This window comes from Streptomyces sp. NPDC056503, from assembly GCF_042794995.1.
GTDB lineage: Bacteria > Actinomycetota > Actinomycetes > Streptomycetales > Streptomycetaceae > Streptomyces.
In genome coordinates this window covers 1-44169 of the sequence record NZ_JBHTST010000060.1, presented here as the reverse complement: position 1 = coordinate 44169, position 44169 = coordinate 1, and the positions used below count along the sequence as shown (strand labels likewise).

The window sequence follows — 44169 nt, the reverse complement described above, 5'->3', positions numbered from 1 at the left end:
GGCACCGGGCCCGGCCGGCGCCGCCCACCGAGGAGCGGCTTCGGCGCCGGCTCGCCGCCGTGCTCGTCGGCGCCGGGGCGCTCGCCGCGACCCTGCTGACCGCCGCGGTCGACCCGGCGGCGCCGGCCGCGCCGGACCGGGCGCCGGGCCACACAAGCTCTGAGCTTGCTCAACGATCAGGAGATTGATGGACCGGGCAACGATCCCGTCCCTAGGCTCGCTGCCATGCCTGAGATCACCCTGACCACCCTCGTCCTGCTGTGCCTGGCCGCGCTCGTCGCGGGCTGGATCGACGCCGTGGTCGGAGGGGGCGGGCTGCTGCTCATGCCGGCGCTGCTGATCGGGCTGCCGAACGCCGCGTACCCCTACGTCACCGGCACCAACAAGGCGGTCGCGATCGTCGGCACGACGGGCGCGGCGATCACCTACGTCCGCAAGACGAAGGTGCCGGTGTGGACGGCGGTACGGGTCGGGCTCGCGGCCCTCGCGGGCTCGACGGCCGGCGCGCTGTTCACGACCGCCGTCGACGAGGAGATCCTGCGGCCGCTGATCATCGTGGTGCTCGTCGCGGTGGCGGCCTTCGTGATCCTGAAGCCCTCCTTCGGGGCGCGGCCCGAGAGCGAGGACCGGGCGCCGCTCACCCGGGCCCGGGTGGCCACCGCGATCGTCCTCGTCGGCGGCGGGATCGGCTTCTACGACGGCCTGTTCGGGCCCGGCACCGGCACCTTCCTGGTGCTCGCCCTGACCGCGGTGCTCCACCTCGACCTGGTGACGGCCTCCGCCACCGCCAAGATCGTCAACGTCTGCACCAACGCGGGCGCGCTGGCGATGTTCGCCTACCAGGGCACCGTCTACTGGCAGCTGGCCGCCCTCATGGCCGCCTTCAACCTGACCGGCGGGATGGTCGGCGCCCGGATGGCGCTGAGCAAGGGCTCGGGGTTCGTCCGCGGGGTGCTGCTCGTCGTGGTGCTCTCCATGGTGGCGAAGCTCGGCTGGGACCAGTGGAGCTGAGGGCCGGGCTCAGCGCACCCCGATGAGGTGCCCGAAGGCCACCACGTTCCCCTGGTAGCCGCCGCGCTTCTCGGAGAAGCCGCCGCCGCAGGTGATCACCCGGAGCTCGGCGCGGTCGGTGGCGCCGTACACCTTCTCGTCGGGGAAGGAGTCGTTGCCGTAGACCTCGACGGCGTCGACGGTGAAGACCGCCGTCCTGCCGTCCTCCCGGTCGATCTCGATCCGGTGGCCCTTCCTCAGGGCGCCGAGCGTGTAGAAGACGGCGGGGCCGCCGGCGTTGTCGACGTGGCCGGCGACGATCGCGGTGCCCTTGGCGCCGGGCGTGACGCCGTCCCCGTACCAGCCGGCGAGGTTGCGGTCCTCCGCCGGCGGCACCTCCAGGGAGCCGTTCGCGGCCAGGCCGAGCCGGGTCATCGGAGCGTCCACGTCCGTCTCCGGGATGCGCAGCCGCACCGGCGGTGACGACGGCAGCGGGTCGGCGGCGGCGTCGGTGTGGACGCTCGGGCCGGCGGCGAAGGCCTGGGCGGCGGACGGGACGGGCGGGGTGACGTCCTGCGAGCCGTTCTGGACGAGCCAGAGGCCGACGCAGGCGGCTACCGCCACGCCCCAGCCCTTGCTCCTGTTGCTCACGTCGATTCCTCACTCGGGGAGGGGGATGGGCCCCGCCCCCGGCCGGCCGTGTGCGGGAGCCGGGCGGGGGCGGGACGAGGCGGTGTGATCAGTGGCCGTGGGTGCCGCTCGCCCGGCGCCGCATGAGCCACACACCGCCGACGGCAGCCGCGGCCAGCACCGCCGCGCCCGCCGTGACCTGGGCGGTGTCGGGGCCGATGCTGCCGCCGACACCGGTTTTGACGTGACCGCTGGGCTCGCGGTGCTTCACGGTCAGCTCGCCCCGGGCGGTCCGGCCGTTGTCGCAGGCCACGCCGATCCAGTGGGTCCCGGGCTTGGCGTGCTGGGGCAGGGTGAACTGCCCGACCACGACCTCCTTGTGGGTGCTCGGGCTCAGCTGGAACTCCCCGGCGCCGACCGAGTTCGCGTCCCCGACGCCGTGGCCCTTCTTGCCGCAGGCGAGGGTGTTCACGGTGACGGTGGTGCCGGGGGAGGCGGAGGAGGGGTAGATCTCCAGCGACTCGGGTCCGTCGTTGTTCGCGTACGCGGCCGGCGCGGCGAAGGCGCCGAGCGCGACGACCGTCAGCGCGGTTCCGGTGAGCAGGCGGGCAGTGGGGCGCATGGTGGGGTCCTCCGGGGCGCGCGGTCGTTCGGTCTTCCGTACGACCGAGCAAACGTCCCCGGCCCGGACCCCGCCTGCTGATGGGGCATCAGGATTGCGCCGTCCGATACGGCGCGTCGACTGGAATCCGGGCGTTCGTACAGCTCAGAGCCGGTTTCGGGCCGTCAGCCGACATGCCGTGCCGAACGGGTGAGCGGCCCCTCCGCCACCTCCCGCGTGGGCCCTTCCGCCACCTCCCGCGTGGGCCGCGCCCGCCGTCCCCCGCGGGGCCGGAGCGCGTGGCCGCGGCCGGGGCGGCGGGTGTGTCAGTCCTCGTCGCGTTCCGTGCTCTTCAGGAGGGTCACCTCGTCCAGCCACTTCCGGACGTCCGCCGCGAAGTCGCGCGCGCCGACCTCGTGGTGGGCGGCCACGTAGCGGAGGGCGGGGGGCTTGTCCTCCCAGTACTTCGTCGATCCGGCGAGCTTCCGGAGGAAGATCTCGCTGCCGACCGCGTTGGTGTGGAAGGTCAGCTCCAGTTTCCCCAGACGTCCCGCGGCCGGGTCCGGGTGGACGAGCCGGAAGCCCTGCCACGCGTAGAGGTGCCGCTCGACGTCGGGGATGATCGCGCCGTGGACCCGCGCCCCGTCGACCGCGTACCCCTCCGCCGCGAACGCGTCGAGGACCGCCTCGTGCAGCGGCAGCGCCTCGACCCGCACCGGGTCCATGTCCGTCTGCGCCTTCACGCCCGCCGCATCGACCTCGGTGCTGACGCCGATGACGACCCCGAGGTCCTCTCCCCGCAGCTCGTTCACCGGCGTCTCCCACCGCAGCCGGAACTTCAGCGGGACCCGCTTCTCCTGGCCCTTCCTCAGTTTGAACCAGCCGCTGGCGCTGGGGTGGCCGATCGTGTCGCCGTCCGCCTGGCCGTCTCCGTCGCCCTTGTGGAAGAGCGGCGCGTTCGCGACGAGCTTGAGCGATATGGACTCGATCTCCAGGTCGCGCTCGGGCGCGCGCACCACCACCTCCCCGTGCAGCATGCCGCCGGGCCGCACCGGGCCGGGCTCGATGATCGTGTCCACCTCGAGCGGGACGCCGCCGCCGAAAAGCCTCTTGAAAACCATGCCCGCAGGCTAGTCGGCGGATCCGCCCCCGTCACCGGAAACGATCTCCTCGCCCGGCACCGCCGCGTACGCGCCCCGCACCCGCTCCATCAGCTCCTCGTCCACCTCGTACGTCACTCCGTCGACGGCCGTCACCGCCGCGATCCCCCGGGAGTTCGTCACCAACGCCGCCCGGAAGCGCGGAAGTTCCTCCAGGGTGACCGGGCGGTGGCGCGACGGCAGCCGGCGCGTCAGCAGCTCCATCGTGATGCCCGTGAGGTGCGGGGCCGTCGGCCAGTTCAGCGAAGTGCCGTCCCAGAGGGCGATGTTGGTGACCGCGCCCTCCGCGAGCTCGCCCGCCGGCGTCGTCAGCAGCGCCTCGTCGAAGCCGGCCCGGCGCGCCGCGTCGCCGTGGTACCGCTGGCCGAAGCCGCCCAGGTGCTTGAGGTGCGCCGCCGGGCGCAGATAGCCGACCGCCGTCAGCCGCTGCGGCGCGCCGAGGCCGTCGGGCGCGGCCTCGCGCACGGCGACCGCCACCCGGACCAGGGGGCCGCCCTCGTACACGTACACCCGCGCCGACGCGTCCCGGCGTCCCGACGCCCCGAGCGCCCGCGCGAGGAGGTCCCGCACCCGCTGTCCGGGCAGCGGCTCGCCGAACAGCTCGCGGGTGGCCCGGTCGAGGCGGTCGAGGTGCAGGCCGAGGCCCTTCACCCGGCCGTCCCGCACCTGCATCGCGGTGAAGTGGCCGTAGCCGCTCATGACGGCGGCGAGGACCCCGGGATCGGTCGCCGGGACCCCGTCGACCTCGATGTGCGCGGGGGCGGGAGCGGGTGAAGTCGTCATGGACCCACCGTAGTCACGGTGGCGGTCCGGAGGTTTCCCGGAAGCCCGCTTGACCTCAACCAAACTTGAGGTACCACGATCCTCGGCATGGACATCACGCACTCCACCACCGCCCCCCTGACCCTCGCCCTCGTCGTCGCCAGCGACCGCGAAGGCCGCTTCGCCCCCGTCATCGCCGACTGGTTCCGCACCCGCGTCGCCGAGCGCGCCGACTTCGCCCTCACCGTCCTCGACCTCGCCGAGGTCGAGCTCCCCACCTCCCTCTCCTACGACCCCGACCCCGCGGTCCGCGCCGAACTCGCCCGCGTCACACCCGTCCTGGAGGCCGCCGACGCCTTCGTCGTCCTGACCCCCGAGTACAACCACTCCTTCCCCGCCTCCCTCAAGAACCTCATCGACCGCCACTACACCGAGTGGCGCGCCAAGCCCGTCGGCTTCGTCTCCTACGGCGGGATCTCCGGCGGCATCCGGGCCGTCGAGCAGCTCCGCCAGGTCTACGCCGAGATGCACGCCGTGACCGTCCGCGACGGGGTCGTCCTGCCCAACGCCCAGGGGCAGTTCGACGAGGACGGCCGGTTCAGGGACCCGACCGGGCCCGAGGCCGGCGCCAAGCTCATGCTCGACCAGCTCGCCTGGTGGGGGAACGCCCTCCGGGACGCCAAGGCCGTCCGGCCGTACGCCGCCTGAGGGAACGTCATGACACTGCTGCGACTTCTCGCCGGGCGCCTGCGCCCGCACCGCGCCCGGCTCGTCTTACTCGTCCTCCTCCAGCTCCTCCAGAGCCTCGCCTCCCTCACCCTGCCGGCCCTCAACGCCGGCGTCATCGACGAGGGCGTGCTCCGCGGCGACACCGGCCGTGTCCTGTCCGGCGGGGCCGCCATGGCCGGCGTCACGCTCCTCCAGGCCGCCGCGGCCGCCGCCGTCACCTTCACCGCCGCCCGGATCGCCCTCGCCGTCGCCCGTGACCTGCGCTCCGAGGTCTTCCGGCGGATCCAGGACCTCTCCGTCCTGGAGCGCGGCCGCTTCGGCACCGCCTCCCTCGTCACCCGCGCCACCAACGACGTCCAGCAGGTGCAGACCTTCGCCGTCCTCGCGCTCACCATGCTCGTCGCCGCCCCGCTGCTGTGCGCCGGAGGGCTCGGCATGGCGCTGCGCCAGGACGTGCCGCTCGCCCTCGTCCTGCTGCTCTTCGTCCCCGTCATGACCCTCGCCGTCGGCGCCGTCGTGCTCCGCACGCGGCCCCTCTTCCGGAGCATGCAGGAGCACCTCGACCGGGTCACCCGGGTGCTGCGCGAACAGATCACCGGCGTCCGGGTGGTCCGCGCCTTCGTCCGCGACGGCCATGAACGCGCCCGCTTCGCCGGCGCCAACGACGCCCTCCTCGACACCGGCCTGCGGGCCGGCCGGCTCCAGGCCGTCATGTATCCGGTCGTCCTGCTGGTCTGGGAGGCCGCCACGATCCTCCTGGTCTGGGCCGGCGCCCACCGCATCGACTCCGGCGCCGTCCGGGCCGGCACCCTCGTCGCGTTCCTCGGCTACCTCCTACAGACCGCCATGTCCGTGATGATGACGCTCTTCCTCCTCATGCACCTGCCCCGGGCCGAGGCCGGTGCCGCCCGCGTCCGCGAACTCCTCGGCACCACCCCCTCCCTCGCCCCGCCCGCCGAACCGGTCCGCGCCCTTCCCGGCGGCGGCTCCGGCCGGCTCGCCCTGGAGGACATCACCTTCCGCTACCCCGGCGCCGAGGAACCCGTCCTCAGCGGCGTCACCCTGCACGCCGCCCCCGGCGAGACCACCGCGATCATCGGCGCCACCGGCAGCGGCAAGTCCACCCTCCTCGGCCTGGTGCCCCGGCTCCTCGACGCCACCGGCGGCCGGGTCCTCCTCGACGGCACCGACGTCCGCGCCCTCGACCCCGGACTCGCCGCCGCCACCGTCGGACTCGTCCCCCAGAAGCCGTACCTCTTCTCCGGCACCATCGCCTCCAACCTGCGGTACGGAAAGCCCGGCGCCACCGACGAGGAGCTGTGGCACGCGCTGGAGACCGCCCAGGCCGCCGACTTCGTCCGGGCCCTGGACGAGGGGCTCGACGCGCCCGTCACCCAGGGCGGCTCCAACCTCTCCGGCGGCCAGCGCCAGCGGCTCGCCATCGCCCGCGTCCTCGTCGCCCGCCCCCGCCTCTACCTCTTCGACGACTCCTTCTCCGCCCTCGACAACGCCACCGACGCCCGGCTGCGCGCCGCCCTGCGCCGCGAGACCGCCGGCGCCACCGTCCTCCTCGTCGCCCAGCGGGTCTCCACCATCCGCCACGCCGACCGGATCGTCGTCCTCGACCGGGGCCGCGCCGTCGGCACCGGAACCCACGAGGAGCTCCTGGCGAGCAGCCCCACCTACCGGGAGATCGTCCGCTCCCAGCCGACCGAGGAGGCCGCCGCGTGACCACCGCGACCACCCCGCGCCCCACCGCGCCCACCGCCCCCGCCCCGCGCACCGCGCCCACCGCCCCCGCCCGCCGGGGCCCCGCCCCCCAGCCGGGCGGACCCGGCCCGGGAGCGGGCCCCTCCCTGGAACGCTCCCTCCACTTCCGCGCCTCCGCCGCGCGCCTGCTGCGCACCCTCGCCCCCGACCGGGCCCGGCTCGCCGCGGCCCTCGCCGCCGGCGCCGCCGCCGTCGGGTTCGCCGTCCTCGGCCCGCTCCTCCTCGGCAGGGCCACCGACCTCGTCCTCACCGGCGCCGCCGGCCCGCACGGCGTCGACTTCACCGCCGTCGGCCGGCAGCTCGCCCTCGCGGGCGCCGCCGTCGTCGGCGCCTCCCTGCTGACCTGGGTCCAGCAGCGGCTCGTCACCGGCGTCGTGCAGCGGGCCGGCCACCGGCTGCGCGAGCGGGCCCAGCACAAGCTGGCCCGGCTGCCCCTCGGCTACCTCGACGGACAGCCGCGCGGCGAGGTCCTCTCCCGCGCCACCAACGACGTCGACAACGTCACCCAGACCCTGCAACAGGCCCTGAGCCAGATGATCAGGGCCGTGTTCACCCTCCTCGGGGTGCTCGCGATGATGCTCTGGATCTCCCCGGCGCTCGCCCTCGTCGCCCTCGCCACCGTCCCCGTCTCGCTGGGCCTCGCCGCCCTCGTCGCCCGCCGCGCCCAGCCCCAGTTCGTGAGGCAGTGGGCGGTCACCGGCCGGCTCGGCGGCCACGCCGAGGAGACCATCACCGGTCACACCGAGGTCGTCGCCTTCGGCCGCCGGGACGAGGCCGTCCGCCGCTTCGACGAGCTCGGCGAGGAGCTGTACCGGGCCGGCCTGCGCGCCCAGGTCGTCTCCGGCCTCGTCCAGCCGGCCGTCACCCTCGCCGGAAACCTCGGCTACGTCCTGATCGCGGTCCTCGGCGGCCTGAAGGTGGCGAGCGGGACCCTGACCGTCGGCGACGTCCAGGCCTTCGTCCAGTACTCCTACGAGTTCAACGGGCCGGTCAACCAGGTGGCCGCCATGGCGGGCCTCCTCCAGTCCGGCGTCGCCTCCGCCGAGCGGGTCTTCGACCTCCTCGACGCCGAGGAGGAGCGCCCGGAACCGGCCACCCCCGAGAAGCCCGCCGTGCTGCGCGGCCGGGTCGCCTTCGAGCGCGTCTCCTTCCGCTACGAGCCGGACCGGCCGCTCGTCGAGGACCTCTCCCTCACCGTGGAACCCGGCCGCACGGTCGCCCTCGTCGGCCCCACCGGCGCCGGCAAGACCACCCTGGTCAACCTGCTGCTCCGGTTCCACGAGCCGACCGGCGGCCGGATCCTCCTCGACGGCGTCGACACCGCCCGGATGGACCGGGAGGAGCTGCGCTCCGGCATCGGCATGGTCCTCCAGGACACCTGGCTCTTCGGCGGCACCATCGCCGAGAACATCGCCTACGGCGTCCCCGGGGAGGTCTCCCGCGAGCGGATCGTCGCCGCGGCCGAGGCCGTCCACGCCGACCGCTTCGTCCGTACCCTGCCGGACGGCTACGACACCGTCCTGGACGAGGACGGCGGCGGTCTCAGCGCCGGCGAACGCCAGCTGGTCACGCTGGCCCGCGCCTTCCTCTCCGACCCGGTGATCCTCGTCCTCGACGAGGCCACCAGCTCCGTCGACACGCGCACCGAACTCCACGTCCAGCGCGCCATGTCCGCCCTGCGGGCCGGCCGGACCAGCTTCGTCGTCGCCCACCGGCTCTCCACGATCCGGGACGCCGACACCATCGTGGTCATGGACGGCGGGGGCATCGCCGAGCAGGGCGGCCACGAGGAGCTGCTGGCCCGCGGCGGCGCGTACGCCCGGCTGCACGCGGCACAGTTCGCCCCTACGGTGGAGGCGTGATCGTCACCGTCCGCACCACCACCACCGACGCGCGCGCCAAGGCCGACGCCCTGGCGCGCGGCGCCGTCGAGGCCCGGCTCGCCGCGTGCGCGCAGATCTCCGGGCCCGTCACCTCCGTCTACCACTGGCGGGGCGCGATCGAGACCACCGAGGAGTGGGAGGTGGTCCTCAAGACCACCGAGGCCCGCTACCAGGCCCTTGAAGCACACCTGATCGCGGCCCACGACTACGAGACGCCCGAGATCCTCGCCACCCGGGTGACGCGGGTCGCCGAGGGGTACGCCCGCTGGGTCGAGAAGGAGACCGAGGACGCCGTCGAGCCCGAAGCCGCCGCGTACGAGGAGCGCCCGTTCTTCGTGTACGGGACGCTGCGCCCGGGCGGGTACAACCACGACCGGTTCCTCGCCGGGCGGATCGGCACCGAGGCGGACGCCGTGCTGCCGGGGGCGGTCCTGCACGACGGGCCCGGCTATCCGTACGTCGTCCCGGCGGACGGAGGCGAGGTGGCCGGCACCCTCCTCACGCCCTCGTCCGGCGACTACGGCGATCTGTTCGGCCTGCTCGACCGGCTGGAGCTGCCCGCCGGGTACGAGCGGGCGGCCATGGACGTCGTACGGGTCGCGGACGGGGTCCGGCTGTCCGCCTGGGTGTACCTGGCGGCACCGGACGCGCCGCTCGGCCCGGTCATCGAGAGCGGCGACTGGTTCAGCCGGCGGTAGCTCCGCCGGCGACCGGCTCCAGACGGACCGCGCACACCTTGAACTCGGGCATCCGGGAGACCGGGTCGAGCGCCGGGTTCACCAGGGTGTTCGCCCGCCCCTCCCCGTACCAGTGGAAGGGCATGAAGACGGTGTCCGGGCGGATCGCGCCGGTGATCCGGGCCGGCGCCACCGCCCGCCCGCGCCGCGACACCACCGCCACCGGCTCGCCCTCGGCGACCCCGAGCCTCTCCGCGAGCCGCGGGTGCAGCTCCACGAAGGGGCCGGGCGCGGCGGCGTTCAGCTCCGCGACCCGCCGGGTCTGCGCCCCGGACTGGTACTGGGAGACGACCCGGCCGGTGGTGAGGACCACCGGGTAGTCGGCGTCGGTCTCCTCGGCGGCCGGCCGGTGCGTCACCGGGATGAAGCGGGCCCGCCCGTCGGCGGTCGCGAACCGGTCGAGGAAGAGCCGGGGCGTGCCCGCGTGCTCGCCCTCGCCGGGAGCGGTCTCGGGGCAGGGCCAGAAGACGCCCTGCTCCCGCTCGATCCGCCGGTAGCTGATGCCCGAGTAGTCGGCGGGGCCGCCGGCGGAGGCCCGCCGCAGCTCCTCGAAGACCTCCTCGGGGTCGGTGGGGAAGCCCTTCTCCCAGCCGAGCAGTCCGGCGAGGGAGTGCAGCACCTCCAGGTCGGTGCGGACCCCGGCCGGCGGCGTGAGGGCGCGGCGGCGCAGCAGCACCCGCCCCTCCAGGTTGGTCATCGTCCCGGTCTCCTCGGCCCACTGGGTCACCGGCAGGACGACGTCGGCGAGTGCGGCGGTCTCGGAGAGGACGACGTCGGCGACGGCGAGGAAGTCGAGCGAGCGCAGCCGGTCCTCGACGTGGGAGGCGTGCGGCGCGGAGACGACCGGGTTGGAGCCCATCAGGAGCAGCGACTTCACCTCGCCGCCGAGCGCGTCGAGGAGTTCGTAGGCGCTGCGCCCCGGCCCCGGCAGGGTCTCGGGGGCGACGCCCCACACGCCGGCGACGTGGGCGCGGGCGGCGGGGTCGTCGAGCTTGCGGTAGCCGGGCAGCTGGTCGGCCTTCTGGCCGTGCTCGCGGCCGCCCTGGCCGTTGCCCTGGCCGGTGAGGCAGCCGTAGCCGGAGAGCGGCCGGCCCGCCCGGCCGGTGGCGAGGCAGAGGTTGATCCAGGCGCCGACGGTGTCGGTGCCCTTGGCCTGCTGCTCGGGGCCGCGCGCGGTCAGCACCATGGAGTCCTCGGCGTCGCAGAACATCGCGACCGCCTCGCGCAGCCGCGGCACCGGGATGCCGGTGATCCGCTCGACGTGCTCGGGCCAGTGGGCCATCGCGCCGGCCCGGGCGGCCTCCCAGCCGGAGGTGCGCTCCGCGACGAACTCCTCGTCGACGCGGCCCTCGGCGACGACCAGGTGGAGCAGGCCGAGGGCGAGCGCCAGGTCGGTGCCGGGGCGGGGGGCGAGGTGGAGGTCGGCCTGTTCGGCGGTGCGGGTGCGGCGCGGGTCGACGACGATCAGCTTCCCGCCGTTCTCCTTCAGCTCGGTGAGGTAGCGCAGCGCCGGGGGCATCGTCTCGGCCAGGTTGGAGCCGACGAGGATCACACAGCCCGTCTTCGGGACGTCCTCCAGCGGGAACGGCAGCCCGCGGTCGAGGCCGAAGGCCCGCTGGTGGGCGGCGGCCGCCGAGGACATGCAGAAGCGGCCGTTGTAGTCGATCTGCGAGGTGGCGAGGACGAGCCGGGCGAACTTGCCGAGCGTGTACGCCTTCTCGTTGGTGAGTCCGCCGCCGCCGAAGACCCCCACGGCATCGGGGCCGTGGTCGGCGCGGGTCCGGCGCAGGCCCTCGGCGACGGCGGAGAGGGCCTCCTCCCAGGAGGCCGGTTCGAGCGCCCCGGTGTCAGGGCGGCGGACCAGGGGCTCGGTGAGCCTGACCCGGGAGGAGAGTACGGAGGGGGCGGTGCGGCCCTTGCCGCACAGCGCGCCCCGGTTGACGGGGAAGTCGGTCCGCTCGACCACCTCGGCGGGCAGCTCCGCCGTGCCGGTCGGGCGGAGCTTCATGCCGCACTGCAGGGCGCAGTAGGGGCAGTGGGTGGGGACCGTGGTGGCGTCGGACATGCCGTCAAGGGTGCGTCGGGCGTGTTACGGGCGGCGGCGTCCCGTATTACGGGCGCGGTGCTCTCCGCTCAGGTCACGGGCGCGCGGAGGGTGAGGCCGGGGCGGTACGGGCTCCGTCCGCCAGGGCCTCGGCGACCCCGGGCTCCGCGGGGCCGAGGAAGCGCGGGTCGGGTCGGACGGCCGCGTCGAGGGCGGCCTTCCCGGCGGCGAAGAGCTCCCGGGTGGTGCCGTAGTACCAGGTGGTGTCCCGGGGTTCGGCGACCCCGACGCCGTACGAGGCGACCCCGGCCCGCCGGCACAGGGCGACCGCCCGCTTGACGTGGAAGTCCTGGGTGACGAGGACGGCCCGCTCGACGCCGAAGACCTTCCGGGCCCGGACGCAGCTGTCCCAGGTGTCGAAGCCGGCGTAGTCGCTGACGACCTTCCCGTCCGGGACGCCCCGGGCCGCCAGGTAGGCGCGCATGGCGCTCGGCTCGTCGTATTCGGTCCGGCTGTTGTCGCCGGTGACGAGGAGGACCCTCACCTTGCCGGTGCGGTAGAGCTCGGCGGCCGTGTCGAGCCGGTGGGCGAGGTACGGGGTGGGGCGCCCCTTCCAGAGGCCGGCGCCGAAGACCACGGCGACGTCCGCGGCGGGCACGTCGGCGGTGGTCCGCAGCCTGTCCGCGGCGGCGGTGTGCATCCAGGTCGCGGGGGCGAGGGCCAGGACGGCGGCCGCCATCACGGCCTGGACGGTACGGCGGCGGGCCCGGACGGTGCGGGGGAACCGGACCTGCATCGGCTGTGCCTCCAGGGGGCGGGGTCGGACTGTCACCCCGTTCGACGCGCGGGAGCCTTCCGGGGTTCTGCGGAGGCTCCGTCTGTTCCGTACAGCACACTCGCCAGCCCCATCCCGAGCAGCATCCCGAGGAACTGGGCGGCGGCGTAGGCGGGGACCGAGGCGGGGGCGATGCCGGTGAAGGAGTCGGTGAGGGAGCGGCCGACGGTGGCCGCCGGGTTGGCGAAGGAGCCCGAGGAGGTGAACCAGATCGCCGCGCCGATGTAGCCGGCGACGGCGACGGGGGCCAGTTGGGGGCGGCCGATGTGCCGCAGGCCCTGGACGACGAGGACGAGCCCGGCGGTGGCGACGGCCTCGCCGAGCAGCAGGTGGAGCGCGGCGCGCGGCTCGGTGGACCAGGAGCCGGGCGCGCGGCCGAACATCGCCTCGGCGAGCAGGGCGCCGGCGACGGCGCCGGCGACCTGGGCGGTGAGGTAGGCGAGGACCTCGCGGCCCTCCTGCTCCCGGCGGCGGGCCCACCACTCGGAGAGGGTGACGACCGGGTTGAAGTGGGCGCCGGAGAGCGGTCCGAGGAGCGCGATCAGCAGACCGAGGCCGAGGGCGGAGGCGGTGGCGTTGGCGAGCAGCCGGACCCCGATGTCCTGGCTGAGGGAGTCGGCGCGGATGCCGGAGCCGACGATCACGGCGACCAGGGCGGCGGTGCCGGTGAACTCGGCGGTGACGCGTCGGGGGAGCGACGCGGGGGACATTCTCATAGTGGAAAAGATATTCCGTGATTCGGAACGAAAAAAGAGGGGAGGAGAGGGGTGCCCGTTCCGTACGATCCGTCGGTGATCAACGACCTCGTCATTCGCCGCGCAGCCGCCTCCGACGCCACCACCGTGGCCGACGTCTGGCTGCGCTCGTACACCGCCGCCCTCCCGGACGTCCGCCGGGCACACACCGACGACCAGGTCCGCTCCTGGATCCAGGGGGTCGTCGTGCCCCACCAGGAGACCTGGGTGGCGACCGCCGGAGGCGCGGTCGTCGCGATGATGGTGCTGGACGGCGAGGACCTGGACCAGCTCTACGTCGACCCGCCGTGGCGTGGCCACGGCATCGGCGACCGCCTCGTCGACCTCGCCAAGCGGACCAGCCCGACCGGCCTGGAACTGTGGACCTTCCAGGTCAACGCCCCGGCCCGGCGCTTCTACGAACGCCACGGCTTCACCGCCGCCGAGCACACCGACGGCGAGCGCAACGAGGAGCGGGAGCCGGACGTCCGGTACGTCTGGCGCCCGGGGAACTGAGTCCGGGGCACCGGGCCCGGGACCCGCTGCGCGCCCGCCCCCGCCTGACACCGGTCCCCACGCGCGCGTGAGCCCGGTGAAACACCCGTGTGAGGTCATGGAGAACAGTCGTGACCGGCGCGCAACGGGGAGGCAACGTGCCGGGGTCAGGATCGGGACCAGGACGGAACCGGCGGCACGTGCCGCCGGGCCGTGTCGGCAGCGCCGCCGACCGGACGCGCGGCCGGACCACCCGGGCCGGCCGCGCATCCGGCCGCGACCGGACCGCCGCACGCGCCCGGGCCGCGGCCCCGTCGCCCCGGCGCCCGAGGAGGAGGCACCCGCCCCATGGACACCCGCACCCCCGCCCTCGTCGCCGTCGGGCACGGCAGCCGCGACCCACGCGCGCGTGCCACCCTCGCCCGCCTCCTCGACCGGGTCCGCGAGCTGCGCCCCGGCCTCGACGTCCGCCTCGCCCACATCGAGCTGAACGCGCCGCTCCTCGACGACACCCTCACGGCCCTCGCCGCCGAGGGGCGCGAGGCCGTTCTCGTACCGCTCCTCCTCGCCCCCGGCCACCACGTCACCCACGACCTGCCCGCCGCCCTCGCCGCCGTCCCCGGCCTGCGCGCCCGCACCGCCGCGCCGCTCGGCCCGCACCCCCTCCTCGTGGACGCCCTCGCCGACCGGCTCGCCCAGGCCGGCTGGACCCCGGCCGACTCCGCCTCCCGCGCCACCGGCGTCGTCCTCGCCTCCGCCGGCTCCCGCGACCCCCGCTCCGCCGCCACCCTCCGCCGGATCGCCGCCGCGCTCGGCGAACGCCTCGGCGGGACCCCCGTGCTCGCCGCCTACGCCTCCGCCGCCGCCCCCACCGTCCCCGAGGCCGTCACCGCGCTCACCGCCCGGGGCCGCCACCGGATCGCCGTCGCCTCCTGCTTCACCGCCCCCGGCCTCTTCGCCGCCCGCGCCGCCGCCCACGCCCCCTGGATCGCCGCCGACCCGCTCGGTGCCCACCCGGCCCTCGCCCGGCTCGTCCTGCACCGCTACGACCGGGCCCGCACCGGCCGCCCCGCCACCCCCACGCGGGAACTCGCCGCCATCTGACCCCTCGTGTCGGTCCGTCCGGTTACCGTCGAGACATGGCAGGTTACGACGGCACCAGCGAGACCCCCGGGTACGACCCGACCGCCACCGAGCGCTGGGCCGCCGAGCCCGACAAGCGCCCCGGCCGCACCGCCTTCCAGCGCGACCGCGCCCGCGTGCTGCACTCCGCCGCCCTGCGCCGGCTCGCCGGGAAGACGCAGGTCGTCACCCCCGGCACCCGGGGCCACGCCTGGGACGCCAGCCCCCGCACCCGGCTCACCCACTCCCTGGAGTGCGCCCAGGTCGGCCGCGAGCTCGGCGCCGCCCTCGGCTGCGACCCCGACCTCGTCGAAGCCGCCTGCCTCTCCCACGACATGGGCCACCCGCCCTTCGGGCACAACGGCGAGCAGGCGCTGAACGACGTCGCCAAGGACTGCGGCGGCTTCGAGGGGAACGCCCAGTCGCTCCGCCTCCTCACCCGCATCGAGCCCAAGCGCTTCGTCACCGGCCCCGACGGCGATCCCGTCCCCGTCGGCCTCAACCTCACCCGCGCCGCCCTCGACGCCGCCACCAAGTACCCCTGGTCGCGCGGCGGCCACCCCACCGACCCCGGCTCCGCCAAGTTCGGCGTGTACGAGGACGACCTGCCCGTCTTCGAGTGGGTCCGGCGCGGCGCCCCCGACCAGCGCAAGTGCTTCGAGGCCGAGGTCATGGACTGGTCCGACGACGTCGCCTACTCCGTCCACGACTTCGAGGACGGCCTGCACGCCGGCCACATCGACCCCAACCTCCTCTACGCCGAGCCCGAGCGCGCCGACGTCTTCGCCGTCGCCATCGGCCGCTACGTCCCCGAGGACACCGACCCGGCCGAACTCGCCGAAGCGCTCGACCGGCTCGTCGACCAGGAGTGGTGGCCGCACGGCTACGACGGCTCCGCCGTCGCCCAGGCCCGCCTCAAGGACGCCACCAGCCAGCTCATCGGCCGCTTCTGCCTCGCCGCCGAGGGCGCCACCCGCCAGGCCTACGGCTCCGGCCGCCTCACCCGCTACGGCGCCGAGCTCGTCGTCCCCCGCCCCACCCGCAACGAGTGCGCCGTCCTCAAGGCCGTCGCCGACCGGTACGTCATGCAGCGCGCCGAACAGGAGGCGCTCCGCGCCGACCAGCGGATCGTCGTCGCCGAACTCGCCGAGGCGCTCGTCGCCCGCGCCCCCGACGGCCTCGAACCGCAGTTCCGCGCCCTCTTCGCCGCCGCGCCCGACGACCGTTCCCGCAAGCGGGTGATCGTCGACCAGATCGCATCCCTCACCGACGCCTCCGCCCGCGCCCTCCACGCCCGCCTCCGCACCCCCGGCGCCTAGGGCCCGTCGGCCCTCTTTCGCCTTCCGCCGCCGTGCGGGACCCTCGCATGCACGTCCCGGGGCGGTGCGACCGGGGCCGGGCCCGGGGGCGTAGCGTAGAGAACCGGTCGCAACGAGGAGGAATCAACGTGGTCGACGCAGATCAGACCTTTGTCATCGTCGGCGGGGGCCTGGCCGGCGCCAAGGCGGCGGAGACGCTCCGCGCCGAGGGCTTCAACGGCCGGGTGATCCTCATCGGCGACGAACGCGACCACCCCTACGAACGCCCCCCGCTCTCCAAGGGCTACCTCCTCGGCAAGAAGGACCGGGACTCCGCCCTCGTCCACGAACCCGGCTGGTACGCCGCGCACGACGTGGAGCTCCACCTCGGCCAGACCGTCACCTCCGTCGACCGGGACGCCCACACCGTCCGCCTCGGCGACGGCACCGTCATCCGCTACGACAAGCTGCTCCTCGCCACCGGCTCCGAGCCCCGCCGCCTCGACATCCCCGGCACCGGCCTCGCCGGCGTCCACCACCTGCGCCGGCTCTCCCACGCCGAGCGGCTCCGCGACGAGCTGAAGGCCCTCGGCCGGGACAACGGCCACCTGGTGATCGCCGGCGCCGGCTGGATCGGCCTGGAGGTCGCCGCCGCCGCCCGCACCTACGGCGCCGAGGTCACCGTCGTCGAAGCCGACCCCACCCCCCTCCACCGCGTCCTCGGCCCCGAGCTCGGCCAGCTCTTCGCCGACCTCCACACCGGGCACGGCGTCCGCTTCCACTTCGGCGCCCGCATCACCGAGATCACCGGCCAGGACGGCATGGTCCTCGCCGTCCGCACCGACGACGGCGAGGAGCACCCCGCCCACGCCGTCCTCATCGCCATCGGCGCCGCCCCCCGCGCCACCCTCGCCGAGAACGCCGGCCTCGCCCTCGTCGACCGCGCCGACGGCGGCGGCGTCGCCGTCGACTCCTCGCTGCGCACCTCCGACCCCGACATCCACGCCGCCGGCGACGTCGCCGCCTTCGAGCACCCCTTCCTCCACCACCGCATCCGCGTCGAGCACTGGGCCAACGCCCTCAACGGCGGCCCCGCCGCCGCCCGCGCCATGCTCGGCCAGGACGTCTCCTACGACCGGATCCCGTACTTCTTCACCGACCAGTACGACCTCGGCATGGAGTACTCCGGCTGGGCGCCCCCGGGCTCGTACGACCAGGTGGTGGTCCGCGGTGACACCGGCAAGCGCGAGTTCATCGCCTTCTGGCTCAAGGAGGGCCGGGTGATCGCCGGGATGAACGTGAACGTGTGGGACGTCACGGACCCGATCCAGAAGCTCATCCGCTCCCGCGCCACCGTGGACCCGGACGCCCTCTGCGACCCCTCGGTGGCGCTGGAGAGCCTCACCTGACCACCGCGGCGGCACCCCCGGGAGGCGACCCCCGGACCCCCGTACACTTTCCTGCGTGGCAGGCAGGATCAACGATGACGACGTGAAGGCGGTCCGGGACGCGGTCCCGATCGACTCCGTGGTGTCCGAGTACCTCCAGCTCCGCAACGCCGGCGGCGGGAACCTCAAGGGACTCTGCCCCTTCCACGACGAGAAGTCGCCCTCCTTCCAGGTCAGCCCCAGCAAGGGACTCTTCCACTGCTTCGGCTGCCAGGAGGGCGGCGACACCATCGCCTTCGTGATGAAGATCGACCACCTCTCCTTCTCGGAGACGGTCGAGCGCCTCGCCGCCAAGGCCGGCATCACCCTCCGCTACGAGGAGGGCGGCTACAACCCCGGCCACCAGCGCGGCGAGCGCATCCGCCTGATCGAGGCCCACAAGATCGCCGCCGAGTTCTACGCCGGCCAACTCTCCTCCCCCGAGGCCGAGATCGGCCGGAAGTTCCTCGCCGAGCGCGGCTTCGACCAGGCCGCTGCCGAGCACTTCGGCGTCGGCTACTCCCCGGCCGGCTGGGACCACCTCACCCGCTTCCTGCGCGGCAAGGGCTTCTCCGACAAGGAACTGATCGTCTCCGGCCTCTCCCAGGAAGGCCGCCGGGGCCCCATCGACCGCTTCCGCGGCCGCCTCATGTGGCCCATCCGGGATGTCGGCGGCGAGATCGTCGGCTTCGGCGCCCGCCGCCTGCGCGAGGACGACAACGGCCCCAAGTACCTCAACACCCCCGAGACGCCGGTCTACCGCAAGTCCCAGGTGCTCTACGGCGTCGACCTCGCCAAGAAGGAGATCGCCAAGACCAGCCGGGCCGTCGTCGTCGAGGGCTACACCGACGTCATGGCCTGCCACCTGGCCGGCGTCACCACCGCCATCGCCACCTGCGGCACCGCCTTCGGCGGCGAGCACATCAAGATCCTCCGCCGTCTCCTCATGGACAACGGCTCGGCCCGCGTCATCTTCACCTTCGACGGCGACGCCGCCGGCCAGAAGGCCGCCCTGCGCGCCTTCGAGGACGACCAGAAGTTCGCCGCCGAGACGTACATCGCCATCGCCCCCGACGGCATGGACCCCTGCGAGCTGCGCCTCGCCAAGGGCGACGACGCCGTCGCCGACCTGGTCGAGCCCCGCACCCCCCTCTTCGAGTTCGCCCTCCGCCAGATCGTGAACCGGTACGACCTGGACACCCCGGCGGGCCGGGCCGCCGCCCTCGACGAGGCCGCCCCCATCGTCGCCAAGATCAAGAACGTGGCCTCCCAGCACGAGGTCGCCGTCCAGCTCGCCGGCCTCGTCGGCATCCTCGACACCCAGTTCGTCGTCCGCAGGGTCGCCCAGATCGCCCGCTGGCAGCGCGGCGGCGGCAAGGAGCAGGGCGGCCCCCAGCGCGGCGACGGCCGGCAGCAGCGCTCGTACGGCGAGGTCCAGGCGCCCCGCGGCCCCGCCGGGCCCGCGCTCAACCTGCGCAGCCCCGCCCACCGCACCGAGCGCGAACTCCTCAAGCTCGCCCTCCAGTACCCGGCGCTCGTCTCCCCGGCCTTCGACGCCTACGGCACCGACGAGTTCACCGCCCCGCCCTACGCCGCCGTCCGGCAGTGCGTCCAGGACGCCGGCGGCGCCGACGGAGCCCCCGCCGACTACCTCGACGCCGTCCGCGAGGCCGCGCCCGACGACACGGTCCGCGCCCTCGTCACCGAACTCGCCGTCGAGACGATCTTCGCCAAGACCGTCGACGAGGTGTACGCCGGCGCCCAGCTGGTCCAGGTCCGCCTCCGCGCCGTCGACCGGCGCATCCGTGACGTCCAGGGCAGCCTCGCCCGGCTCGGCGCCCACGGCGACGCCGAACGGCTCGCCGCCGTGCAGAACGAGCTGTGGGTCCTGACCCAGTACGGCCAGTCCCTCCGCAACCACGGCGCCGCCGCCCTCTGACCTACTGTCGGTCACCGGACGGAACCAAAAAGTCACCGCACGCCCCTCGTGGCGGCGATGTGTCGTACCCCACACTGGGTGACGGAGCCGTTCCGCCCCTCCTGGAGGTCGCCCGCCGTGCAGACCGAGATCCAGACCACCGACCCGGACGACCAGGACGAACTCCCCGGACTCCCGGACGCCCCGGAGGTCCCCGAGGTCCCGGCCCAGCGGCGCCGCACCGCCGACCCCGGCGGCAACGGCCCCTCCGCCGACCTCTTCCGGCAGTACCTCCGCGAGATCGGCCGGATCCCCCTCCTCACCGCCGAGGAGGAGGTCGAGCTGGCCCGCCGCGTCGAGGCCGGCCTCTTCGCCGAGGAGAAACTGGCCCTCACCCCCGACCTCGACTCGCAGCTCGCCTACGACCTCGACCGGCTCGTCGTCCTCGGCCGGATCGCCAAACGGAAGCTGATCGAGGCCAACCTGCGGCTCGTCGTCTCCGTCGCCAAGCGGTACGTCGGCCGCGGCCTGACCATGCTCGACCTCGTCCAGGAGGGCAACCTCGGCCTCATCCGGGCCGTCGAGAAGTTCGACTACGCCCGCGGCTACAAGTTCTCCACCTACGCCACCTGGTGGATCCGCCAGGCGATGTCCCGGGCCCTCGCCGACCAGGCCCGCACCATCCGCGTCCCCGTCCACGTCGTCGAACTCATCAACCGGGTCATCCGCGTCCAGCGCCACATGCTCCAGGAACGCGGCTACGAGCCCACCGCGGAGGAGGTCGCCGCCCACCTCGACCTCACCCCCGAGCGGGTCGTCGAGGTCCGCCGGCTCGCCCAGGAACCCGTCTCCCTGCACACCCCCGTCGGCGAGGAGGAGGACGTCGACCTCGGCGACCTCATCGAGGACGGCGACGCCGCCTCGCCCGTCGAGTCCGCCGCCTTCCTGCTGCTCCGCCGCCACCTGGAGGACGTCCTGTCCACCCTCGGCGAGCGCGAGCGCAAGGTCGTCCAGCTCCGCTACGGCCTCGACGACGGCCGCCCCCGCACGCTGGAGGAGATCGGGCAGCTCTTCGGCGTCACCCGCGAACGGATCCGCCAGATCGAGTCCAAGACCCTCGGCAAACTCCGCGACCACACCTACGCCGACCAGCTCCGCGGCTATCTGGACTGACACGGGGGAGGGGCCCGCGCCGCACCCGGCACGGGCCCCTCCGCGACGACCGCCGCGGTCAGTCGACCTCGGCGACCGCCTCCGCGAACTGCGCCGCGTACAGCCGGGCGTAGGCCCCGCCCGCGGCCAGCAGCTCCTCGTGCGTGCCCTGCTCCACGATCGAGCCGTTCTCCATCACCAGGATCACGTCGGCGTCCCGGATGGTGGAGAGCCGGTGCGCGATCACGAAGGAGGTGCGGCCCTGGGCCAGCCGGGCCATCGCCTTCTGGATCAGCACCTCGGTCCGGGTGTCCACCGAGCTCGTCGCCTCGTCGAGGACGAGGATCACCGGGTCCGACAGGAACGCCCGCGCGATGGTGATCAGCTGCTTCTCGCCCGCGCTGACGCCCGCGCCCTCGTCGTCGACGACCGTGTCGTACCCCTCCGGCAGGGTGCGGACGAAGCGGTCGGCGTGGGCCGCCCGCGCGGCCTCCTCGACCTCCGCCCGGGTCACCTCGCGGGTGGCGCCGTACGCGATGTTGTCGGCGATCGTCCCGCCGAAGAGCCAGGTGTCCTGGAGGACCATGCCGATCCCGGCCCGCAGCTCCTCCCGGGACATCGCCGCTATGTCCGTGCCGTCCAGCGTGATCCGGCCGCCCGTCACCTCGTAGAACCGCATGAGGAGGTTGACGAGCGTGGTCTTGCCGGCGCCCGTCGGGCCGACGATCGCGACCGTCTGCCCCGGCTCCACGGTGAGCGACAGGTCCTCGATGAGCGGCTTGTCGGCCTCGTAGCGGAAGGAGACGTGCTCCAGGGCGACCTTGCCCTTGAAGTCGCGCTCCTCCTCGCTCCTCGGCGCGTCCGGCTCCTGCTCCTCGGCGTCGAGCAGCTCGAAGATCCGCTCGGCCGAGGCGACGCCCGACTGCACCAGGTTCGCCATCGACGCCACCTGCGTCAGCGGCATCGAGAACTGGCGCGAGTACTGGATGAACGCCTGCACGTCGCCGATGGAGAGCGTGCCGCTCGCCACCCGCAGCCCGCCGACCACCGCCACCAGCACGTAGTTGATGTTCGAGACGAAGAACATCACCGGCTGCATCATGCCGCTGTTGAACTGCGCCTTGAACCCGGCCTCGTACAGCGCGTCGTTCTGCTCCCGGAAGCCCTGGGCGGCCTCCTCCTGCCGGCCGAAGACCTTCACCAGGGTGTGCCCGGTGTACATCTCCTCCACGTGCGCGTTGAGCGCGCCCGTCGACTTCCACTGCTGCACGAAGTGCGGCTGCGAGCGCTTGCCGATCCGCGCCGCGACCACCACCGACACCGGCACCGTGACCAGCGCGACCAGCGCGAGCAGCGGCGAGATCCAGAACATCATCGCCAGCACGCCGACGATCGTCAGCAGCGAGTTGATGAGCTGGCCCATCGACTGCTGGAGCGTCTGCCCGACGTTGTCGAGGTCGTTGGTCGCCCGCGACAGCACCTCGCCGCGCTTCGCCTTGTCGAAGTACGACAGCGGCAGCCGCGACAGCTTCGTCTGGACGTCCTCCCGCATCCGGTACACGGTCCGGTTGATCACCTTGATCGACATCCGGGTGGAGACCAGCATCAGCAGGCCCGCCACCACGTACACCGCCAGCGCGAGCAGCAGCACCTCGCCGACCGCGCCGAAGTCGATGCCCCGCCCGGGCGTGAAGTCGACCCCGGACAGCATGTCGGCCATGCCGCCGTCGCCGTCCGCCCGCAGCTTCTCCAGCGCCTGCGCCTTGGTCACGCCCTCGGGCATCTGCCGCCCGACCACGCCCGCGAAGATCAGGTCCGTCGCCCGGCCCAGCACCTTGGGGCCGACGACCGCGCCCGCCACCGACAGCACGCCGGCGACCAGCATCACCCAGAGCGCGGTCCGCTCCGGCGCCAGCTGCCCCAGCAGCCGCTTCGACGAACCCTTGAAGTCCATCGACCGCTCACCCGGGGTGCCCCCGGCCATCATGCGTCCACCAGGACCGGCCATCAGGCTGCCTCCGCCTCGGTCAGCTGGGAGAGCACGATCTCCCGGTACGTCTCGTTCGCCGCCATCAGCTCGTGGTGCCGGCCGGTGCCGACGACCCGGCCCTCGTCGAGGACCACGATCCGGTCGGCGTCCCGGATGGTCGACACCCGCTGGGCGACGATCACCACGGTCGCGTCCGAGGTCTCGTCCGAGAGGGCCGCCCGCAGCCGGGCGTCCGTCTCGTAGTCGAGCGCGGAGAACGAGTCGTCGAAGAGGTAGATCTCCGGCCGCTGGACCAGCGTCCGCGCGATCGCCAGCCGCTGCCGCTGACCGCCCGACACGTTGGTGCCGCCCTGCGCGACCGGCGCGTCCAGACCGCGCTCCAGCTTCCGCACGAAGTCGGCGGCCTGCGCCACCTCCAGGGCGTGCCACAGCTCCTCGTCGGTCGCGTCCGGATTGCCGTACCGCAGGTTCGACGCCACCGTGCCGGAGAACAGGTACGGCTTCTGCGGCACGAGCCCGACCGTCCGCGCCATCAGCGCGGGGTCCAGCGTCCGCACGTCGACCCCGTCGACCAGGACCTCGCCGCCGGTCACGTCGAACAGCCGCGGCACCAGGCCGAGCAGCGTCGACTTGCCGGAGCCGGTCGAGCCGATGATCGCGGTGGTCTCGCCCGGGCGGGCCACCAGCTCCACGGCCCGGAGCACCGACTCCTCGGCGCCCGGGTAGCGGAAGTCCGCCGCCCTGACCTCCAGGTGCCCGCGCCGGTCCAGCGTCGTCACCGGCTCGGCCGGCGGCACCACGCTCGACGAGGTCCCGAGGACCTCCTCGACGCGCTCGGCGCAGACCTCGGCCCGCGGCACCATCATGAACATGAAGGTGGCCATCATGACCGCCATCACGATCTGCATCAGGTAGGCGAGGAAGGCGGTCAGCGCGCCGATCTGCATCCCGCCGCTGTCGATGCGGTGGGCGCCGAACCAGACCACGGCCACGCTGGACACGTTCACGACCGTCATCACCGTCGGGAACATCAGGGCCATCAGCCGGCCGGTCGACATCGACACGTCGGTCAGCTCGCCGTTGGCGCCGCGGAAGCGCTCCTCCTCGTACCCGTCCTTCACGAAGGCGCGGATCACCCGGTTGCCGGTGATCTGCTCGCGCAGCACCCGGTTCACCGTGTCGAGCCGCTCCTGCATGGTCCGGAAGAGCGGCCGCATCCGCTTCACGATCAGCGAGACCGAGACGCCGAGGACCGGGACCACCGCGAGCAGCACGCCGGAGAGCGGCACGTCCTGGCCGAGGGCCATCACGATGCCGCCGACGCACATGATGGGCGCGGAGACCATCAGGGTGAACGCCATCAGGACCAGCATCTGGACCTGCTGGACGTCGTTGGTCGTCCGGGTGATCAGCGAGGGCGCGCCGAACTGCCCGAGCTCGCGCGCCGAGAAGGACTGCACCCGGTCGTAGACGGCGCCGCGCACGTCACGGCCGAGCGCGGAGGCGGTCCGCGCGCCGTAGTACACGGCCCCGATGTTGCACAGCACCTGGATCACGGAGACGCCGATCATCAGCGCGCCGAACCGCAGGATGTAGCCGGTGTCGCCGTTGACGACGCCCTCGTCGATGATGTCGGCGTTCAGGGTCGGCAGGTAGAGGCTCGCGCAGGTCGCCAGGAACTGGAGCAGGACGAGCAGGGCGATGGGTTTTCGATAGGGCCGCAAGTGGGTTCGGAGAAGTCTTATGAGCACGGTTCCCACTATCGCCCGAGCGCGCGAACCGTTACGAGCGGTCGAGGGCGCTCGGGCGAGCCCTGGCCAAGACTTTACGAACCGTGCCCGCCTCCGGGCGCCGTCAGCCGCCGAACGCCCCCGGGTGGATCTGCTCCCGCGTCGCCACGTACTGCTGGCGCACCGCCTGCCCCGCCGCCAGCTCCTCGCCCGGCTCCAGCACCTGGGCGGCGGCGCCCTGCCAGGCCGGGGGAGCGGAGGGCGAGAGCCTGCCGCGGGCGACGCCGAGCGCCCAGGCGGCCTGCCGGGCCGCGCCGAGCGCCGCGTAGTCGGCCGGCTGGGGGACGACGACCTGCGCGCCGAACAGCGCGGGCGCCAGGGCCTGCACGGCGGGCAGCGAGGCCGCGGCGCCGAGCAGGAAGATCCGCCGGACCTCGACACCGCGGCCGCGCACCACGTCCAGGGCGTCGGCGAGCCCGCACAGCATGCCCTCGAAGGCGGCCCGCGCCAGGTGCTCGGGCTTCATCGCCTCGCGGCGCAGCCCGGTGAGGGTGCCGGCGGAGTGCGGCAGGTGCGGGACCCGCTCGCCCTCCAGGTAGGGGAGGAGCACCAGGCCGGAGGAGCCGGGTGTGGACTTCAGGGCCAGCGCGGACAGTTCGTCCAGCGACTCGGCGCCCAGCATCTCGGCGGTGCCGCGCAGCGTGCGGACGGCGTTGGTGACGGAGACGACGGGCAGGTGCATGCCGGTGGCGTCGGCGTACGAGGTGACGGCGGTGCCGGGCCGGTCGAGGGCCTCGTGGTGGACGGCCATGACGGAGCCGGAGGCGCCGAGGGAGACGACGGCGTCGCCGGCGCCGAGCCCGAGCCCGAAGGCGGCGGCCATGGTCTCGCCGGTGCCCGCCGAGATCAGCAGCCCCTCGGGGGTGGTGCCGGCGGGCTCGGCGGGCCCGAGGACCTCGGGCAGCGCGACCTGACGGCCGAGCGCCAGCTCGACGAGGTCGGGGCGGTAGGCGCCGGTGCGGGCGGACCAGTAGCCGGTGCCGGAGGCGGCGCCCCGGTCGGTGGTGCGGCGGGCGGGGCGGCCGAGGAGCTGCCAGACCAGCCAGTCGTGCGGCTGGAGGACGGCGGCGATCCGCGCGGCGTGCTCCGGCTCGGTACGGGCGAGCCAGCGGAGCTTCGCGATCGGGAGCCCGGCCTGGGGGACGCTGCCGACGGCCTCGGCCCAGGCCTCGCGCCCGCCGAAGGCCTCGACGAGGTCGGCGGCGGCGACCTGGGCCCGCTTGTCGTTGCCGACGAGCGCGGGGCGGACCAGGCCGCCCTGGGCGTCGAGCGGGACGACGCCGTGGGCCTGCGCGCAGACGCCGATGGCCTCCACGCCTTCGAGGAGCCCGCCGGTCGCGGCCTCCCCGAGCGAGAGCAGCCAGGTCTGCGGATCGACCTCGGTGGCCTTGGCGTCGACCGGGTGCGGGGCGTGCCCCTGCCGCAGTACGGCCCCGGTGTCCGTGTCACAGACCACGATGCGCGTGGCGTCCGAAGAGCTGTCGAGTCCTGCGACTATCCCCATGACACCCGATTCTGCATCACGCGGGCCGGTTCCGGCTCAGGTGTTGCTGGTGCCCCAGTCGTCGTCCTCGCTGACCTGCCCGTTGGCGTGGGCGCGTCCGCGCAGGGCGGACACCCGGTCGGTGACGGAGGCGGGCAGGTGGTCGCCCACCCGGTCGCCGACGACGTGCGCGGCCTTCCCGGCGTACTGGCGCCCGGTCTGGGCGGCGGACTCGGCGGCGTTGCGCACCGCGGGGTTCCGCGCGAGGTCCTTGGTGGCCTGCTTCATCCGTTCGTACCGCTCGCGTCCCGCGCGCGTACCGATCACGTAGCCGAGCGCGAGACCCGCGACGAACGTCAGCTTGTACCGCACGCTGCGATCCTTCCCTGAAGGGTCCTGGGGATGTCCGGGGATACCGATTGGCGGAGCACCCCCCTGCTTGCGCTAATGTATGTCTCGCAGCGAGCGCCCGCCGCCCGGGAGGACCCGGGCAGGACCGTTCGGTGCAACCGCAGCAATCCCCTGTAGCTCAATTGGCAGAGCAGCCGGCTGTTAACCGGCAGGTTACTGGTTCGAGTCCAGTCGGGGGAGCGCGATCCCCTGTAGCTCAATTGGCAGAGCATTCGGCTGTTAACCGGAGGGTTACTGGTTCGAGTCCAGTCGGGGGAGCAGAGCGAAAGAGGACCCTCAGGGGTCCTCTTTCGCGTTTCCGGGAACCATCCGTCGCCGCCCGTGGTCTTCATGGTCGAGCGGCGACGGTCGTGCGGATCTTCCGGAGCAGGAGATCGTATGAGCGGCTATGCTGCGGCAGGACGGCGCGCACACTTGTACGCGCGTCGGCTTCGGGGGCGGTAGCTCAGCCGGTTAGAGCAGCGGACTCATAATCCGTCGGCCGTGGGTTCGAGTCCCACCCGCCCCACCGAAGAAAAACGTTCTGGCCTGTGAGAACGCCCCGCGAGGGGCGTTTTTGCGTGAGGGGTCGGCCGCGCGTCGGTGCGGAGGAGCGGGCGCTCCTGGTCCGTCCCGCCGGGTGTGGGCCGTCTCGCCCCGGGGTTCCGGTGGGACGTGATGCGCGGCCATGGCGATGCTCCCACGAAGATCCTGCGGTTCCGGCGTGTGACACGCCGCACACCGGATCGAATCTTTTCCGCCGGGGACGGAGTCGGCGCGAGGCGCGAACCGCGTCGGACGACCTCGCGACGGGCTGCCGGAGGCGGCACCCTGACGCCCTTGGCAGGGGTCGCCGCCGCCCGAGCCGTGTGGCGGATGGCGGGAGGCGGGAGGCGGCGGCGACGGTGCGGACGGGGAGGCCCGTGGTCGGGGAGGGGCGCTACGCCGGCTTCCGCGGCGCCCGGCGGGCGCGGGGACGGGTGGGGGGATCGTGCCGGCCCATGAGCCCCACCACGAGACGGCCGATGCGCTGCCTCTCCGCGTGCAGCGAGGCGTTCTCCCGCTCCAGCGCCGCCAGCCGGACACGTGCGTCGCGGGGCAGTCCGGTGGCATTGCCGTCGAGTTCCGGATTCTGTTCCAGGATTTTCGACTCCAGGGCGCGAAGACGCTGGGACGGATCTATTCCCATTTCATCGGCTAAGCGCCGCCTCAATTCCCGGTAGACGTTCAGGGCGTCCGCCTGGCGGCCCGTGTGATAAAGCGCCGTCATGAGCTGGTAGTGCAGATTCTCCCGGAAAGGGTGCTCGGCGGCACCGGCCGCCAGCTCCGGTACGACGCGGTGGTGCCGGCCCAGCCGGAGCTCCATGCCGAAGCGGCGCTCCAGGGCGCTCGCCCGCTCCTCGTCGAGGCGGGCGGCGGCGGCCCGGACCAGCGGACTGGTCAGCCCCTCGGCGGCGGGACCGCGCCACAGGGCGAGTGCCGCGCACAGCAGCCGGACGGCCTCCGTGTCGTCCCTCGACGCCTCGGCGTGGCCGGCGCGGTCCAGCAGGATCCTGAAACGCGGCACGTCGACGCGGTCCTCGGGCACCGTCAGGCGGTAGCCGTGGCTCTCCGTGGCGATCGCGTCCGGCAGCCCCGCCTCGGTCAGGCGGCGACGCAGCCTGGACACGCAGATCCGCAGCTGCGCCTCGGCCGTCCGGGGTGCCCGGCCGCCCCAGACGCCGTCGATCAGACGGGCGTGGCCGACAGGTCTCCCGACGTCCAGGAGAAGCAGCGTGAGAAGCGTCCGCTGGCGCGTTCCCGTGATGGGAACATCCTTCCCCTCCGCCGTGATCTCCAGCGGGCCGAGGATTTTGAACGAGAATTCGCTGTCCGTTGTTTCCGGCTGCATTTAACTCCCCTTCGGCGGTGCGTCGAGCGACGTAAAAACTACTGTGCTACCGACCGGTAACCTTGTGTGACAAGGGACACGTGGGGAAGTCGGGGGGCACGGTAAACCTGAGTGCCGGGTCGGGCAACTCGACGTCGGGTGAGGTGTAAGCGGAGCCGGCGGAGGAGCTATTTTCGGCCACGGAATCCGGGGAATGGGGAAAGGGGGCTCAGTCCACGAGGCGCGCCAGCTCGACCCGCGAGGCCACGCCGAGCTTCCGGAAGATCTGCCGCAGGTGGTAGTTGACCGTGTGCGGCGAGCAGGAGACCCGACTGGCCACCTGCTTGTTGGTCAGTCCCTTCGCCACGAGGCGGGCGATGCGGTTTTCGGCCGCCGTCAGCACGGGAGATCCGGCCGGGCGCCGCGGGGCCTCCCGGTGCTGCGGAGCCTCCCGGGGCTCGGGGGTCTCCCCGCCCTCTCCGAGCAGGGCCGCCACGCGGGTGACCGCCGCCCGCGAGCCGATGGCGCGGTAGCGCTCGGTCGCGGCGCGCAGATGCCGCAGCGCCGTGCCGTCGTGGCGTCCGTGCCGCGCGAGCAGCAGGGCCCCCAGGTCCTCGTGCGCCGCCGCCGCGGCCCAGGGCGTCCGGTGTTCGGACGCCGCGAACTCCAGGGCGTCGGGGGCCTCGTACAGCAGCCCCACCGCGTGTTCCGCCGCGGCGGTCAGTCCGGGGTGCTCGCCGTTCCGCTCCGCGAGCCGTTCGACGCGCCGGGTGACCGCCGCGGCCAGGGAGTTCTCGCCCGCGGCCCGGCTCAGCCGCACCAGCCGCGCCGCGGCCCCCGGGTCGCGCAGGAAGAGCGAGGAGCTGGTCAGCAGCTCGGGGTAGCGGAGCACGAGCAGGTCCACGGAACCCCGTGCGTCCAGGCCGGCCGTGGCCACCAGGAAATCGGCCCAGCTGTGCCGGCCGGAGGGGAACGAGTCGGGCTGGTCGAGGAGTTCCATCCGGGCCTGCCACACCTGGTCGGCCGCCTCGCCCCGGTGGCCGCGTTCCAGCGACAGGAACGACAGGAGGGACAGGCCGTGGGCGGCGGGCAGGCCGGCGCGGATGCGCTGGGCCAGCGACACCCCGGAGCGGAGTGCGGCCTCCGCCGCCTCCGTGCGGCCCGCCCCGAGCAGCAGCCGGCCGCGTGCGACGGCCAGTTCGGCCAGGGCCCGCCGGTGCCCCGACCGCTCCGTCGCCTCGCCCGCCCGCGTCAGCTCGTCCTCCGCCTCGGAGTGCCGGCCGATCTGGGTCAGCTTCACGGCGAGGGTGAGCGAGGGGTACGGGCGCCACGAGGCCGGAAGGACCTCGTGCCCCCGGCGCAGCGCCTCGTGGCCCCAGCGCAGGGACTCGTCGAGCCGTCCCGCCGCCCACTCCAGGTTGGAGAGGACCACGGCCGCGACCACCGCCGCGCCGCCGCCCGGCCTCCCCGCCATGACCACGGCCAGGGCGCGGTCCCGCCGCTCCTCCTCGGGGTGGCCGAACATCGAGAGGACCGCGGCCGCCTCGGACCGGGGCATCCCGGTGGACGAGAAGGCCTCGACCGCCGCCCGGCGGGCCGTCTCCCCGGTGCACGGGTCCAGCGGGTGGCCGGGTCCGTCCTGGGGCAGGAACAGGGAGGAGACCAGGGAGTCCCGGGCGCCGTGGGTCTCCGGCGACGGCTGCCGCCCCTGCCGGGGAACCGGGGTGCCACGCAGCAGTGTTCGGCGTACCGGCGCCGGGATGGTGGCGCTGAGGGCCAGCCGGACGTCGGGGGACCGGAAGGTCAGCCGGTCGCCGGCGAACCGGATGAGCCCGGCGGCGACCGTCTCCTCCAGGGCGGGCAGCATCGACAGGGTCGGCACCGACTGCACCAGGGCGATCTCCTGGAGGGTGAACAGGTCCCCGACGAGGGAGGCGGCCTGGGCGAACTGCCGGGCCGGCTCGGAGAGTCGTCCCAGGGCCGGGACCGTCGCCCGGGCGTGTTCCAGAGGCGCTGCGTGGTCCGGTATGCAGTAGTCCATCGGTGTCGCTCGTCCCCGTCGTCCGTCCCCACTTCTGCGGTCGCCCACGAGTCTGCGGGCCCGCCGCGAAGGGTCACAAGATCGAACGGCCGTTCCCCGCGCCACGGATGCCGTGGTGATACACCCGTGATACGCCGGGGATGCGGAGGCCTCCGATCCGGCCGCCGCGGCGCCCGGTCACGCCTCCGTCGTCCCCCGCGCGGTGATGCGGCGGAAGAACCACAGCATGCCCATCACCACCAGGAGCATCGCCAGGCACACGGAGGTGGCCGCCACCATCGCCTCGGGGTAACCCGTGTCCGGCGCGCGGTCGCCCGCGACGGCGAAGAAGACCGCGCCGACGGCGGCGATCCCCGCCGAACTCGCGAACTGCTGCGCCGTCGTCAGGGCGCCCGACGCCATGCCCGCCTTCTCCGGCGGCACGCGCAACAGGGCCACGCCGATCAGCGAGGGCAGGACGACGCCGTTGCCGAGACCGACCAGGCACAGGCACACGCAGATCCAGGCGATCCCGGTCTCCGCGCCCGCCGACCGGACGCGCAGCAGCAGCGCCAGCAGGCCGACCGCGGTCACCGCCGCACCCCCGATGAGGGCGTTCATGCCGTGACGGGCCATCAGGCGCTTGCCCGCCATGGCCGACACCATGTACGTCAGGCCCAGCGGGGTGAAGGTCAGGCCGGCCGCCACCGGGCTGAGCGACAGACCGCCCTGCAGCAGCAGCGTCAGCGTGAAGATGAAGCTGCCGAAGTAGATGTAGAAGGCCGCGCTCGCGACGATCCCGGCACGGAAGGACGAGCCGCGGAACAGCGTCAGGTCGAGCACGGGGGAGCCCCCGCGCGCCCCCAGCGCCCGCTCCCACCACAGGGTCAGCGCGCCCAGCACCACGCCGCCGCCCAGGGACAGCCAGGTCCACACCGGCCAGCCGGAGGAGTGGCCGAGGGCGAGCGGCACCAGGAACAGCGCGAGGGCGGCGCTGATCCCGGCCGCTCCCACCGGGTCGATCCTCGTGCCGGTGCCCGGGCCGCTCCCGGGCAGCACCCGCGGGGCCACCAGGGCGACCACGGCGCAGACGGGCACGTTCACGAGGAAGATCACCCGCCAGCCGAGTCCGGCGATGTCGGCGTCCAGGAGGAGTCCGCCGAGCAGCTGCCCGGCGATCGAGCCGATGCCCGCCGTCACGCCGTAGGCGGCGAACGCCCGGGGCCGCTCCGCGGGGGCGAAGGCGGCCGTGATCGTCGCCAGCACCTGGGGTGCGAGCAGGGCCGCGGTGAAGCCCTGGAAGAGGCGGGCCGCGACGAGCTGCCCAGGGGTCGCGGCGACGCCGCACAGCAGCGAGGCGAGTCCGAACCCGGCCATGCCGATCGTGAACAGCCGGCGGTGCCCGTACAGGTCGCCGAGCCGGCCCCCCGTGATCATGCCGCTGGCCAGGGCGAAGGCATAGCCACCCACGACGAGTTCGAGCGCCGTGGCACCGGCCCCGAGGCCTTCCTCCAGGGACGGAGCCGCCACGTTCACGACGAAGAAGTCGAACTGGGCGATGAACGTCCCCGCCAGCAGGACGGCCAGCACGGCCGCGGGGGACGGGGCGCGCCGGGACCCGTCGCCGGCCTCGCGGGACCGCGCGGTGGTGGGGGAAGCCCCGTTGGTCATCTCTTTCCTCGCTGGGTGCGCCGGACGGTGCCGTCCGCTGCCCGCGGACGCGTCCTCGTCGATACGCCGGCGGTCGTCCCGACCGGGCGGGGACCGCTTCGTGAACGGCGTGCCCACGACGCTAGACGCCGCACGGCCGCGGCGTAACTACTCGAACGAGTAGGGAAGTCGGAGGGGCACCTACTCGTTCGCGCGGTGTGCGCGCGGGATTCGCCGGGCTAGCTTTTCGGCATCGGCAGAAGGGAATCCACCAGTGACCACGCAGAGAACCCTCGCGAGCGAAGAGCCGCGCGAGATCGTGGCGACGGTTCTGGAAAGGGGACCTGCCGGATCGGGTGATTCCCGCCGTGGGGCGGACGGACCGGGAGCGGTCTCCCCGCGCGATTCCGGGGCCGTCGGCCGAATTCGGACCGGATCGGCCGCCGGGAACGCGCCGGGGTATTCGGTGTGGACGTGAACGGCATACGCGGGGGCGGAAAGGCCCCGGTCGCCCGGGCGGAGGTCCGCCGCGACCCGCGCCGGACCCCCGCAGCGGAGCGGGCGGGCTCAGCGGAAGAGCGGCGCGAGCCGCGCCACGCCCTTGGCGATCACCACCGGGTCGTGGGCGGCGAAGGACAGGCGCAGCGTCGCCCGGTCGCCGTCCGCCGCGAAGAACGGCGCGCCCGGCACGTACGCCACGTCCTGCTCGACGGCCCTCGGCAGCAGCTCCATCGCGTCGTACCCGTCCGGCAGCCGCGCCCACACGAACATCCCGCCGTCGGGACGGCTGAGGCGGCTTCCGTCCGGCAGCACGTCCGTCAGGGCGTCGAGGAGCGCCGCGCAGCGCTCCGCGTACGCCTCCCGGCAGCGGGCCAGATGCGCGTCCAGGTCGCGGTCGGCGAGATAGCGGGCGGCCGCCGCCTGGTCGACGGCGGAGGTGTGCAGGTCCAGCGACTGCTTGGCCACGGCACAGGCGCGGCGCACCTCGGCCGGCGCGTGCAGCCAGCCGAGCCGCATGCCGGGCGCGAGGATCTTGGAGAAGCTGCCGAGCAGCACGGTGCGGTCGGCCGCCTCCGGCGACTGGGCGATCCACGGGACGCGTTCGCCGCGGAAGCGCAGCTCCCCGTACGGGTCGTCCTCCACGATCCAGAAGCCGTGCCGGGCCGCGAGCCGGGCCAGCGCGGTGCGGCGCTCGGCCGGCATCGTGTGGCCCGTCGGGTTCTGGAAGGTCGGCACCAGGTAGACCGCCTTCGGCCGGTGCTCCGCCAGGAGGCGCGGCAGGGCGGCCACGTCGATGCCCTCGGAGTCCGTCGGCACCGGCACGGCCCGCACTCCGGCCCGTACGAAGCACTGCAGCGCCGCCAGATAGGTGGGGTCCTCGACCAGGACGGTGTCACCGGGCTCCAGCAGCACGCCCGCCAGGAGGGACAGCGCCTGCTGGGAGCCGGTGGTGATCAGCAGGCCGTCCGGGCGGGCCGCCAGTCCGCCGCGCGTCAGACGGGCGGCGACGGCCTCGCGCAGCGCGGGATCGCCCTCGGTGAGCGAGTACTGCAACGCCCGGTGCGGGGCGCTCGTGAGGACGTGGTCGTAGGCGGCGCGGATTCCTTCCGTGTCGATGAGGTCCGAGGCCGGCAGCCCGCCGGCGAAGGAGATGACCTCGGGACGGGCCGTCAGGGCCAGGGCCTCACGGATGACCGAGCTCTCCGCCGCGGCGCCGCGGAAGGCCAGGGCGGGGGGCGGGACGGTGTCGTTCATGGGAATTCTGCTCCGGGGTCGGCAAAGGGAATGCGCATTTCCCTGGGGAAGTGCGACGGGGATAGAAGCTAGACGTGGAAATCGAAAGAGTCAACGGAGCCTTTTCAGTCTTTCCGGTCGAGGAGATCGGTCATTCGATGGAGAATTCTGTGCATGCCGGTGAATTGACCCCCGACAGCGCCCGAACCGCCCGCGAAGGGCTGATCGAGGTCTGGCGGGACGTGCTCGGAGTCGACGAGGTCGACGAGCGCGATAATTTCTTCGAGCTGGGCGGGGATTCGCTGCTCGCGACCCGGGTGTGCGGCCGTCTGAAAGAGCTCACCGGAATTTCGGTGGCGGCGCGTGACGTCTTCCTGAACCCCACGTTCGGAGAACTCGCGGACGTGTTGGGATCGGGACGTCCCGCGGCCGTGGACGAGGGGCCGGCGCCCGCGCCCGACCGCACCGACGGCACCGACGGAGACGTGCCCTCGGTCAACGAGGAACAGATGTGGTTCCTGCACCGGCTGAACCCCGAGGACCCCGTCTACAACGGCTACCGGACCGTACGGGTGACCGGCCCGCTCGATCTCGACGCGCTGGAGGCGGCGCTCACCGAGGTCCGTGCCCGCCACGAGATCCTGCGCACCACCTACGTCGACCGCGCGGGCCGCCCGACGCCCGTCGTCCACACCGGCGGCACCGTCCGCATCGACCGCGCCGACCTCTCCGGGCTGCCCCGGAAGGAGCGGGACCGCGAACTCGACCGGCGGGTGCGCGACGACGTCGCCCGCCCGTTCGCCCTCTCCGAACTGCCGCTGGAACGGTGGAGCGCCTACCGGCTCGCGCCGGAGGAGCACCTGCTCGTCGTCGTGGCCCACCACATCGTCCACGACAGCCTCTCGTTCTCCGTCGTCGTCCGCGAGGCCGAGGAGCTCTACAACGCCCGCCTGGAGGACCGGCCCGCGCGCCTGGCCCCGCCCCGGCTCCAGTACCGCGCCTACGCCCGCGCCCAGCGGCGGAACGCCGCCACGCCCGAGGCGCAGGCCCGGCTCGACCACTGGAAGCAGCGGCTGGCGGGCACGCCCGGCGTGCTGAACCTGCCCACCGACCGGCCCCGCCCCGCCCGCTACGGCACCCGGGGCGGCCGGGTCGTGCGCGAACCGTCCCCCGGGCTCCTCGCCCGCTGCGCCGAGGCGGGCCGGGAGGAGTCGGCGAGCACCTTCATGGTGCTGTACACCGCGCTCGCCGCGACCCTGCACCGCTACAGCGGCGACACCGACCTCTGCGTCGGCACCCCCATGGCGAACCGCCCCGACCGCGACACCGAGGGTCTCGTCGGCATGGTGATGAACACCGTGGCCCTGCGGGCGACGTTCACCCCCGACACCTCCTTCCGCACGCTGCTGCGCCAGGCACGGGACACCGTCCTGGACGCCGCCGCGCACCAGGAGTGTCCGCTGCCGTCCGTGGTGGACGCGCTCGGCCTGCCCCGGACCCCCGACCGCACGCCGCTCTTCCAGAGCATGATCACCGTCCACGACCACGCCGAGCAGAGCGCCCGGTTCGGCACGGCGCGGGCCGTCGTCGCGGAGCCGTACAACGGCACCGCGAAGACCGACCTGAGCCTCATCCTCGTCCCCCCGGCCAAGGACGCGACGGAGTCGGACACGCCGTCGCTGATCTGGGAGTACAACGCCGACCTGTTCGACGCCGCCACCGTCGAGGAGATCGCCGGAGCCTTCGAGGAGCTGCTCGGCCACGCGCTCGACGCCCCCGACACACCGGTCGGCGCGCTCCGCCTCGCCGACGACGGACACGTCGCCGAGCTGCTGCGCGCCCTGGACGGCGGCCCCGCGCGCGACACGACCCCGGTGCACCACCAGGTGCTGGCACAGGCCCGCCGCACCCCCGCCCGGACGGCCCTCGTCGAGGGGGACCGCCGGCTGACCTACGGCGAACTCGCGGACCGCGCGGCACGCCTCGCGGACGCGCTGCGCGCCGAGGGCGCGGGCCGCGGCACGGTCGTCGCGGTCTGCCTGCCCACCGGTGCCGACCTCGTCCTGGCGGAACTGGCGGTGCTGCTGACCGGGGCCGCGTTCCTGCCGGTCGACCCGGAGCACCCGGCGGCCAGGGCGCGCACGATGACCGGCGACGCCGCCGCCCTCGCGGTCGTCACCACCGAGGAGCTGCGCGACCGCTTCGAGGGGCTGCCCCTGGTGTCGCCCGACCGGGCCGCCCCCGTCGGCGACCCGGCCGCCCCCGCCGCGGACGTCGCCGGTGCGGACGACGACGCCGCGGACGACCTCGCGTACATCATGTTCACCTCGGGCTCCACCGGCCGGCCCAAGGGCGTGCGCGTACCGCACCGCGCGCTCGCCAACCTCGTGTCCTGGTACGCGGACGCGCACGGCCTCACCGCCGACGACCGCGCGAGCTGCGTCTTCTCGCCCGGCTTCGACGCCACCCAGGTGGAGATCTGGCCGACCCTCGTCGCCGGCGCCACCCTCCACTTCCCGGACCGGGCCACGCTGCTCGTGCCCGAGGACTACCGGCGGTGGATCGCCGCCCACTCCCTCACCGTCACCACCCTGCCCGTCGCCCTCGCCACGCCCCTGCTCGGCCTGGACTGGGCACCCGACACGACGCTGCGCCTGATGGTCACCGGCGGCGAGCGGCTCACCGCGCGCCCCCGGCCCGACATCCCGTTCCGCCTCCGCAACGTCTACGGCCCGACCGAGACCACCGTCCTCGCCACCATCGGCACCGTGGCGCCCCAGGGCGCGGCCCACGGCGGACCGGCCATCGGCCGCCCCGCCGCCGGCGTGCGCGTCCACGTCGTCGACGCGGCGACGCGCCCGGTGCCCGCGGGCGCCGTGGGCGAGCTGTACATCGGTGGCACGGGCGTCGCCGACGGCTACCTCGACCTCCCCGAGGCGACCGCGGAGCGGTTCCTGCCCGACGCGTTCACCGACCGGCCCGGCGCCCGCCTCTACCGCACGGGCGACCTCGTGCGGATGCGGCGCGACGGGGAGATCGAGTTCATCGGCCGCGCCGACGAGCAGGTCAAGCTGCGCGGACACCGGATCGAGCCCGGAGAGATCGAGTCCGTCCTGCGCGGCCAGGAGCGGGTCCGCGACGCCCACGTGCTGGTCCGCGAGGCCGCGTCCGGCGCGCAGCTCGTCGCCTACGTCGTCCTCGACGACGCGGACGCGGAACCGGTGTCGCCCCGGCAGCTGCGCGCGCACGTCGCCGGAGTCCTGCCCGCCTACATGGTGCCGGCCGCGATCGTCCCGCTGCCCGAACTGCCCCTCACCCTCAACGGCAAGATCGACGTGCGCCGGCTGCCCGCGCCGGAGACGGCCGGGGAGCGGACCACCGCCAAGGCGCCGGCCCGGGCGGCCGCGGCGCCACCCGCCGGCGGCCTTGCCGACGAGCGGGCCCTGGCCCGGGACATCGCCGCGCTCTGGTGCGACGTCCTCGGGCTGGCGGAGGTCGACCCGCACGACACCTTCTTCGACCTCGGCGGCCACTCGCTGCTGCTGGCGCAGGTGCACCACCGGCTCGCCGCCGAACTCGGCATCGACGTGCCGCTGATGACCCTCTTCGAGCACACCACCGTCGCCGCGCTCGCCGCGCACCTGAGCGGATCGGCACCCGCGTACCGTCCCGCGGAGCCCGCTCCGGCGCGCGACCGCGCCGCGGACGAACCGCTCGCCGTCGTCGGGATGGCGGGCCGCTTCCCCGGCGCGCCCGACATCGCCACGTTCTGGCGGAACCTGCGGGAAGGCGTCGAGTCCATCACCCCGCTCGAACCGGTCGAGGAGGGCGAGGAGGGACTCACCGCCTTCGGCCTGCTGGAGGGCGCCGCCGAGTTCGACGCCGCCTTCTTCGGATACGCCCCGCGCGAGGCCCTCCTCATCGACCCGCAGCAGCGCGTCTTCCTCGAAGTGGCGCACACCGCCCTGGAGGACGCCGGGCACGTGCCGGACCCCGACGGGCCCAGCGTCGGCATCTTCGCCGGCGGCAGCATGACCACGTACTACTCCGTGCTGCAGTCGCAGCGCGCCCGGCTCCCCTTCGCCGACGACTGGGAGTTCCGGCTGGCCGCGGGCGCCGACCACCTCACCACCCGCGCCGCCCACAAGCTCGGCCTGTCGGGACCGGCCGTCACCGTGGCCACCGCCTGCTCGACCTCGCTGACCGCCATCCACCTGGCCGCCCAGTCCCTGAAGAACGGCGACTGCGACATCGCCCTGGCCGGCGGCGCGGGGATCCGGCTGCCGCTGCTGCCCGTGCGCTACAGCGAGGGCGGCCCGTTCGCCCGCGAGGGCCACGTGCGGGCCTTCGACGCCGACGCGTCCGGCATCGTGGGCGGCAGCGCCGCCGCCGTCGTCGTGCTCAAGAGGCTGTCCGACGCCCTCGCCGCGGGCGACCACGTCCACGCCGTGCTGCGCGGCTCCGCCGTGAACAACGACGCGGGCGTGAAGATCGGGTTCACCGCGCCGAGCATCGAGGGCCAGACCAGGGTCATCCGCGCCGCGCACGCCGCGGCGGGCGTCGCCCCGTCCTCGATCGGCTACGTGGAGACCCACGGGACCGGCACGCCGCTCGGCGACCCCATCGAAGTCGCGGCGCTCAACCGGGCCTTCGGCGGGGACCCGTCATCGGAGACCTGCTACATCGGCTCGGTCAAGACGAACATCGGCCACACCGACTCGGCCGCCGGTGTCGTCGGCTTCATCAAGACCGTCCTCACCCTCGAACACGGGGAGATCGCCCCCAGCCTGAACTACGCGCGGCCCAACCCGCAGATCGACTTCGCGGGCGGTCCCTTCGAGGTCAACACCGAGCTCCGGCCCTGGCACCGCACCGACGGGCCCCGCCGGGCCGCCGTCACCGCGCTGGGCATCGGCGGCACCAACGTCCACGTCGTCCTGGAGCAGCCGCCCGTCCGCGGCGCCGCCCCGGCCGCCCCGACGCCGCAGCTGCTGCCGCTGTCCGCCAAGACCGCCCGGGACCTGGACGAGCTCACCGAGGCCACCGCCCGCCGCCTGGACGAGGCCCGCGACGGCCTCCGGCTCGACGACGCGGCGCTCACCCTGCAGCGGGGACGCAAGGAGCACGCGTACCGGCGCTTCCTCGTCGCCGACTCCACGGCCGACGCGGCCCGCACGCTGGCGGACCCCGCCGCCCGCCGCGTCGTGACGGCCGCCGGGTCGCCCGCCGAGCGTCCGGTCGCCTTCATGTTCCCCGGCCAGGGCGGACAGCACCCGGGCATGACCCGCGACCTCTACGCCCGGCAGCCCGAGTTCCGGCGCCACCTGGACGAGGCCTGCGACGCCGCCCTCGACTGCCTCGGGCTCGACCTGCGCGGACTGCTGTTCCCCCGTGAGGACGACCCCTCGGAGCTGGCCGAGGCACAGCGCCGGCTCCACGCCATCACGGTCGCCCAACCCGCCGTCTTCGCCGTCGAGTACGCGCTGGCGCGCCTGTGGCGGCACTGGGGGATCGAGCCGTCCGCCGTGGTCGGCCACAGCCTCGGCGCCTACGCGGCCGCGTGCGTCGCCGGCGTCTTCACCCTCGCGGACGGGATGCGCCTGGTCGGCCGGCGCGGACAGCTGCTGCAGACCGTGGAGGCGGGGGCGATGCTGGCCGTCAAGCGCCCCGAGGAGGAGGTGCTGCCGCTGCTCCCCGACACCGTGACGGTCGGCGCCGTCAACGGCCCCGGCCAGGTCACCGTGTCCGGTCCGGAAGCCGACATCGACGTGCTCGCCGCCCAACTGGCCGACAAGGACATCGACTTCCGCAAGCTGCGGATCTCCGGCGCCGGCCACTCGCCGCTGGTCGAACCGATCCTGGAGGATTTCCACGCCGCCGTCGCCGCCATCGACCTGCGCGACCCCGACATCCCGTTCGTCTCCGACACCACCGGCACCTGGGCGCGGCCGGGAGAGCTGACCGACCCCGCGTACTGGACCGCCCACATGCGTCAGGCCGTCCGCTACGGGGACGCCCTGACCACGCTGCTCGCCGAGCCCGACCGGATCCTGGTCGAGGTGGGGCCGGGCATGACCCTCACCACGCTCACCCGCCAGCACCCGGACCTCACCGCCCGGCACCTCGTCACCCAGTCCCAGCCGCACCCCACCGACCCCACCTCGGACCACGCCGTCGCCCTCGACGCGCTCGGCCGGCTGTGGCTGTCGGGCGCCCGTGTCGACTGGTCCGCCGTCCAGCCCGAGCGCCCCGGGCGGCGGCGGGCCAAGCTCCCCGGCCACCCGCTGCACCGGACCCACTACCTCGTCGAGGCCCCCGGCGGGACCGTCGGCGGAGCGGGACTGCCGATGCCGCCCGAGTGGATGGGGCGCGAGGCCGCCGCCGAGCCGGCCGCCCCCGCGGCCACGCCGGCCGCCGGTTCCGCCTCGACGGCCGAGCAGGCCATCGCCGGCGTCTTCCGGGACCTCCTCGGACTCGACGACATCGCCCCGGCGGACAGTCTCTTCGACCTCGGCGGCGACTCCGTCGTGGCCGCGCGGCTCGCCGCCTGGATCCGGGACACCTACCCCGTCCACCTGGAGACCAGGGAGATCTTCGCCCATCCCACGGTGGCCGCCCTGGCCGCCCTGGTCGACGACCGCACCCGTCCGACGGAGGACACCCGATGACGACCGCCACCTCGCCCTGGCTGGTGTGCCGCCGGCGGCGGCCCGACGCGGCCCTGCGCCTGTACTGCTTCCCGCACAGCGGCGGCTCGCCCGGCGAGTACGTGCGCTGGGCCGACACCCTGGAGGACGTGGAGGTCTGGGGCGTCCAGGCGCCCGGCCGCGGCTCGCGCGTCGCCGAGCAGCCCGTCACCTCCGTCCGCGAGTTCGTGGACGGGCTCCTCGCCGCCACGGAGTTCCGGGGCCCGTTCGCGTTCTTCGGCCACAGCCTCGGCGGGCTCACCGCCTTCGAGACGGCCCGCGCCCTGCGCGAGGCGGGACGGCCGATGCCGGAGCGGCTCGTCCTGTCGGCCTACCCGGCGCCCCACCTCGACCACCCGCGCACCCCCCTCCACACGCTCGGCGACGCCGAGCTCCTCGACGCGATCGACCGCCGCTACGGCGGACTGCCCGCGGCGCTGCGCGAGGACCCCGGTCTCGTGGAGCTCGTACTGCCCGCCTACCGGGCCGACTTCACGATCTTCGAGACCTACCGGCACGCGTCCCTCCCCCCGCTCGACACACCGATCACGGTGCTCGGCGGGGACGACGACCTCGCCACGCCCCTGCTGCCCGAGTGGCGGCGGCACACCACCGAGGCGTTCGAGCTGCGGCTCCTGCCCGGCGGCCACTTCTACCTCCGTGAACGACCGGAGGAGTTCATGAACGTACTTCGGAGCGTGATATGTCCCTGAACGTCCTGCGCGACATGATCCACGGCACACTGCCCTGGGACCGGCTCCACGCCGCACCCGAGGTGTCCCCGGCGGACCGGCGGGCCGCGGACGAGGCGATCGCCGCGCTGCGCGCGATCCTCGACGCGCACGTGGACGCGGCCGCCGTCGACGCCGGCCGCCCGCTCGACGACGCCCTGGTCGGCGCCCTCGCCGACGCCGGGTTCCTGGCCATGCTGCTGCCCCGCGAGGACGGCGGCCTGGGCCTGTCCGAGTACGGGGCGTTCCGGGTCTACGAGACGGCCGCCGCGCACAGCCCCGCGGTGAGCATGATGCTGGCCGGCCACAACTCGATGGGACCGAGCACGTACCTCCCCACGCTGCCGCCGGGGGAGCTGCGGGACCTGCTGACCCGGCACCTCGCCGAGGGCTCCCTCGCCGCGATCGCCAGCACGGAACCGGAGGGCGCCGCCAACACCGACCGCACCTCCGTCGCCCGGCGGAGCCCGGACGGCAGCGGGTACCTGCTCACCGGCGACAAGGTGTTCATCAGCAACGGATCCCGGGCCCGCCTGCTCGCCGTGACCGCCGCCATCGAGGACACCGGGCAGGTCGGCGTCTTCTACGTCGAGTCCGCGGCACAGGGCTTCGAGGTGGTCTCCGAGCACGAGTTCATGGGCCTGCACGGAGCCCCCACCGCGCACATCCGGCTGACCGACGTCTTCGTGCCGGAGGGCCACATGGTCTCCGCGAACGAGGAGTGGCGCACCGCCTCCCCCTTCGCCGAAATCCACACCCTCGCCCGCGTCTACCTGATCAGCGCCCCCTCCACGGCCCTCGCCCGGCGCAGCCTCGGCTGGGCGCGCGAGTGGGTGGCCACCCGCCGCGTCGACGGCAAGGAGCTCGCCTCCTACGAGGCCGTCCAGCGCATGATCGCCGCGTCCGCCGCGGACGTGTACGCCATGGACAGCGCGGTGCGCTGGGCCCTCGCCTGGCAGGGCACCGAGGCCCCGCTGTGGGAGCGCGACGCCCTGAAGAACCTCACGTCGACGGCGGCGTGGCGGGTCACCGACCGCACGGTCTCCCTGCTCGGAGCCCAGGGCTACGAGACCGCCCGCAGCAAGGCCGCGCGCGGCGTGCCCGTCCTGCCGGCCGAACGGGCCCAGCGCGACGTCCGCGGCATGCGCGTCGGCGGCGGCGTCGACTTCAACCTCGACCGCGTCCTGGCGGCCCGGCTGCTCGCCACGTACTACCGGGGCGAGCGGCCCGAGCGGACCGCCCCCGCCCCCCTCGACGCGCCGACGCTGTCGGCGGCCAACCGGGAGCACCTCGCCGGCGTCGAGCGGGGCGTACGCCGCCTCGCCGAGGCCTGCGCCGCCCTCACCGGCACCCTGCCGCCGGCTGAGCTCCTCGCGCGCCAGGAGACGTTGATCACCGTCAACCGCATCGTCACGGAGCTCTTCGGCCAGGCGGTCGTCCTGGCCCGCACCGCGGGTCTCGACCCGGCCGACGAGGCCGCGGCGCTCGCCCAGGACCTCACCGAGGTCCACTGCGACGCCTCCGCCGGGCGCCTCACGGTCCTGTGGGACCGGCTGGGGCGCGAGCTGCCCGCCGCGTACACCCGCCTGGCCCAGGCGTGGATGGACGGCGAGAGCGCCGGCCTGCTCCCCATCTGATCCGTCACCCGAAGCGCGCCCCGCCGCGGTGCGCCCCGACGAAGGACACCACTGACACCATGACGACCCCCACCGAGACGGCGACCACCGCCGGAGCGCTCGACGCCCTGGTCGGCGGCACCCTGCCCGACACCTACCGCGCGGCGCACATCCGCGCCCAGGACACCGAGATGTTCGCCGGAGTGCAGGACAAGGACGTCCGCAAGTCCCTGCACGTCGGCCAGGTTCCCCTGCCCGAGATCGCACCCGACGAGGTGCTGATCGCGGTGATGGCCAGCGCCATCAACTACAACACCGTCTGGTCCGCCATGTTCGAGCCGATGCCCACGTTCGGCTTCCTCAAGCACCTGGCGTCGCAGGGCGGTTGGCACGCCCGCCACGACCAGCCCCACCACGTCCTCGGCTCCGACGCGTCCGGCGTCGTGGTGCGCACCGGCTCCGCCGTGCAGCACTGGAAGCCCGGTGACCACGTGGTGGTGGCCACGGCCCACATCAACGACCAGGAGCCCGCGAGCCACGCCGACGGCATGATGGGCGAGGACCAGCGCGCCTGGGGCTTCGAGACCAACTTCGGCGGCCTGGCCGACTACGCGGTCGCCCGCGCGAGCCAGCTGCTGCCCAAGCCCGCCCATCTGACGTGGGAGGAGGCCGCCTGCAACCCGCTGTGCGCGGGCACCGCCTACCGCATGCTCGTCAGCGACCGCGGCGCCCGCATGAAGCAGGGCGACATCGCCCTGATCTGGGGCGCCAGCGGCGGCCTCGGCAGCTACGCCGTGCAGTTCGTGCGCAACGGCGGCGGCATCGCCGTCGGCGTGGTGAGCTCGGCCGAGAAGGCCGAGACCGTGCGGGCGCTCGGCTGCGACGTGGTCATCGACCGCACCGAGATCGAGCAGGGCGACCCCGGCAGCCTGCAGCGGCCCGAAGGGTGGAAGCGCCTCGGCAAGGCCATCCGCACCGCCGTCGGCGAGGACCCGCACATCGTCTTCGAGCACGTCGGCAAGGCCACCTTCCCGGCGTCCGTCTTCCTCGCGCGGCGCGGCGGGACCGTCGTCACCTGCGGTTCCAGCACCGGCTACCAGCACCAGTTCGACAACCGCTACCTGTGGATGAAGCTGAAGCGGATCATCGGCAGCCACGGCGCCAACCTCCAGGAGCAGTGGGAGACCAACCGCCTCATCCAGCAGGGGCGTGTCGTGCCGGCCCTCTCCGCCGTGTACGGCCTGGACGAGGTGGCCGAGGCGGCCCGCAGCGTCCAGACCAACCGGCACATCGGGAAGGTCGGCGTGCTCTGCCTGGCCCCCGAGCCCGGCCTCGGCGTCACCGACCCCGCCGCGCGCGAGCGGATCGGCCCGGACCGCATCGAGCTCTTCCGGAACGCCGGAGGCGGCCGATGACGCAGGCGATCCGCGAGGCGATCCTCGCGTCCGGGGAGAACGGCCCCCTGACGCCGCGGGAGGCCGCGAACCTCCCGCTCCCCGAGTCGTACCGGGCCGCGGTGCTGCGCCGCGAGGACACGGAGATGTTCGCGGGCATGGACAGCGCGGCGAAGGACCCGCGCAAGTCCGTCCGCATCGAGCAGGTGCCGGTGCCCGAGCTCGGCCCGGGCGAGGCGCTCGTCGCCGTCATGGCGAGCTCGGTGAACTACAACACCGTGTGGTCGTCGATCTTCGAGCCGATGCCCACCTTCGGCTTCCTGGAGCGCTACGGCCGCCTCTCCGAGCTGACCAGGCGCCATGACCTGCCGTACCACGTCATCGGCTCCGACCTCGCGGGCGTCGTGCTGCGCACCGGCCCCGGCGTCAACCTCTGGAACCCGGGCGACGAGGTCGTCGCGCACTGCCTGTCGGTCGAGCTGGAGTCCTCCGACGGCCACAACGACACGATGCTCGACCCCGAGCAGC

Annotated in this window: 31 protein-coding genes and 3 tRNA genes; 19 read left to right on the top strand and 15 right to left on the bottom strand. The window is 74.0% G+C overall.

What is annotated here, in order from left to right; translation table 11 throughout:
- Positions 1-225: 225 nt before the first annotated feature.
- On the top strand, positions 226-1011 hold the full coding sequence (locus ACFQ8C_RS19570; RefSeq protein WP_383458922.1) for a TSUP family transporter: 786 nt from the start codon (positions 226-228) through the stop codon (positions 1009-1011).
- A 9-nt stretch (positions 1012-1020) separates the two neighbouring features.
- On the opposite strand, the gene ACFQ8C_RS19565 is transcribed toward ACFQ8C_RS19570, so the two are convergent.
- The 4 genes from ACFQ8C_RS19565 to ACFQ8C_RS19550 all read right to left on the bottom strand — a co-directional run bounded on the left by ACFQ8C_RS19565 (position 1021) and on the right by ACFQ8C_RS19550 (position 4164).
- On the bottom strand, positions 1021-1641 hold the full coding sequence (locus tag ACFQ8C_RS19565; protein WP_383458920.1) for a class F sortase: 621 nt from the start codon (positions 1639-1641) through the stop codon (positions 1021-1023).
- A gap of 88 nt (positions 1642-1729) precedes the next feature.
- Complete coding sequence (locus tag ACFQ8C_RS19560) at positions 1730-2242, bottom strand: hypothetical protein (RefSeq protein ID WP_383458917.1); 513 nt, start codon at positions 2240-2242, stop codon at positions 1730-1732.
- A 305-nt stretch (positions 2243-2547) separates the two neighbouring features.
- Positions 2548-3342 (bottom strand): sporulation protein, encoded by a 795-nt coding sequence (locus tag ACFQ8C_RS19555; RefSeq protein WP_383458914.1) that lies wholly within the window; start codon positions 3340-3342, stop codon positions 2548-2550.
- Positions 3343-3351: 9 nt separating this feature from the next.
- Positions 3352-4164, bottom strand: a complete 813-nt coding sequence (locus tag ACFQ8C_RS19550; protein WP_383458911.1) for an aminotransferase class IV — start codon at positions 4162-4164, stop codon at positions 3352-3354.
- A gap of 87 nt (positions 4165-4251) precedes the next feature.
- Between ACFQ8C_RS19550 and ACFQ8C_RS19545 the strand changes: the two genes are divergently transcribed.
- From ACFQ8C_RS19545 to cutA, 4 genes are read left to right on the top strand one after another with little or no spacing between them, the layout of a single operon-like run.
- The gene (locus ACFQ8C_RS19545) at positions 4252-4851 is read left to right on the top strand and encodes an NADPH-dependent FMN reductase (RefSeq protein WP_383458908.1); all 600 of its coding nucleotides are present in this window, start codon (positions 4252-4254) and stop codon (positions 4849-4851) included.
- A gap of 9 nt (positions 4852-4860) precedes the next feature.
- Positions 4861-6603, top strand: coding sequence for an ABC transporter ATP-binding protein (locus ACFQ8C_RS19540; RefSeq protein ID WP_383458905.1), 1743 nt, complete (start codon positions 4861-4863; stop codon positions 6601-6603).
- The gene (locus tag ACFQ8C_RS19535) at positions 6600-8504 is read left to right on the top strand and encodes an ABC transporter ATP-binding protein (RefSeq protein WP_383458902.1); all 1905 of its coding nucleotides are present in this window, start codon (positions 6600-6602) and stop codon (positions 8502-8504) included. The genes ACFQ8C_RS19540 and ACFQ8C_RS19535 overlap by 4 nt, the downstream gene beginning before the upstream one ends.
- Complete coding sequence (gene cutA, locus ACFQ8C_RS19530) at positions 8501-9223, top strand: divalent cation tolerance protein CutA (protein ID WP_383458899.1); 723 nt, start codon at positions 8501-8503, stop codon at positions 9221-9223. The genes ACFQ8C_RS19535 and cutA overlap by 4 nt, the downstream gene beginning before the upstream one ends.
- Here the strand turns inward: cutA and ACFQ8C_RS19525 are convergent.
- From ACFQ8C_RS19525 to ACFQ8C_RS19515, 3 genes are all read right to left on the bottom strand, one after another.
- On the bottom strand, positions 9210-11327 hold the full coding sequence (locus ACFQ8C_RS19525) for a molybdopterin oxidoreductase family protein (protein WP_383458896.1): 2118 nt from the start codon (positions 11325-11327) through the stop codon (positions 9210-9212). The two genes, cutA and ACFQ8C_RS19525, sit on opposite strands and share 14 nt — an antisense overlap.
- 73 nt (positions 11328-11400) lie before the next feature.
- The gene (locus ACFQ8C_RS19520) at positions 11401-12102 is read right to left on the bottom strand and encodes a vancomycin high temperature exclusion protein (RefSeq protein ID WP_383458893.1); all 702 of its coding nucleotides are present in this window, start codon (positions 12100-12102) and stop codon (positions 11401-11403) included.
- A gap of 32 nt (positions 12103-12134) precedes the next feature.
- Complete coding sequence (locus ACFQ8C_RS19515) at positions 12135-12857, bottom strand: aquaporin (RefSeq protein WP_383458890.1); 723 nt, start codon at positions 12855-12857, stop codon at positions 12135-12137.
- Between the two features lie 75 nt (positions 12858-12932).
- Here ACFQ8C_RS19515 and ACFQ8C_RS19510 point away from each other — a divergent pair, with 75 nt between their 5' ends.
- From ACFQ8C_RS19510 to ACFQ8C_RS19485, 6 genes are all read left to right on the top strand, one after another.
- Positions 12933-13391, top strand: a complete 459-nt coding sequence (locus ACFQ8C_RS19510) for a GNAT family N-acetyltransferase (RefSeq protein ID WP_383458887.1) — start codon at positions 12933-12935, stop codon at positions 13389-13391.
- 327 nt (positions 13392-13718) lie between these two features.
- On the top strand, positions 13719-14474 hold the full coding sequence (locus ACFQ8C_RS19505; RefSeq protein ID WP_383458885.1) for a sirohydrochlorin chelatase: 756 nt from the start codon (positions 13719-13721) through the stop codon (positions 14472-14474).
- Positions 14475-14509: 35 nt separating this feature from the next.
- Positions 14510-15811 (top strand): deoxyguanosinetriphosphate triphosphohydrolase, encoded by a 1302-nt coding sequence (locus ACFQ8C_RS19500; RefSeq protein ID WP_383458882.1) that lies wholly within the window; start codon positions 14510-14512, stop codon positions 15809-15811.
- Between the two features lie 128 nt (positions 15812-15939).
- Complete coding sequence (locus tag ACFQ8C_RS19495) at positions 15940-17199, top strand: NAD(P)/FAD-dependent oxidoreductase (protein ID WP_383458881.1); 1260 nt, start codon at positions 15940-15942, stop codon at positions 17197-17199.
- A gap of 55 nt (positions 17200-17254) precedes the next feature.
- The gene (gene dnaG, locus ACFQ8C_RS19490; RefSeq protein ID WP_383458879.1) at positions 17255-19156 is read left to right on the top strand and encodes a DNA primase; all 1902 of its coding nucleotides are present in this window, start codon (positions 17255-17257) and stop codon (positions 19154-19156) included.
- Between the two features lie 117 nt (positions 19157-19273).
- Positions 19274-20308, top strand: a complete 1035-nt coding sequence (locus tag ACFQ8C_RS19485; protein WP_383458877.1) for an RNA polymerase sigma factor — start codon at positions 19274-19276, stop codon at positions 20306-20308.
- A 58-nt stretch (positions 20309-20366) separates the two neighbouring features.
- On the opposite strand, the gene ACFQ8C_RS19480 is transcribed toward ACFQ8C_RS19485, so the two are convergent.
- The 4 genes from ACFQ8C_RS19480 to ACFQ8C_RS19465 all read right to left on the bottom strand — a co-directional run bounded on the left by ACFQ8C_RS19480 (position 20367) and on the right by ACFQ8C_RS19465 (position 25922).
- Positions 20367-22295 (bottom strand): ABC transporter ATP-binding protein, encoded by a 1929-nt coding sequence (locus tag ACFQ8C_RS19480; RefSeq protein ID WP_383458875.1) that lies wholly within the window; start codon positions 22293-22295, stop codon positions 20367-20369.
- A complete protein-coding gene (locus tag ACFQ8C_RS19475; RefSeq protein ID WP_383458872.1) occupies positions 22295-24028 on the bottom strand; it encodes an ABC transporter ATP-binding protein in 1734 nt (577 codons plus the stop codon). Before ACFQ8C_RS19475 ends, ACFQ8C_RS19480 begins: the two co-directional genes overlap by 1 nt.
- Before the next feature lie 103 nt (positions 24029-24131).
- On the bottom strand, positions 24132-25571 hold the full coding sequence (locus ACFQ8C_RS19470; RefSeq protein WP_383458870.1) for an FGGY family carbohydrate kinase: 1440 nt from the start codon (positions 25569-25571) through the stop codon (positions 24132-24134).
- A 36-nt stretch (positions 25572-25607) separates the two neighbouring features.
- Positions 25608-25922 carry a YtxH domain-containing protein gene (locus tag ACFQ8C_RS19465; RefSeq protein ID WP_383458867.1) on the bottom strand — a complete coding sequence of 105 codons (315 nt, stop codon included), beginning with the start codon at positions 25920-25922 and terminating at the stop codon, positions 25608-25610.
- Between the two features lie 146 nt (positions 25923-26068).
- On the opposite strand from ACFQ8C_RS19465, the gene ACFQ8C_RS19460 reads away from it, so the two are divergent.
- From ACFQ8C_RS19460 to ACFQ8C_RS19450, 3 genes are all read left to right on the top strand, one after another.
- Positions 26069-26141, top strand: a tRNA-Asn gene (locus tag ACFQ8C_RS19460).
- A 5-nt stretch (positions 26142-26146) separates the two neighbouring features.
- Positions 26147-26219: transfer RNA gene (locus ACFQ8C_RS19455), tRNA-Asn, on the top strand.
- 176 nt (positions 26220-26395) lie between these two features.
- A tRNA-Ile gene (locus tag ACFQ8C_RS19450) sits at positions 26396-26469 on the top strand.
- Positions 26470-26880: 411 nt separating this feature from the next.
- Here ACFQ8C_RS19450 and ACFQ8C_RS19445 read toward each other — a convergent pair.
- The 4 genes from ACFQ8C_RS19445 to ACFQ8C_RS19430 form a co-directional block, all read right to left on the bottom strand.
- A complete protein-coding gene (locus tag ACFQ8C_RS19445) occupies positions 26881-27831 on the bottom strand; it encodes a BTAD domain-containing putative transcriptional regulator (RefSeq protein ID WP_383458864.1) in 951 nt (316 codons plus the stop codon).
- 208 nt (positions 27832-28039) lie between these two features.
- Positions 28040-29851: a LuxR C-terminal-related transcriptional regulator gene (locus ACFQ8C_RS19440; RefSeq protein ID WP_383458861.1), complete on the bottom strand. Its 1812-nt coding sequence runs from the start codon at positions 29849-29851 to the stop codon at positions 28040-28042.
- Positions 29852-30028: 177 nt separating this feature from the next.
- Positions 30029-31501, bottom strand: coding sequence for an MFS transporter (locus tag ACFQ8C_RS19435; protein WP_383458859.1), 1473 nt, complete (start codon positions 31499-31501; stop codon positions 30029-30031).
- A gap of 546 nt (positions 31502-32047) precedes the next feature.
- Positions 32048-33235: a PLP-dependent aminotransferase family protein gene (locus tag ACFQ8C_RS19430; RefSeq protein WP_383458857.1), complete on the bottom strand. Its 1188-nt coding sequence runs from the start codon at positions 33233-33235 to the stop codon at positions 32048-32050.
- A 164-nt stretch (positions 33236-33399) separates the two neighbouring features.
- Here ACFQ8C_RS19430 and ACFQ8C_RS19425 point away from each other — a divergent pair, with 164 nt between their 5' ends.
- The 5 genes from ACFQ8C_RS19425 to ACFQ8C_RS19405 form a co-directional block, all read left to right on the top strand.
- Positions 33400-39882 carry an amino acid adenylation domain-containing protein gene (locus ACFQ8C_RS19425; RefSeq protein ID WP_383458855.1) on the top strand — a complete coding sequence of 2161 codons (6483 nt, stop codon included), beginning with the start codon at positions 33400-33402 and terminating at the stop codon, positions 39880-39882.
- Positions 39879-40613 (top strand): thioesterase II family protein, encoded by a 735-nt coding sequence (locus tag ACFQ8C_RS19420; protein WP_383458854.1) that lies wholly within the window; start codon positions 39879-39881, stop codon positions 40611-40613. Before ACFQ8C_RS19425 ends, ACFQ8C_RS19420 begins: the two co-directional genes overlap by 4 nt.
- The gene (locus tag ACFQ8C_RS19415) at positions 40604-42268 is read left to right on the top strand and encodes an acyl-CoA dehydrogenase family protein (protein WP_383458852.1); all 1665 of its coding nucleotides are present in this window, start codon (positions 40604-40606) and stop codon (positions 42266-42268) included. The genes ACFQ8C_RS19420 and ACFQ8C_RS19415 overlap by 10 nt, the downstream gene beginning before the upstream one ends.
- 59 nt (positions 42269-42327) lie before the next feature.
- Complete coding sequence (gene ccrA / locus ACFQ8C_RS19410) at positions 42328-43662, top strand: crotonyl-CoA carboxylase/reductase (RefSeq protein ID WP_383458850.1); 1335 nt, start codon at positions 42328-42330, stop codon at positions 43660-43662.
- The coding region (locus tag ACFQ8C_RS19405; protein WP_383458848.1) for an alcohol dehydrogenase catalytic domain-containing protein at positions 43659-44169 on the top strand (511 nt) is incomplete at its 3' end. The genes ccrA and ACFQ8C_RS19405, both read left to right, overlap by 4 nt.

Coding starts and splice junctions, on each gene's coding strand:
- ACFQ8C_RS19560 (WP_383458917.1), bottom strand. CDS start 2,242: ATGCGCCCCACTGCCCGCCTGCTCACCGGAACCGCGCTGACGGTCGTC.
- ACFQ8C_RS19435 (WP_383458859.1), bottom strand. CDS start 31,501: ATGACCAACGGGGCTTCCCCCACCACCGCGCGGTCCCGCGAGGCCGGC.
- ACFQ8C_RS19520 (WP_383458893.1), bottom strand. CDS start 12,102: ATGCAGGTCCGGTTCCCCCGCACCGTCCGGGCCCGCCGCCGTACCGTC.
- ACFQ8C_RS19500 (WP_383458882.1), top strand. CDS start 14,510: ATGGCAGGTTACGACGGCACCAGCGAGACCCCCGGGTACGACCCGACC.
- ACFQ8C_RS19555 (WP_383458914.1), bottom strand. CDS start 3,342: ATGGTTTTCAAGAGGCTTTTCGGCGGCGGCGTCCCGCTCGAGGTGGAC.
- ACFQ8C_RS19570 (WP_383458922.1), top strand. CDS start 226: ATGCCTGAGATCACCCTGACCACCCTCGTCCTGCTGTGCCTGGCCGCG.
- ACFQ8C_RS19550 (WP_383458911.1), bottom strand. CDS start 4,164: ATGACGACTTCACCCGCTCCCGCCCCCGCGCACATCGAGGTCGACGGG.
- ACFQ8C_RS19505 (WP_383458885.1), top strand. CDS start 13,719: ATGGACACCCGCACCCCCGCCCTCGTCGCCGTCGGGCACGGCAGCCGC.
- ACFQ8C_RS19540 (WP_383458905.1), top strand. CDS start 4,861: ATGACACTGCTGCGACTTCTCGCCGGGCGCCTGCGCCCGCACCGCGCC.
- ACFQ8C_RS19415 (WP_383458852.1), top strand. CDS start 40,604: ATGTCCCTGAACGTCCTGCGCGACATGATCCACGGCACACTGCCCTGG.
- ACFQ8C_RS19525 (WP_383458896.1), bottom strand. CDS start 11,327: ATGTCCGACGCCACCACGGTCCCCACCCACTGCCCCTACTGCGCCCTG.
- ACFQ8C_RS19420 (WP_383458854.1), top strand. CDS start 39,879: ATGACGACCGCCACCTCGCCCTGGCTGGTGTGCCGCCGGCGGCGGCCC.
- ACFQ8C_RS19545 (WP_383458908.1), top strand. CDS start 4,252: ATGGACATCACGCACTCCACCACCGCCCCCCTGACCCTCGCCCTCGTC.
- ACFQ8C_RS19445 (WP_383458864.1), bottom strand. CDS start 27,831: ATGCAGCCGGAAACAACGGACAGCGAATTCTCGTTCAAAATCCTCGGC.
- ACFQ8C_RS19470 (WP_383458870.1), bottom strand. CDS start 25,571: ATGGGGATAGTCGCAGGACTCGACAGCTCTTCGGACGCCACGCGCATC.
- ACFQ8C_RS19440 (WP_383458861.1), bottom strand. CDS start 29,851: ATGGACTACTGCATACCGGACCACGCAGCGCCTCTGGAACACGCCCGG.
- ACFQ8C_RS19515 (WP_383458890.1), bottom strand. CDS start 12,857: ATGAGAATGTCCCCCGCGTCGCTCCCCCGACGCGTCACCGCCGAGTTC.
- ccrA (WP_383458850.1), top strand. CDS start 42,328: ATGACGACCCCCACCGAGACGGCGACCACCGCCGGAGCGCTCGACGCC.
- ACFQ8C_RS19480 (WP_383458875.1), bottom strand. CDS start 22,295: ATGGCCGGTCCTGGTGGACGCATGATGGCCGGGGGCACCCCGGGTGAG.
- ACFQ8C_RS19430 (WP_383458857.1), bottom strand. CDS start 33,235: ATGAACGACACCGTCCCGCCCCCCGCCCTGGCCTTCCGCGGCGCCGCG.